Annotated in this window: 44 protein-coding genes and 1 pseudogene; 33 read left to right on the top strand and 12 right to left on the bottom strand. The window is 70.6% G+C overall.

Annotation, left to right across the window (positions count from 1 at the left end):
* The first annotated feature begins 308 nt into the window (after positions 1 to 308).
* The 19 genes and pseudogenes from pucL (at position 309) to AC1DVZ_RS13170 (ending at position 22,923) form a co-directional block, all read left to right on the top strand.
* Positions 309 to 1,226, top strand: a complete 918-nt coding sequence (gene pucL / locus AC1DVZ_RS13260; RefSeq protein WP_477618666.1) for a factor-independent urate hydroxylase — start codon at positions 309 to 311, stop codon at positions 1,224 to 1,226.
* Between the two features lie 199 nt (positions 1,227 to 1,425).
* Positions 1,426 to 3,294, top strand: coding sequence for a 2-oxo-4-hydroxy-4-carboxy-5-ureidoimidazoline decarboxylase (gene uraD / locus AC1DVZ_RS13255; protein ID WP_477618665.1), 1,869 nt, complete (start codon positions 1,426 to 1,428; stop codon positions 3,292 to 3,294).
* Positions 3,294 to 3,788: a 2-oxo-4-hydroxy-4-carboxy-5-ureidoimidazoline decarboxylase gene (gene uraD / locus AC1DVZ_RS13250; RefSeq protein WP_477618664.1), complete on the top strand. Its 495-nt coding sequence runs from the start codon at positions 3,294 to 3,296 to the stop codon at positions 3,786 to 3,788. Before uraD (AC1DVZ_RS13255) ends, uraD (AC1DVZ_RS13250) begins: the two co-directional genes overlap by 1 nt.
* Entirely contained in the window at positions 3,788 to 4,114 is a 327-nt protein-coding gene (gene uraH / locus AC1DVZ_RS13245) for a hydroxyisourate hydrolase (RefSeq protein WP_477618663.1), read from the top strand. The genes uraD (AC1DVZ_RS13250) and uraH overlap by 1 nt, the downstream gene beginning before the upstream one ends.
* Positions 4,111 to 5,514 (top strand): 8-oxoguanine deaminase, encoded by a 1,404-nt coding sequence (locus AC1DVZ_RS13240; RefSeq protein WP_477618662.1) that lies wholly within the window; start codon positions 4,111 to 4,113, stop codon positions 5,512 to 5,514. Before uraH ends, AC1DVZ_RS13240 begins: the two co-directional genes overlap by 4 nt.
* Positions 5,515 to 5,628: 114 nt before the next feature.
* Positions 5,629 to 6,438, top strand: a complete 810-nt coding sequence (locus AC1DVZ_RS13235; RefSeq protein WP_477618667.1) for a hydroxypyruvate isomerase family protein — start codon at positions 5,629 to 5,631, stop codon at positions 6,436 to 6,438.
* A 27-nt stretch (positions 6,439 to 6,465) separates the two neighbouring features.
* Positions 6,466 to 7,359 (top strand): annotated as a pseudogene (locus AC1DVZ_RS13230) (2-hydroxy-3-oxopropionate reductase); the annotation flags it as partial.
* 98 nt (positions 7,360 to 7,457) lie between these two features.
* The gene (gene gcl, locus AC1DVZ_RS13225) at positions 7,458 to 9,236 is read left to right on the top strand and encodes a glyoxylate carboligase (RefSeq protein WP_477618661.1); all 1,779 of its coding nucleotides are present in this window, start codon (positions 7,458 to 7,460) and stop codon (positions 9,234 to 9,236) included.
* Between the two features lie 9 nt (positions 9,237 to 9,245).
* Entirely contained in the window at positions 9,246 to 10,376 is a 1,131-nt protein-coding gene (locus AC1DVZ_RS13220; protein WP_477618660.1) for a glycerate kinase, read from the top strand.
* Positions 10,373 to 11,242, top strand: a complete 870-nt coding sequence (locus tag AC1DVZ_RS13215; protein ID WP_477618659.1) for a fumarylacetoacetate hydrolase family protein — start codon at positions 10,373 to 10,375, stop codon at positions 11,240 to 11,242. The genes AC1DVZ_RS13220 and AC1DVZ_RS13215 overlap by 4 nt, the downstream gene beginning before the upstream one ends.
* 16 nt (positions 11,243 to 11,258) lie before the next feature.
* Complete coding sequence (allB, locus tag AC1DVZ_RS13210) at positions 11,259 to 12,635, top strand: allantoinase AllB (RefSeq protein WP_477618658.1); 1,377 nt, start codon at positions 11,259 to 11,261, stop codon at positions 12,633 to 12,635.
* Positions 12,632 to 13,480 (top strand): bifunctional allantoicase/(S)-ureidoglycine aminohydrolase, encoded by an 849-nt coding sequence (locus AC1DVZ_RS13205; protein WP_477618657.1) that lies wholly within the window; start codon positions 12,632 to 12,634, stop codon positions 13,478 to 13,480. The genes allB and AC1DVZ_RS13205 overlap by 4 nt, the downstream gene beginning before the upstream one ends.
* A 43-nt stretch (positions 13,481 to 13,523) precedes the next feature.
* Positions 13,524 to 14,213 (top strand): GntR family transcriptional regulator, encoded by a 690-nt coding sequence (locus tag AC1DVZ_RS13200; RefSeq protein WP_477618656.1) that lies wholly within the window; start codon positions 13,524 to 13,526, stop codon positions 14,211 to 14,213.
* A 120-nt stretch (positions 14,214 to 14,333) separates the two neighbouring features.
* Positions 14,334 to 15,884, top strand: a complete 1,551-nt coding sequence (locus tag AC1DVZ_RS13195; protein WP_477618655.1) for an NCS1 family nucleobase:cation symporter-1 — start codon at positions 14,334 to 14,336, stop codon at positions 15,882 to 15,884.
* A complete protein-coding gene (locus AC1DVZ_RS13190) occupies positions 15,872 to 16,624 on the top strand; it encodes an aspartate/glutamate racemase family protein (RefSeq protein ID WP_477618654.1) in 753 nt (250 codons plus the stop codon). The genes AC1DVZ_RS13195 and AC1DVZ_RS13190 overlap by 13 nt, the downstream gene beginning before the upstream one ends.
* A gap of 219 nt (positions 16,625 to 16,843) precedes the next feature.
* Positions 16,844 to 18,367, top strand: coding sequence for a xanthine dehydrogenase small subunit (locus tag AC1DVZ_RS13185; RefSeq protein WP_477618653.1), 1,524 nt, complete (start codon positions 16,844 to 16,846; stop codon positions 18,365 to 18,367).
* Entirely contained in the window at positions 18,364 to 20,763 is a 2,400-nt protein-coding gene (xdhB, locus tag AC1DVZ_RS13180; protein WP_477618652.1) for a xanthine dehydrogenase molybdopterin binding subunit, read from the top strand. The genes AC1DVZ_RS13185 and xdhB overlap by 4 nt, the downstream gene beginning before the upstream one ends.
* Before the next feature lies 1 nt (position 20,764).
* Entirely contained in the window at positions 20,765 to 21,616 is an 852-nt protein-coding gene (gene xdhC / locus AC1DVZ_RS13175) for a xanthine dehydrogenase accessory protein XdhC (RefSeq protein WP_477618651.1), read from the top strand.
* Complete coding sequence (locus tag AC1DVZ_RS13170; RefSeq protein ID WP_477618650.1) at positions 21,613 to 22,923, top strand: guanine deaminase; 1,311 nt, start codon at positions 21,613 to 21,615, stop codon at positions 22,921 to 22,923. Before xdhC ends, AC1DVZ_RS13170 begins: the two co-directional genes overlap by 4 nt.
* Positions 22,924 to 23,068: 145 nt before the next feature.
* On the opposite strand, the gene aceB is transcribed toward AC1DVZ_RS13170, so the two are convergent.
* Complete coding sequence (gene aceB, locus AC1DVZ_RS13165) at positions 23,069 to 24,700, bottom strand: malate synthase A (RefSeq protein ID WP_477618649.1); 1,632 nt, start codon at positions 24,698 to 24,700, stop codon at positions 23,069 to 23,071.
* 114 nt (positions 24,701 to 24,814) lie between these two features.
* Between aceB and AC1DVZ_RS13160 the strand changes: the two genes are divergently transcribed.
* The 3 genes from AC1DVZ_RS13160 (at position 24,815) to AC1DVZ_RS13150 (ending at position 26,872) form a co-directional block, all read left to right on the top strand.
* Positions 24,815 to 25,612 carry an IclR family transcriptional regulator gene (locus AC1DVZ_RS13160; RefSeq protein ID WP_477618648.1) on the top strand — a complete coding sequence of 266 codons (798 nt, stop codon included), beginning with the start codon at positions 24,815 to 24,817 and terminating at the stop codon, positions 25,610 to 25,612.
* Between the two features lie 99 nt (positions 25,613 to 25,711).
* Positions 25,712 to 26,506, top strand: a complete 795-nt coding sequence (locus AC1DVZ_RS13155; protein ID WP_477618647.1) for a glycerophosphodiester phosphodiesterase family protein — start codon at positions 25,712 to 25,714, stop codon at positions 26,504 to 26,506.
* Positions 26,507 to 26,515: 9 nt separating this feature from the next.
* Positions 26,516 to 26,872: a VOC family protein gene (locus AC1DVZ_RS13150; protein ID WP_477618646.1), complete on the top strand. Its 357-nt coding sequence runs from the start codon at positions 26,516 to 26,518 to the stop codon at positions 26,870 to 26,872.
* A gap of 32 nt (positions 26,873 to 26,904) precedes the next feature.
* Here AC1DVZ_RS13150 and AC1DVZ_RS13145 read toward each other — a convergent pair whose 3' ends face one another.
* Positions 26,905 to 27,408, bottom strand: coding sequence for a hypothetical protein (locus tag AC1DVZ_RS13145; protein WP_477618645.1), 504 nt, complete (start codon positions 27,406 to 27,408; stop codon positions 26,905 to 26,907).
* Between the two features lie 122 nt (positions 27,409 to 27,530).
* Positions 27,531 to 29,492, bottom strand: a complete 1,962-nt coding sequence (gene acs, locus AC1DVZ_RS13140; RefSeq protein ID WP_477618644.1) for an acetate--CoA ligase — start codon at positions 29,490 to 29,492, stop codon at positions 27,531 to 27,533.
* 166 nt (positions 29,493 to 29,658) lie between these two features.
* Here acs and AC1DVZ_RS13135 point away from each other — a divergent pair, with 166 nt between their 5' ends.
* Complete coding sequence (locus AC1DVZ_RS13135; RefSeq protein ID WP_477618643.1) at positions 29,659 to 30,555, top strand: hypothetical protein; 897 nt, start codon at positions 29,659 to 29,661, stop codon at positions 30,553 to 30,555.
* Here AC1DVZ_RS13135 and AC1DVZ_RS13130 read toward each other — a convergent pair.
* The 7 genes from AC1DVZ_RS13130 to AC1DVZ_RS13100 form a co-directional block, all read right to left on the bottom strand.
* Positions 30,530 to 31,099 carry an AMIN-like domain-containing (lipo)protein gene (locus tag AC1DVZ_RS13130; RefSeq protein ID WP_477618642.1) on the bottom strand — a complete coding sequence of 190 codons (570 nt, stop codon included), beginning with the start codon at positions 31,097 to 31,099 and terminating at the stop codon, positions 30,530 to 30,532. The two genes, AC1DVZ_RS13135 and AC1DVZ_RS13130, sit on opposite strands and share 26 nt — an antisense overlap.
* Positions 31,100 to 31,248: 149 nt before the next feature.
* Positions 31,249 to 32,892: a solute symporter family protein gene (locus AC1DVZ_RS13125; protein ID WP_477618641.1), complete on the bottom strand. Its 1,644-nt coding sequence runs from the start codon at positions 32,890 to 32,892 to the stop codon at positions 31,249 to 31,251.
* Complete coding sequence (locus tag AC1DVZ_RS13120) at positions 32,889 to 33,221, bottom strand: DUF485 domain-containing protein (RefSeq protein ID WP_477618640.1); 333 nt, start codon at positions 33,219 to 33,221, stop codon at positions 32,889 to 32,891. Before AC1DVZ_RS13120 ends, AC1DVZ_RS13125 begins: the two co-directional genes overlap by 4 nt.
* A 280-nt stretch (positions 33,222 to 33,501) precedes the next feature.
* Complete coding sequence (locus AC1DVZ_RS13115; RefSeq protein ID WP_477618639.1) at positions 33,502 to 35,028, bottom strand: sodium/solute symporter; 1,527 nt, start codon at positions 35,026 to 35,028, stop codon at positions 33,502 to 33,504.
* Between the two features lie 31 nt (positions 35,029 to 35,059).
* Positions 35,060 to 35,506: a hypothetical protein gene (locus AC1DVZ_RS13110; RefSeq protein ID WP_477618638.1), complete on the bottom strand. Its 447-nt coding sequence runs from the start codon at positions 35,504 to 35,506 to the stop codon at positions 35,060 to 35,062.
* Positions 35,503 to 36,315 (bottom strand): LytR/AlgR family response regulator transcription factor, encoded by an 813-nt coding sequence (locus AC1DVZ_RS13105; RefSeq protein WP_477618637.1) that lies wholly within the window; start codon positions 36,313 to 36,315, stop codon positions 35,503 to 35,505. Before AC1DVZ_RS13105 ends, AC1DVZ_RS13110 begins: the two co-directional genes overlap by 4 nt.
* Positions 36,316 to 36,325: 10 nt before the next feature.
* Complete coding sequence (locus AC1DVZ_RS13100) at positions 36,326 to 37,528, bottom strand: sensor histidine kinase (protein WP_477618636.1); 1,203 nt, start codon at positions 37,526 to 37,528, stop codon at positions 36,326 to 36,328.
* A 24-nt stretch (positions 37,529 to 37,552) separates the two neighbouring features.
* On the opposite strand from AC1DVZ_RS13100, the gene AC1DVZ_RS13095 reads away from it, so the two are divergent.
* From AC1DVZ_RS13095 to AC1DVZ_RS13060, 8 genes are all read left to right on the top strand, one after another.
* A complete protein-coding gene (locus AC1DVZ_RS13095) occupies positions 37,553 to 38,395 on the top strand; it encodes a Fic family protein (RefSeq protein WP_477618635.1) in 843 nt (280 codons plus the stop codon).
* A 683-nt stretch (positions 38,396 to 39,078) separates the two neighbouring features.
* The gene (locus tag AC1DVZ_RS13090; protein ID WP_477618634.1) at positions 39,079 to 39,819 is read left to right on the top strand and encodes a CpaE-like family protein; all 741 of its coding nucleotides are present in this window, start codon (positions 39,079 to 39,081) and stop codon (positions 39,817 to 39,819) included.
* 13 nt (positions 39,820 to 39,832) lie between these two features.
* Positions 39,833 to 40,960, top strand: a complete 1,128-nt coding sequence (locus AC1DVZ_RS13085) for a TadA family conjugal transfer-associated ATPase (protein WP_477618633.1) — start codon at positions 39,833 to 39,835, stop codon at positions 40,958 to 40,960.
* A complete protein-coding gene (locus tag AC1DVZ_RS13080) occupies positions 40,957 to 41,688 on the top strand; it encodes a type II secretion system F family protein (RefSeq protein WP_477618632.1) in 732 nt (243 codons plus the stop codon). Before AC1DVZ_RS13085 ends, AC1DVZ_RS13080 begins: the two co-directional genes overlap by 4 nt.
* 4 nt (positions 41,689 to 41,692) lie before the next feature.
* A complete protein-coding gene (locus AC1DVZ_RS13075) occupies positions 41,693 to 42,307 on the top strand; it encodes a type II secretion system F family protein (RefSeq protein ID WP_477618631.1) in 615 nt (204 codons plus the stop codon).
* 91 nt (positions 42,308 to 42,398) lie between these two features.
* A complete protein-coding gene (locus AC1DVZ_RS13070; protein ID WP_477618630.1) occupies positions 42,399 to 42,671 on the top strand; it encodes a DUF4244 domain-containing protein in 273 nt (90 codons plus the stop codon).
* Between the two features lie 14 nt (positions 42,672 to 42,685).
* A complete protein-coding gene (locus tag AC1DVZ_RS13065) occupies positions 42,686 to 43,051 on the top strand; it encodes a TadE family type IV pilus minor pilin (protein ID WP_477618629.1) in 366 nt (121 codons plus the stop codon).
* Between the two features lie 44 nt (positions 43,052 to 43,095).
* Complete coding sequence (locus AC1DVZ_RS13060; RefSeq protein ID WP_477618628.1) at positions 43,096 to 43,434, top strand: Rv3654c family TadE-like protein; 339 nt, start codon at positions 43,096 to 43,098, stop codon at positions 43,432 to 43,434.
* Between the two features lie 22 nt (positions 43,435 to 43,456).
* On the opposite strand, the gene AC1DVZ_RS13055 is transcribed toward AC1DVZ_RS13060, so the two are convergent.
* Positions 43,457 to 44,500, bottom strand: coding sequence for a hypothetical protein (locus AC1DVZ_RS13055; RefSeq protein ID WP_477618627.1), 1,044 nt, complete (start codon positions 44,498 to 44,500; stop codon positions 43,457 to 43,459).
* Positions 44,501 to 44,575: 75 nt separating this feature from the next.
* Positions 44,576 to 47,005 carry a DEAD/DEAH box helicase gene (locus AC1DVZ_RS13050; protein WP_477618626.1) on the bottom strand — a complete coding sequence of 810 codons (2,430 nt, stop codon included), beginning with the start codon at positions 47,003 to 47,005 and terminating at the stop codon, positions 44,576 to 44,578.
* Positions 47,006 to 47,069: 64 nt separating this feature from the next.
* On the opposite strand from AC1DVZ_RS13050, the gene AC1DVZ_RS13045 reads away from it, so the two are divergent.
* Both AC1DVZ_RS13045 and AC1DVZ_RS13040 read left to right on the top strand, forming a co-directional pair.
* Positions 47,070 to 47,435: an anti-sigma factor antagonist gene (locus tag AC1DVZ_RS13045; protein ID WP_477618625.1), complete on the top strand. Its 366-nt coding sequence runs from the start codon at positions 47,070 to 47,072 to the stop codon at positions 47,433 to 47,435.
* Between the two features lie 151 nt (positions 47,436 to 47,586).
* Complete coding sequence (locus AC1DVZ_RS13040; RefSeq protein WP_477618624.1) at positions 47,587 to 50,049, top strand: sodium-translocating pyrophosphatase; 2,463 nt, start codon at positions 47,587 to 47,589, stop codon at positions 50,047 to 50,049.
* Positions 50,050 to 50,112 lie beyond the last annotated feature (63 nt).

The following is a 50,112-nucleotide window of genomic DNA, read 5'->3' as shown; positions in this document are numbered from 1 at the left end:
GCGCTGGGCCTGACCCGCTTCACCGTCTACAACTACCTGAACCGGATCCGCGACCAGGCGGCCGAGCCCGCCGGCTGACGCGGCATACCAGCAGTTCTTGATCTCGGCGACCGCTCGTCGAACAGCTCCCACGACTTTCAACGCAGAACTTTTCAACAGATTGTTGACTCGGTCACACTGAGGCGCTTATTGTTCCATCATCCGTAAACAGGTTTCCACCATTCGGAAGATCTCCGAATCGCTCGGGAAGCCATCCGCGCCACCACGCCTGACCCGCCCAGGGTCGACGGGCACCGCAAGGAGCACCCATGAGCTTCGTCCTCGGACCCAACCAGTACGGCAAGGCGGAGAACCGCGTCGTCCGCGTCTACCGCGACACCGCCCGCCACGAGATCCGCGACCTCAACGTCTCGACCGCCCTGCGCGGCGACTTCCACGACGCGCACGCCACCGGTGACCAGGCCAACGTCCTGCCCACCGACACCCAGAAGAACACCTGCTTCGCCTTCGCCAAGGAGCACGGTGTCACCTCTCCGGAGGACTACGCACTCACCCTCGGCGCCCGCTTCCTCGACGTCACGCCGGCCGCGAGCGCCAGCCGGATCGAGGTGGAGGAGTACGCCTGGGACCGCATCGAGGTAGGCGGCACCGGTCACGACCACGCCTTCGTGAAGCGGGGTGGCGAGGTCCGCACGACCGTCGTCACGCAGGACCGCAGCGGAGGGTCGGCCCAGGCCTGGGTCGTGTCCGGCGTGAAGGACCTCGTGGTCCTCAAGTCCACGGGCTCGGAGTTCAAGGGCTACCTCAAGGACGAGTACACGACGCTCAAGGAGACCGACGACCGGATCCTGGCGACCTCGCTCGTGGCCCGCTGGCGGTACGAGTCGAGCGCCGCCACGGACGGCACCGACTGGAACAAGTCGTTCGACGACATCCGTCAGGTGATGCTCGAGACCTTTGCGACGACCTACAGCCGGGCCCTCCAGGAGAGCCTCTATGCGATGGGGTCAGCGGTTCTCGCGGCCCACCCCGAGGTGGCCGAGATCAAGTTCTCGGCGCCGAACAAGCACCACTTCCTCGTCGACCTCTCCCCGTTCGGGCTCGACAACCCCGGCGAGGTCTTCATCGCGGCGGACCGCCCCTACGGACTCATCGAGGCCAGCGTGCAGCGCGAGAACGGCTCGGACCCGGGCGATGCCTGGCTCACCGTGCCCGGCTTCTGCTGACCCGTCCTGACTGACCCGTCCTGACCTGACTCGGCCAGCCGGTCCCACGGCGCACCCCTGCCAACTCCACGGCGCACCCCTGCCGACTCCACGGCACATCCCTCTCCCCGTCCCCCCTCGGGACAGAAAGGTGCCTGTCATSAGCACAGCCACCGCCACACCCCAGTCCAAGCGCGCATCGCGACACCCTGTCGACGAGGTGCTGCCCATCCCGAAGCTCGCGATCTACGGCTTCCAGCACGTCCTCGCGTTCTACGCCGGCGCGGTCATCGTGCCGATCCTCCTGGCCAGCGCCATCGGGCTGTCGACCCCGGAGCTCATCCACCTCATCAACGCCGATCTCTTCACGTGCGGCATCGCCTCGATCATCCAGAGCGTCGGCTTCTGGAAGGTGGGTGTGAAACTGCCTCTCCTGCAAGGGGTTACCTTCACGGCCGTCTCCCCGATGATCGCGATCGGGATGGCTGCAGGGGGCGGCACCGACGGGCTCCTCGTGATCTACGGGGCCGTCATCGTGGCGGGCCTGTTCACGTTCCTCGTCGCGCCGTACTTCAGCCGACTCATCCGCTTCTTCCCGCCGGTCGTCACCGGGTCGGTCATCACGATCATCGGACTGGCGCTGCTGCCCGTCGCGGCCGCGGACGCCGCCGGTGGCGCCGGTCCGACGCTCGACCCGGCGAGCGGACGCAACCTCGCCTACGCCCTCGGCACCCTCGCACTGATCGTCGCGATCCAGCGGATCTTCAAGGGCTTCATGGCCACCGTCGCCGTCCTCATCGGCCTGGTCGTCGGGACCCTCGTGGCGTGGGCCCTGGGTGACGCACACTTCGACCTGGTGGGTGGCTCGGGTTGGCTCGGGGTCACGACACCGTTCCACTTCGGCTGGCCCAGGTTCTCCGCCGCCGCGATCATCTCGATGGTCGTCGTCATGCTCATCACCGCCGTCGAGACCACGGGTGACGTGTTCGCCACCGGTGAGATCGTCGAGAAGCGGATCGGCAAGGAGGACATCGCGCGGGCCCTGCGCGCCGACGGCCTGGCCACCACCATCGGCGGCGTCTTCAACTCCTTCCCCTACACCTGCTTCGCCGAGAACGTCGGGCTGGTGCGCCTGACGCGGGTCAAGAGCCGCTACGTCGTCGCCACCGCGGGCCTGATCATGGTGGTCATCGGTCTGATCCCCAAGGCTGGCGCCATCGTGGCGGGTATCCCGCACCCGGTGCTCGGAGGCGCTGCCCTGGCCATGTTCGCCACGGTCGCGGTCGTGGGTTTCCAGACGCTGTCCCGTGTCGACTTCCACGACCACCGCAACGTCGTCATCGTGGCGACCTCGGTGGGGCTGGCGATGTATGTCACCGCACAGCCCGACGTGGCCAAGGCGGTGCCGGACTGGGCGCAGATCATCCTCGGCTCGGGCATCACGCTCGGCTCGATCACCGCGATCGTGCTCAACTTCGTCTTCCACCACGTCGGCTCGAGCCGTGGCCCGGCAGTCGCCGGCGCCCCAGGTGCCCTGGTGCGCCTGAGCGAGGTCAACCAGATGTCGCGGGACGAGTTCGCCGACACCTTCGGCTCCCTGTTCAAGGGGCCGCGGTGGGTGGTCGAGCGGGCCTTCGACTCGCGGCCGTTCAGCGACACCAGCGACCTGCGTCGGGCCTTCCAGGAGGCGTTGTTCTCCGCCACCGAGGACGAGCAGCGGCTGCTCATCGACTCCTACCCCGACCTCGGCGCGGACAGCGTGGCGGAGGGCGACGAGGGGCCGGACTCCCTGCGGGACCAGTCGGTCCTGGGCCTGACCCGGCTGGACGAGAAGGCACACGGTGAGCTGTCCGAGCTCACCTCCCAGTACCGCGACCGGTTCGGGTTCCCCCTCGTGACCTGTGTGCGCGACCGGGACTCGTTCGACCAGGTGGTGCGCACCGGATGGGAGCGGCTCAACAACTCCCCGGCGCAGGAACACGCCTCGGCGCTGGTGGAGATCGCCAAGATCGCCGGCTACCGGTTTGATGACCTCGTGGCCGATGCCAACCCGATCCACTCCGCCCGCACCCGTTTCGTGGAGAGCTGATGACCCTGGAGGACTTCAACGCCCTGCCGGACTCGTCCGCCGACGAGCAGCTGGCTGCGTGCCTGCCGGTGCCCCGGTGGGTGGCCTCGGTCCGCGACGGCCGCCCGTATGCCGGGTGGCCGGGTCTCGAGGACACCGCCAGGGCCGCCGCTGCCCACCTCACCGAGGACGAGCTCGCGACGGCGCTGGCGGGGCACCCGCGGATCGGGGAGCGGGCCACCGGCCCGCACCACAACGCGGAGGCCAGCGCCAGGGAGCAGGCCGGGGTGGACCCGGCGGACGCCGAGGCGGCACGTGCCCTCGTCGCCGGCAACGCGGCATACGAGGAGCGCTTTGACCGGGTGTTCCTCATCCGGGCGGCTGGACGCACGGCCCCGGAGATCCTGGCCGAGCTCACCCGACGCCTCGGCAACGACGACGACGCCGAGCGCGCCGAGACCGTGACCCAGCTGCGCGAGATCGCGTTGCTCCGACTCAGACAGGTGGTCTCCTGATGGGAACCCTCAGCACGCACGTCCTCGACACCAGCCTCGGCAAGCCGGCGGCCGGCATCACGGTGGTGCTGGAAGGCRCTGATGGACAGGCGATCGGTGACGGCATCACCGACGGCGACGGTCGGGTCGGCAGCATCGGCCCGGACCGTCTGGAGGCGGGCGACTACCGGCTGCGGTTCGCGTCCGGCGCCTACTTCGCGGGCCACGGAGTGGATGCGTTCTACCCCGAGGTGGTCGTGGTGTTCACCGTCGCGGACGCGCACCAGCACTACCACGTGCCGGTCCTGCTCAACCCGTTCGGCTACTCCACCTACCGGGGGTCGTGACCGTGGTCGCCGCCCAGCGGATGGTCCTGGACGGCTGCACGGTGGCGACGATGGACTCATCGAGGACCGAGCACGCGGTGGGTCACGTCGTCATCGACAGGGCGCGGATCGTCGCCGTCGGGGCGGGTCGGTACGTCGACGACGGGAGTGAGGCGGTCGTCGTCGACGCCACCGGCTGTCTCGCCACCCCGGGTCTCGTCAACACCCACCACCACCTCTACCAGTGGGCCACGCGTGGTCTGGCCGTGGACGCCACGTTGTTCGGCTGGCTCACCGAGCTCTACCCCATCTGGGGCGGGATCGACGAGGACATCGTGGGCGCGGCCGCGGCGGCCGGTCTGGGCTGGCTCGCGCGCACCGGCTGTACGACGTCGATGGACCACCACTACGTCTTCCCCACCCACGGGGGTGACGTGCTCGGTGCCGAGATCGACGCGGCGCGACGGATCGGGCTGCGGTTCCTGGCCACCCGGGGCTCGATGGACCTCGGCCAGAGCCAGGGGGGCCTGCCGCCGGACCATGTGGTCGAGGGCCTCGACACGATCCTGGCCGCCACGGCGGCCGCGATCGACGAGCACCACGACGCGTCGCCCGACTCGATGCTGCGGGTCGGCGTCGCACCCTGCTCGCCCTTCTCGGTCACCGCGGACCTCCTGCGCGAGTCCGCAGCCCTGGCGCGCGACCGCGGGGTCCGCCTGCACACCCACCTGGCCGAGACGGTCGACGAGGAGCGCTACTGCGCCGCACGGTTCGGCCAGACCCCTTTGGCCTACCTGGAGTCGCTGGGCTGGGTCGGCCACGACGTCTGGCTGGCGCACGGCATCCACTTCGACGACGTGGCGATCAAGAGCCTGGCCGCATCGGGCACCGGTGTCGCCCACTGCCCGTCCTCGAACGCCCGCCTGGGCGCTGGCATCGCGCGCACCCGTGACCTGCGCGACGCCGGTGTGTCGGTCGGTCTCGGGGTGGATGGGGCGGCGTCGAACGAGGCGTCCTCGCTCGTCGAGGAGGCGCGGCACGCACTGCTCTTCGCCCGGGCGCGCGGCGGGCCCGAGGCGCTCGGCGTGCGCGACGCCCTCGAGCTCGCCACGATCGGGGGAGCCCGGGTGCTGGGCTGGGACGACCAGATCGGGTCACTGGAGGTCGGCAAGCTCGCCGACCTCGCCCTGTGGCGACTGGACGGACTGGGCCACGCGGGGGTCGTCGACCCGGTGGCAGCACTCGTGCTCGGGTCCCGACCCCCACTGGAGCTGCTCCTCGTCGGCGGCCGGCCGGTCGTCGAGCGCGACCGTCTCGTCACCGCCGACGAGGGTTTGCTTGCGGCGCAGGCGGTCTCAGCCGGTGAGCGCTTGCTGTCGCGCCACCGCAGCGCGGCCGGACATATCTGCGCCACCCGCTGAGAAGACGCCACGGCGGGGTTGACGCCCCGGCGGGCGGACGCTTACATTCTTACTAGTCGGAAAAAAGATTCCACAATACGGAAGTTTGAGGAGACCACGGTGACTGACCACGGACTGCGCTACGAGGTGAACTGCTCGATCCTGTTCACCGAGCTGCCGCTCCTGCAGCGACCCGCGGCGGCCAAGGCCGCAGGGTTCGATGCCGTGGAGTTCTGGTGGCCCTGGCCGGACCAGCCGATGCCGGGTGACCGCGACGTCGACGCCTTCGTGTCGTCGGTGCAGGACGCCGGGGTCCAGCTGGTCGGGCTCAACTTCTTCGCGGGAGACCTCGCGGGGGCGGACTGCGGAGTGCTGTCCATCCCCGACCGGGTGCAGCAGTTCCGCGACAACGTCGACGTCACGCTCGGCATCGGCGAGCGGCTCGGCGTGGGCGCCTTCAACGCCCTGTTCGGCAACCGCGTCGACGGCGCCTCGGCCCAGGAGCAGGACGAACTCGGCCGTGAGTCGATCGCCGTCGCGGCCAAGGCGGCGGAGCGGATCGGCGCCACCGTCCTCGTCGAGTCGGTCAGTGGTCCCAAGCCCTACCCGCTGCGCACCGCCGCCGACTCGCTCTCGGTGGTGGACGACGTCCGCGCTTCCGGGGCCACGAACGTGGGCTTCCTTCTCGACCTCTACCACCTGGCCGCCAACGGCGACGACCTCGACGCCGCCATCGTCACTGCGGTCGACCGCACTGCCCACGTGCAGATCGCGGATGCACCCGGTCGTGGCGAGCCCGGCTCGGGCGACCTCGACCTCCAGCGCCACCTCGGCGCCCTCGCTGCTGCCGGGTATGCCGGGTGGGTGGGCCTCGAGTACAAGCCCACCACCGCGACCACCCCAGAGAGCTTCGGCTGGCTGCCGCGCGAGCGACGCTCCGCCTGACCGCACCACGACACGCGAAYCACCCTCAAGGAGAACGCAATGAGCACCATCGCCTTCAYCGGACTCGGGATCATGGGCAGCCCCATGGCCGTCCACCTGCAGAACGCCGGGCACGACGTCGTCGGTTACAACCTGCACCCCGACAAGACCAAGCCGCTCGTGGACGCCGGTGGGACCGCGGCGTCCTCGGTGGCCGACGCCGTACGTGACGCCGAGGTCGTCGCGGTCATGGTCCCCGACAGCCCGGACGTGCAGGACGTGCTCCTCAGCGAGGACGGCGTCTTCGCCAACGCCAAGGAGGGGACGCTGGTCATCGACTTCTCGAGCATCCGCCCCGACGTGACGGTGGAGCTCGCGAAGGCGGCCAAGGACAAGGGTTTCCGCCTTCTGGACGCCCCCGTGTCCGGTGGCGAGGCCGGTGCCAGGAACGCCGCCCTGTCGATCATGGTCGGCGGTGCCGAGGCGGACTTCGAGGAGGCCAGGCCGATCCTCGACGCCGTCGGCAAGACGGTCGTCCACGTCGGCGGCAACGGCGCGGGCCAGACCGTCAAGGCCGCGAACCAGCTGATCGTCGCCGCCAACATCCAGGCGCTCGCCGAGGCGGTCGTCTTCCTCGAGGCCTACGGCGTCGACCTCGGCCCGGCCCTCGACGTCCTCGGTGGCGGACTGGCCGGCTCGAAGGTCCTCGACCAGAAGCGCACCAACATGACCACCAAGTCCTTCGAGCCCGGGTTCCGGATCGACCTGCACCACAAGGACATGGGCATCGTGACGAGTGCTGCTCGCGAAGCCGGAGTGGTGGTACCCCTCGGCGGCCTCGTCGCCCAGCTGATGGCTTCGGCTCGCGCCAACGGCGACGGCGGCCTCGACCACTCGGCCCTCTTGCGCGGCGTCCAGCGCCTCTCCGGCCAGACCCCCTGACCTCCCCCCGACCCCCTCTTCCCCATTCGATGTAAACCCGCCGGTGTTCCCCGGCGCGTTCACATCGAACCGGAACCACCCAGACCAGGAGCACCACCATGGCACGCATGACAGCGGCCCAAGCGGCCGTCGAGATCCTGAAGAAGGAAGGTGTGACCAACGTCTTCGGCCTGCCCGGAGCGGCGATCAACCCGTTCTACAAGGCGATGAAGACCAACGGCGGGCTGCACCACACGCTCGCCCGCCACGTCGAAGGCGCCTCCCACATGGCGGAGGGCTACACCCGCGCCAAGGCCGGCAACATCGGCGTCTGCGTCGGCACCAGCGGCCCCGCCGGCACCGACATGATCACGGGTCTCTACTCGGCCAGCGCCGACTCGATCCCGATCCTGTGCATCACCGGCCAGGCGCCGGTGGCCAAGCTGCACAAGGAGGACTTCCAGGCCGTCGACATCGCCTCGATCGCGGGACCGCTCACCAAGATGGCGGTCACCGTCCTCGAGGCGGCCCAGGTGCCGGGCACGTTCCAACAGGCCTTCCACCTGATGCGCTCGGGTCGCCCCGGCCCGGTCCTCATCGACCTGCCGATCGACGTCCAGATGACCGAGATCGAGTTCGACGTCGAGACGTACGCCCCGCTGTCGGTCTACAAGCCGACCGCCACGCGACCGCAGGTCGAGAAGGCCCTCGACATGCTCGCCGCCAGCGAGCGACCCCTCATCGTCGCGGGCGGCGGCATCATCAACGCGGACGCCGCGGACCTGCTGGTCCAGTTCGCCGAGCTGACCGGGGTCCCGGTCGTCCCGACGCTGATGGGCTGGGGCACGATCCCCGACGACCACGAGCTGAACGCCGGCATGGTCGGCCTCCAGACCAGCCACCGCTACGGCAACGCCACGATGCTCGAGTCCGACTTCGTCCTGGGCATCGGCAACCGGTGGGCCAACCGCCACACGGGTGACCTCGAGACCTACACCAAGGACCGCACGTTCGTGCACGTCGACATCGAGCCCACCCAGATCGGCCGCGTCTTCGCGCCCGACTTCGGCATCGTCTCCGACGCCAGGGCTGCCCTCGAGCTGTTCGTCGAGGTGGCCCGCGCTCGTCAGGACGAGGCCGCGCTCAAGGACCGCGCGGCATGGGCGCAGTCCTGCCGCGACCGCAAGGCGTCGATGTGGCGCAAGACCAACTTCGACGTCATGCCGGTCAAGCCGCAGCGCGTCTACCAGGAGATGAACAAGGCGTTCGGCAAGGACGTCCGCTACGTCTCGACGATCGGCCTGTCCCAGATCCAGGCAGCCCAGCTGCTCCATGTCTACAAGGACCGGCACTGGATCAACGCAGGGCAGGCGGGTCCGCTCGGCTGGACCGTCCCCGCTGCGCTGGGTGTCGCCACCGCCTCGCCCGGCGAGACCGTGGTCGCGCTCTCCGGCGACTACGACTTCCAGTTCATGGTCGAGGAGCTCGCCGTCGGCGCCCAGTTCAACATCCCCTACATCCACGTCCTGGTGAACAACGCCTACCTCGGCCTGATCCGCCAGAGCCAGCGTGGGTTCGACATGGACTACTGCGTCCAGCTGTCGTTCGACAACATCAACAGCCCCGAGGTCGGCGGCTACGGCGTCGACCACGTCAAGGTCGCAGAAGGGTTGGGATGCAAGGCGATTCGCGTCTTCGACCCCGAGGAGATCCTTCCAGCGCTGGAGAAGGCCAAGGGACTCGCGGCGGAGTACAGGGTCCCGGTCGTCGTCGAGGTCATCCTGGAAAGGGTCACCAACGTCTCCATGGGACTGTCGATCGCGGGCGTCACCGAGTTCGAGGAGCTGGCCGAGGACGGCCAGGATGCCCCGACCGCGCTCTTCGCCAACCTGGACTAGGTGCCGTCCATGACCCGCGTCCTGCTCGCCCCCGACAAGTTCAAGGGCACGCTCACCGCCGCGCAGGTCGCGGGTCACCTCGCGGCCGGCCTGCGGTCGGTCCTCCCCGACGTCGAGACCGTCGTGGTGCCCGTCGCCGACGGTGGCGACGGCACCCTCGCCGCAGCGGAGGCGGCCGGGTTCACCCCGGTGCCGCTGACCGCGACCGGCCCCACCGGTATGCCGTGTGCCTCCGCCTGGGTGCGGCGCGGCAGCGAGGCCGTGGTCGAGCTGGCCGAGGTCTCCGGCCTGGCCCAGCTGCCGGGCGGCCGGCTCCAGCCGTTGACCGCCACGAGCCGCGGCACGGGGGAGCTCATCGCCGCAGCGCTCGACGCCGGAGTCCGCCGCATCGTCGTCGGGATCGGTGGAAGTGCCTGCACCGACGGCGGAGCCGGGCTGCTCCAGGCGCTGGGCGCCACCATCCGCACCGCCAACGGCAGCGAGGTGGACCCCGGTGGGGCCGGGCTGCTCGACGCGACCCGGCTCGACCTGAGCAGGCTGCACCCCGGCCTGGCGGGGGCCGAGCTGGTCGTGGCCTGCGACGTCGACAACCCGCTCACCGGGAGCCGCGGCGCGGCCGCGGTCTACGGACCGCAGAAGGGCGCCGGGCCCGAGGACGTCGAGCTGCTCGACTCGGCGCTGACCCACTGGGCCGACCTCGTCGCGCGGGCAACGGGCAAGGACCAGCGACTCGCGCCAGGTGCCGGAGCCGCCGGCGGGGTCGGCTTCGGGCTGGTGGCAGTCCTCGGCGCGACCACCCGACCGGGGGCCGAGCTCGTCTTCGAGCTGACAGGCCTGCCCGACGCCGTCGCCGGAGCCGACCTCGTCGTGACCGGCGAGGGCTCGCTCGACGCCCAGACCCTGCACGGCAAGGCCCCCGCCGCCGTGGCCGCGCTGGCCCGCGACAAGGGTGTGCCCACCGTCGCCGTGGCCGGTCAGGTCACGCTCACGCCTGCCGAGCTGGGAGCGGCAGGCCTGCACGCGGCCTACGCGTTGGTCGACGAGGCCGCCACCCGGCAGGAGGCGTTGGACGCGCCAGGTCCGCTCCTGGAGCGGATCGGAGCGCGCATCGCGCGCGAGCACCTCGGAGGTGCGCGATGAGGTTCGCCCGGGTCGGTCCGCCGGGGGCCGAGCGTCCCGTGGTCGTCGCCGACGACGGCTCGCTCCTCGACCTCTCGACGGTGACGCAGGATGTCGACCCGGACTTCCTGGGCCGGCTCGACACGCTCGCCACCGCTGCGCTGCAACGCCTTCCGGGCGGCGAGGACCTGCGCTTCGGTGCGCCCTTCACGCGTCCCGGCAAGGTGGTCGGCATCGGGCTCAACTACCGGGACCACGCCGCCGAGGCGAGGGTGCCGCTGCCCTCGGAGCCCGTGGTCTTCCTCAAGGCGCCGACCTCGGTCTGCGGGCCCACCGACGACATCCGGCTGCTGCCGCAGTCGGTCACGACCGACTACGAGGTGGAGCTCGGGGTCGTCCTCGGTGCGCCCCTCACGCACGAACGCGACCATGACCGTGCGTTGAGGGCGGTCGCCGGCTACGTGCTGGCCCACGACGTCTCCGACCGGGCGCTCCAGCTCGAGCGCGGCGGCACCTGGACCAAGGGCAAGTCGGCCGACACCTTCTGTCCGGTCGGACCGTGGCTGGTCACCCCCGACGAGCTGGGCGACCCCGCCGCCGTCAGGCTGCGCCTCACGGTCAACGACCACCTCAGGCAGGACGGCTGGACCGGCGACATGCTGTTCTCCGTCGCCGAGCTGCTCTGCTACGTCAGCGGGCTCATGACCCTCGAGCCCGGCGACCTCGTCATCACGGGCACCCCCGCGGGAGTGGCGATGGGTCAGCCGGAGCCGCGGCCCTACCTGCGCCACGGCGACGTCGTGTCCGTCGACGGGGGAGTCCTCGGGAGCCACCGGAGCCGGGTTGTGGACCACGCGCGTTCCGCGACACCGGCAGCGGCGAGCTGAGGCAGGGATTACGGTCATGGCAGGTTCGGTGGACGGCTCCGGGAAGAGGTCGGGCGTGACGGCAGAGGTGGTCCTGCGGGCGAGGCGCGCCGTGGTCGGCGGCGTCGAGGTCGCGGTCGCGGTCTCCGTCGCGGACGGACGCATCGTCGCGGTCGACCCCTACGACACCGACGTGCCCGGCGCCCGCGTGGTCGAGCTGGCCGACGACGAGGTGCTGCTGCCAGGACTGGTGGACGCGCACGTCCACGTCAACGAGCCCGGCCGCACCGAGTGGGAGGGCTTCGCCAGCGCCACGAGGGCCGCCGCAGCCGGCGGGGTCACGACGATCATCGACATGCCCCTCAACTCCATCCCGCCGACGGTTTCCGTTGCGGCACTGGAGGAGAAGCAGGCCGTCGCCCGCGACCAGGCCTACGTCGACGTGGGCTTCTGGGGTGGCGCCGTGCCGGGCAACCTGCCCGACCTGCGACCGCTGCACGACGCGGGCGTGTTCGGGTTCAAGTGCTTCCTGCTGCACTCGGGCGTGGACGAGTTCCCCCACCTGTCGGCGGGCGAGCTGCGTGAGGCCCTGGCGGAGACCGCCACGTTCGACGCGTTGATGATCGTGCACGCCGAGGACGAGCAGACCATCGAGTCGTCACCCCAGCCGCACGGTCAGGGGTATGCCGGATTCCTGGGCTCACGTCCCAAGGAGGCCGAGGAGCGCGCCATCGGCGTGGTCGTCGAGGCGACCCGGGCGACCGGTGGCCGGGCGCACATCCTGCACCTGTCCGACGCCGACGCCCTGCCCCTCATCGCCGACGCCCAGGCCGAAGGGCTCCGGATCTCGGTCGAGACCTGTCCGCACTACCTCACCCTCGACGCCGAGGACATCCCGGACGGCGCGACCCAGTTCAAGTGCTGCCCGCCGATCCGCGAGCACGCCAACCGCGACCGGCTCTGGGCAGGCCTCGACTCCGGCGTCATCGCCACCATCGTCTCGGACCACTCACCCTGCACGGAGGACCTCAAGCGGTTCGACTCCGGCGACTTCGGCGAGGCCTGGGGCGGGATCGCGGGCCTGCAGCTCGGCCTGTCGGCCATCTGGACCGAGGCCCGCGACCGTGGCCACTCACTGGTGGACGTCGTGCGCTGGATGGGCGAGGGCCCGGCCGACCAGGTCGGTTTGACCGGCCGCGGCCGGATCGCCGTCGGTTCCCCGGCCGACCTCGTGGTCTTCGCCCCCGACGAGTCGTTCACGGTGGACGTCGCATCACTTCACCACAAGAACCCCGTGTCGGCGTATGCCGGCCGCAGACTCACCGGGACGGTGCGCCAGACCTGGCTGCACGGCATACCGGTCGACATCGAAGCCGCCCCGCGCGGTCGGCTCCTGAGGAGAGGACAGTCATGACGACGCCCCGCTACCCGACCAACCCCTACTACGTACCCGCCGGAGGGCTGCCGCCGCAGACCCAGCTCACCACCGACCGGGCGGTGTTCACCGAGGCGTATGCCGTACTGCCGCGGGGGACGATGACCGACATCGTCACGAGTCTCCTGCCGTTCTGGGACAGGACGCGGCTGTGGGTGATCGCCCGGCCCCTGTCCGGCTTCGCCGAGACCTTCTCGCAGTACATCGTCGAGGTGTCGCCCGGTGGTGGCTCCGACAAGCCCGAGCTCGACCCCGGCGCAGAGGGCGTGCTCTTCGTCGTGGCAGGTGGCCTGACCCTCACGCTCGGGGACGCCACGCACGAGCTGGCCGAGGGCGGCTACGCGTTCATCCCGCCGGGCCAGGACTGGACTCTGCACAACCGCACGGACGACCTCGCGACCTTCCACTGGATCCGCAAGGCCTACCAGGTCGTGGAGGGCATCGACGTACCAGAAGCCTTCGTCACCAACGAGTCCGACGTGGTCGCGGGGGAGATGCCCGGGACCGACGGGGTGTGGACCACGCAGCGGTTCGCCGACCCCACCGACGTGCGTCACGACATGCACGTCAACATCGTGAACTTCGAGCCGGGCGGGGCGATCCCGTTCCCCGAGACCCACGTCATGGAGCACGGGCTCTACGTGCTCGAGGGCAAGGCCGTCTACCTGCTCAACAACGACTGGGTCGAGGTGCAGGAGGGCGACTTCATGTGGCTCCGGGCGTTCTGTCCGCAGGCCTGCTACGCCGGTGGCCCGGGTCGATTCCGCTACCTGCTCTACAAGGACGTCAACCGGCACGCTGTCCTCAGCCGCCAGTTCGCCTAGGCGGGCATGATGGTCCGGTGACACCCGGTCGAAGGAGCCGCGGATGACCCAGCCCAGGCGGCAGTCCGGCATCGTCAGCCTGCTCACCCGCGAGGAGGCCTACGTGTCCGGGCCGCAGGTGCTGTCGGAGCTGCGTCGGGTGATCGCCTCGGGCAGAGTGCCGCCGGGGAGCCCGATCCCGCTCGACGACGTCGCCGCGTTCTTCGGTGTCAGCCTCATCCCGGTCCGTGAGGCACTCAAGACGCTGCTGGGCGAGGGCCTGCTGGAGCACCAGCCGCGGCTCGGCTACACGGTCACCGCCCTGTCGCAGGCCGAGCTCGACGAGCTCTACGTGGTGCGCGGCGCCCTGGAGGCAGCCGCCCTCGAAGCGGCGGTCCGCCAGTCGACCCGCGTGGACCACGACCGCGCGACGGCCATCCACGACGCCCTGGGACGGGCCGTGGCCGCCGACGATGCCGACGGGTTCCAGCGGGCCAGTCGCGAGTTCCACGAGGCGCTGCTCTCGCCCTGTCGGATGCCCCGGCTGCTGCACATGCTGGACATCGCCTGGAACCTCACCGAGCCGGTGCAGACGATGATGCGCACCACCGAGGAGGACCGCGCCGGGATGCGCGAGGACCACCAGCTGATGCTCGACGCCTTCGTCGCCCGTGACGCCGACGCCCTCAAGTCCGCGGCCGACGCGCACCACGAGCGACTGACTGCCTGCATCGCCCGCATCAGCGTCGACTGAGGAGCGGAAGACCGTGCTGGATATACCCGGATATACGGTTCAAAGCCTTATGCCGCAACGGATCCACTCCTAGCGTTCTCCCAAGACATCCGCGATGGCGCGGTGGACAAAGGAGTCCGGATGAGCACCACAGAGAAGCCCTTCGAGACGGAGGCGGCCGCGGCCGCTGCCGGGTTCGCGACCCACCACGGGGAGCACGACCACGGCGCCGGCGCGGGCCTGATCAAGAAGTCGTACGACCCCCGTCTGACCAACGAGGACCTTGCCCCGCTCAAGGAGCAGACCTGGTCCTGGTACAACATCTTCGCGTTCTGGATGTCGGACGTGCACAGCGTCGGTGGCTACATCACGGCCGGCAGTCTGTTCGCCCTCGGCCTGACCAGCTGGCAGGTGTTCATCTGCCTCATCGTCGGCATCACGATCGTGCTGTTCTTCTGCAACCTGGTCGCCAAGCCGAGCCAGCGCACCGGGGTCCCCTATCCAGTGATCTGTCGCTCGGTCTTCGGCGTGCTGGGAGCCAACATCCCGGCCATCATCCGCGGCCTGATCGCCGTGGCCTGGTACGGCATCCAGACCTACCTGGCGTCGGCCTCGCTCGACATCCTGCTCGTGCGGATGTGGCCGGGACTGGAGCCCTATGCCGACCTCAGCCAGCACGGGTTCCTCGGGCTCTCGACGTTGGGCTACTTCACCTTCGCGCTGCTCTGGGTTGCCCAGGCCGCGGTGTTCTGGACCGGCATGAACACGATCCGCAAGTTCATCGACTTCGCCGGGCCCGCCGTCTACGTCGTGATGATCGCGCTGTGCGTCTACCTGCTGACGAAGGCCGACTGGAACATCAACCTCAACCTGTCCGACCACGAGCTCTCCGGCACCAAGGTCTTCACGACGATGCTGGCAGCCACGGCGCTGGTCGTGTCGTACTTCTCCGGGCCGATGCTCAACTTCGGTGACTTCTCGCGCTACGGCAAGTCGTTCAAGGCCGTCCGCAAGGGCAACTTCTGGGGTCTGCCGGTCAACTTCGTCTTCTTCTCGCTGATGACCGTCCTCACCGCCGCGGCCACGCTGCCGGTCTACGGCAAGCTCATCACCGACCCGGTCGAGACCGTCGGCCACATCGACAACACCTTTGCCCTCGTCCTCGCGGCCCTCACCTTCACGACCGCGACGATCGGCATCAACATCGTGGCGAACTTCGTCTCCCCGGCCTTCGACTTCTCCAACGTCAACCCGCAGAGGATCAGCTGGCGGATGGGCGGCATGATCGCCGCGGTCGGTTCGGTCCTGCTGACCCCGTGGAACCTCTACAAGAGCCCCGAGACGATCCACTACACGCTGGACACCCTCGGCGCCTTCATCGGCCCATTGTTCGGCGTGCTGATCGCCCACTACTACGTGGTCCACAAGCAGCGGGTCTGCGTCGACGACCTGTTCACCCTCGACGAGTCCGGCGCCTACCACTACCAGCGTGGCTACAACCCGCCGGCGATCTGGGCCACCGCCATCGCGGCCGCCTGTGCCATGGCCGCGGTCTTCGTCCCCGGCATCAACCGGTTCGACGACTACTCCTGGTTCATCGGCTGCGGTATCGGGTTCGCTGCCTACGCCCTGCTGGCCCCCCGCATGGGTGTCAGCGACAGCCCGCTCGACGCGAAGACGTGCGTGAAGTGACCGTCCACCTCACCGTCATCAACCCCAACACCACGGCGTCCATGACCGCACTCATCGAGGCCGAGGCGCGACGAGTGGCCGGCCCCGACACGGTCGTCACGGCCCGCACGCCGTCGATGGGGCCGGCCTCGATCGAGAGCCACTACGACGAAGCCCTCGCCGTGCCGGGGCTGTTGCAGGTGATCCGCGAGGACCAGCAGGCGGACGCGTTCGTCCTGGCCTGCTTCGGTGACCCCGGCCTGGACGCCGCTCGGGWGGCGGCGTCCAGGCCGGTGATCGGCATCGCCGAGGCCGCAATGAAGACAGCCTCGCTCCTTGGGCGCAGCTTCTCGGTCGTCACCACGATGAGCCGCACCGTGGGTCGGGCGTGGGACCTGACCCGCACCTACGGGCTGGAGCGCCAGTGTGCCGGCGTGCACGCCTGTGACATCCCCGTTCTCGAGCTCGAGGCAGACCAGGACCGGACGTATGCCGTGATCCTCGCCTTCGCGAAGAACGCCCTCGCCGCCGACGGTTCCGACGCCATCGTCCTCGGCTGCGCCGGGATGGCAGGTCTGCCCGAGCTGCTCACCGAACAGCTCGGCGTCCCGGTCGTCGACGGAGTCGCGGCAGGAACCCTCCTGGCCGAGAGCGTCGTCCGGTTGGGGCTACGGCCCTCCACGCACGGCGAGCTCGCGCCGCCCCCGCCGAAGACCTACACGGGGGTGCTGCGGGGGTTCGCCACCATCCATTCGATGTAGACCCGCCGGGGATCCCCGGCGGGTTTACATCGAACCGTGGGATTGTCGCCCGAAACCCTTGATTCAACAGTTTGTTGAGGGCTATCGTGCTCAGGACCACGACAGGGCCGTCGTTCTGCATGGATAACCGGCGGCCCACTCCTGTCAGCAACCATGCCCGGGCAGTCGCTGCCTGGTGGATGATGGAACCCCAACGACTGGGGCGACGGGAGTTGCGCGATGGCTTCAACCACCGGCCACGAGATCACGGTCAACGGCACCCCCTGTGTGCTCGACGGCACCGACCCGAGCACCACCGCCCTCGACTGGCTGCGCGACCGTGGTCTCACCGGCGCCAAGGAGGGCTGCGCCGAGGGCGAGTGCGGGGCCTGCTCGATCATGGTGGCCCGCCCCGACGGGGCTACGGGCACCCAGTGGACTGCCATCAACGCCTGCCTCGTGCCGGTGGCGGCCCTCGACGGCCAGGAGGTCGTCACCTCCGAGGGCCTGGGTCGGCCCGACGCCCTCCACCCGGTCCAGCACGAGATGGCGGTGCGTGGCGGGTCCCAGTGCGGCTACTGCACGCCCGGCTTCATCTGCAGCATGGCGGCCGAGTACTACCGGGCCGGCCGAGGCGCCAAGGCCCCTGGCGCCGCCGCCGACCCGTCGCAGAACGGCGACCGGCCCACCCGCTCCGACCGTGAGGAGCGCGAGCACGAGGACGCCGCCCACGAACACGGGCCCAACGGGTTCGACCTGCACTCGCTCTCCGGCAACCTCTGCCGCTGCACCGGCTACCGCCCCATCCGTGACGCCGCCTACGCGCTCGGCGAGCCTGCCGCCGATGACCCGTATGCCGCGCGGCTGGCTGCCGAGCCGCCGGTCGCCGCCGCAACGCGGCTGGCTGGCGCGACGGGGACCTTCGCCCGGCCGGGCGACCTTGCCGAGGCACTGGGGCTGCTGGGCGAGCACCCGGATGCGGTGCTCGTGGCCGGGTCGACCGACTGGGGTGTCGAGGTCAACATTCGGGGCGCACGAACGCCTTTCGCCATCGGCATCGACCGGCTGCCCGAGCTGCGCACCCTCGAGATCGGCGAGGACTCGGTGGAGATCGGGGCCGCCCTGAGCCTGAGCGAGGTCGAGCGAGGGCTCGGCGGCCGGATCCCGTTGCTGCACCAGATGTTCCCGCAGTTCGCCTCCCGGCTGATCCGCAACGGCGCCACCATCGGCGGCAACCTCGGCACCGGCTCGCCGATCGGCGACACCCCGCCGGCCCTGCTGGCGCTCGAGGCCGTCGTCGTCCTGGCCGCGCCGGACGGCGAGCGCGAGGTCCCCTTGGCGGAGTACTTCACCGGGTACCGGCAGACGCTCAAGCAGCCGGGCGAGCTGATCCGGGCGGTGCGGATCCCGTTGCCGCTCAGCGAGGTCACGGCCTTCCACAAGATCGCCAAGCGTCGGTTCGACGACATCTCCAGCGTGGCCGTCGGGTTCGCCCTCGACCTGCGCGACGGCGTGGTCGTCAAGGCCCGCATCGGGCTGGGTGGGGTGGCGGCGACACCGATCCGCGCCCTCGCCACCGAGGCAGCCCTCGAGGGGCGGCCGTGGTCTCCCGACGCGGTCCGTGAGGCGGCCGAGGTGATGCGCGCCGAAGGCACGCCCATGGACGACCACCGCGCCAGCGCGGCATACAGGAGTGCGACGCTCGGCACGGCACTGCTCAAGCTGCATGCCGAGACGGCGACCCCGCAGGAGGTGGGAGCATGAGCGCCCTGTCCCAGCGCCCAGCCAATCCCGTTGTCGGGCAAGAGATTCCGCACGAGGCTGCCTCTCTGCACGTGACCGGCGAAGCCCTCTACACGGACGACCTCGCCGTTCGCACCCACGGCATCCTCCACGCGCACCCCGTCCAGGCGCCCCACGCCCACGCCCGCATCAGGCGGCTCGACACCAGCCCCGCGCTGGCTGTCCCCGGTGTGGTCCGGGTGCTCACCGCCGACGACGTGCCCGGGGTCAACGACTCCGGTGTCAAGCACGACGAACCGCTCTTCCCCTCCGAGGTCATGTTCTTCGGTCACGCCGTGTGCTGGGTGCTCGGCGAGACCCTCGAGGCCGCACGGCTGGGCTCGCTCGCGGTCGAGGTCGACTACGAACCCCTGCCCTCGCTGGTCACGGTGCACGAGGCCATCGAGGCCGAGAGCTTCCAGGGTGGGCAGCCGCACATGGAACGCGGTGACATCGAGGCGGGGTTCGAGGGTGCCGCACACGTCTTCAGCGGCGAGTTCGAGTTCGCCGGGCAGGAGCACTTCTACCTCGAGACGCACTGCTCGATCGCGCTGGTCGACGAGAACGGCCAGATCTTCATCCAGAGCAGCACGCAGCACCCCACCGAGACGCAGGACATCGTCGCCCACGTCCTGGGGCTCGCCAGCAACGCCGTCACCGTCCAGTGTCTGCGGATGGGTGGCGGCTTCGGTGGCAAGGAGATGCAACCCCACGGGTATGCCGCGATCGCTGCCCTCGGTGCGACCCTCACGGGGCGTCCGGTGCGACTGCGACTGACCCGCACCCAGGACATGACCATGTCGGGAAAGAGGCACGGGTTCCACGCCGGGTGGCGAGTCGCCTTTGACGGCAACGGAAGGCTGCGGGCCCTCGACGCGACCCTGACGTCTGACGGCGGGTGGAGCCTCGACCTCTCCGAGCCTGTCCTGGCCCGGGCGCTCTGCCACATCGACAACACCTACTGGATCCCCAACATCCGGGTGAACGGGCGGATCGCGAAGACCCACAAGACCAGCCAGACCGCTTTCAGGGGGTTCGGCGGGCCGCAGGGGATGCTCGTCATCGAGGACATCCTCGGCCGTTGCGCACCGCTGCTGGGCATCGACCCGGTCGACCTGCGTCGCCGCAACTTCTACGTCGAGGGTCAGGACACCCCCTACGGCCAGCCCGTCCGGCACCCGGAGCGGGCCGGCATCTGTTGGGACCAGGTGCTCTCCACGGGTGACGTGGCTGCCCGCAAGGCCGAGATCGCGGCATACAACGCCTCGCACGAGCACACCAAGCGCGCTCTCGCGATGACGCCCGTGAAGTTCGGCATCTCGTTCAACTTCACGTCGTTCAACCAGGCCGGTGCCCTGGTGCACGTCTACAAGGACGGCTCGGTGCTCATCACCCACGGTGGCACCGAGATGGGCCAGGGGCTGCACACCAAGATGCTCCAGGTCGCGGCCACGAGCCTCGGGGTGCCGCTGTCGATGGTGCGGCTCGCGCCGACCCGCACCGACAAGGTGCCCAACACCTCGGCCACGGCGGCGAGCTCCGGCGCAGACCTCAACGGCGGTGCCGTGAAGAACGCCTGCGAGCAGATCGTCGAACGGCTGCGCCCGCTGCGCGAGGACCCCGCCAACGCCGGGCTCAGCTGGGCCGAGCTGGTCAGCAAGGCCTACTTCAGCCGGATCCAGCTGTGGGCTGCCGGGTTCTACAAGACCGAGGGACTGCACTGGGACTCGAGCATCATGCACGGCTCGCCGTTCAAGTACTTCTCCTACGGCGTGGCTGCGTCCGAGGTCGAGGTGGACGGGTTCACCGGCGCCTACCGGTTGCGGCGGGTCGACATCGTCCACGACGTGGGCGACTCACTGTCACCGCTGGTCGACATCGGGCAGATCGAGGGTGCCTTCGTCCAGGGCGCCGGCTGGCTGACGCTCGAGGACCTGCGCTGGGACGAGTCCGACAGGGCGTCACGGGGCAGGCTGGCCACCCAGGCCGCCAGCACCTACAAGCTGCCGAGCTTCTCCGAGATGCCGGAGGTCTTCAACGTCGCACTCCTGGAGCGGGCCCACGAGGACGGCGCGGTCTACGGGTCCAAGGCCGTCGGCGAGCCGCCGCTCATGCTGGCCTTCTCGGTGCGCGAGGCACTGCGCGAGGCTGCCGCGGCGTTCGGACCAGCCGGGACGAGCGTCGACCTCGCCTCCCCGGCCACTCCGGAGGCCGTCTACTGGGCCGTCGAGGAAGCCCGCGGCGGGGCCGAGCCGCCGCACATGACGGCGATGGTCGAAGGTGCACCGGGGGTCGTCCCGGACCAGCCGAACGCCGACGCCCACCCCTTGAACCCACGGTCCGAGCGGGCCACCCAGTCCGCATCGGTGGGGACCTGACATGGAGTGGCTGGCTGCCGTGGAGCGGCTGCGGCGGGAGCGACGACCGGGTGTCCTGGTCACGCTGACGTCGGTGCGTGGGCACTCGCCGCGCGCCGCCGGAGCGAAGATGGTCGTCGCCGAGGCAGAGACCTGGGGGAGCATCGGCGGCGGCAACCTCGAGGCGACCGCGATCGACCGGGCACGGGCGATGCTCACCGGCACGCGCGGCATACCCGAGCAGTTCGAGCTGTCGCTCAGCGACAAGGCAGCCGTGGAGCACGGACAGCAGTGCTGTGGCGGCGAGGTGCAGGTGCTCCTCGAACCCCTGGCAGTGGTGCCGTCGGTGGCGATCTTCGGAGTCGGTCACGTCGGCCTCGAGCTGGCGCGCATCCTCGCGCGCCACGACGTCGAGCTGCACCTGGTCGACTCCCGGGCCGACCAGCTGGGCCAGGACCGGATCGGGGTCCTCGACGACGCAGTGGCCAGGGTGCACGTCCACCACGCGCCTGTGCCCGAACTCGTGCTGGGACAGGTGCCACGCGGCACCCACGTGCTCATCATGACCCACGACCACGCGGAGGACGCGGCACTCTGCGACGGGGCACTGCGCTGCGAGCACCTCGGCTCCGTCGGCCTGATCGGCTCCTCGGCGAAGTGGTCGCGGTTCCGCAAGACCCTTGCGGCAGAAGGACATTCGGAGGCGGATCTCGCCCGGATCCAGACGCCCATCGGGCTGCTCGAGGTCACCGGCAAGGAACCGGCGACCATCGCCGTGAGCGTGGCCGCCGACCTCGTCCGGGCCATCGAGTCCGAGACCAGCCGGGTGTCCGAGACCAGGCCGGTATCCGACGCCGATCGGGCGGGTCGATGACCCTGTTCCGGGCGACCGTCCTCGACACGCCCGTGAGCCCGTTCTCGGGTGGGACGCTGCGGTCGCACGAGGACTGCGGACTGCTCGTCGAGGGCGGCGTGATCACGGCCCGCGCCGACTTCGCGACGCTGCGCACCGCTCACCCGGACGAGGCCGTCCTGGACCTGCGCGAGGGGCTGATGCTTCCCGGGCTCGTCGACACGCACGTGCACTTCCCGCAGGTGCGGGTCATCGGCGGCCTCGGCATGCCCCTGCTCGACTGGCTCGACCAGTGTGCGCTGCCGGAGGAGATCCGGCTCTCCGAGGTCGACGTGGCCCGTGGCGTGGCAAGGGATTTCGTGACGGGGCTCGTCGATGCCGGCACGACGACCGCGCTCGTCTTCGGGTCGCACTTCGCCTCGGCCGTGGACATCATGTTCGAGGCGGCCGACCTCTGGGGCCTGAGGGTGACCACCGGTCTGGTCACCTCCGACCGGATCCTGCCCGAGCCGCTGCTCACCACACCCGAGCGGGCCTACGAGGAGTCGCGCGACCTCGCCTCACGGTGGCACGGCAAAGGACGCCTCCGGTATGCCGTGACGCCTCGCTTCTCGCTGTCGGCCAGTGACGCGATCCTGGAGTCGTGCGCCGCCACCTTCCGCGAGGTCGAGGGATCATGGTTCACCTCGCACGTCAACGAGAACTCCGCCGAGATCGCCGAGATCGCGCAGCTCTTCGACGGAGCGTCGTACGTCGACACCTACGACCGGCACGGGCTGGTCACGCCGCGCTCGGTGCTGGCCCACAACGTCCACCCCACTGACGCCGAGCTCGCCACGCTCGCTGCCCGCAACGCCTCGGTGGCGCACTGCCCGACCAGCAACTCCGCGCTGGGGAGTGGGCTGTTCCCCCTGCGGCGGCACGTCGAAGCCGGGGTGCGGGTGGCGATGGGCTCGGATGTCGGTGCCGGGACCGGCTTCTCGATGCTCAAGGAGGGCCTGCAGGGCTACTTCATGCAGCGGCTGCTCGGCGACCTGGGACTGCCCCTCACGTCCGCGCACCTGCTGTGGCTGTGCACCGTGGCCGGAGCCGATGCGCTGGGGCTGGCCGACGAGGTGGGCGACCTGTCCGTCGGCAAGCAGTTCGACGCGATCTGGTTGCTGCCCGAGGCGGGCGACCCGCTCGCCGTGGGCCTCGGCAACGCCAAGTCGGCCGATGACGCCTTGTCGAAGGTGTTCGCGCTCGGCACCACCTCGGACGTCGGCGGGGTCTGGGTCGGAGGCGACCAGATCGCCGCCGGCCGCTGGCGGATGCCCCCCAGTCGCTGACCCACTGCGCCCCTCAGCAGCAACCTTTGCTAGCAAAGGAAACTTGTTCACGGACAGGTTGCAACATGTCCGCCATCCAGCAACCTTTGCTAGCAAAGGTTGCTTGCAGGGGTTGGGGGGAGTTGCAGGGGGTGCTGGCGCTGAGTCAGCGCTGGCGTTCGACGCGCAGCACCTCGGCGTAGGCGGGCAGGGTCAGGAAGTCGGGGAACTCCGGATCGAGCGCGCACTCGACGAACAGCCGTCGCGCCGCCTCCCACGAGCCCGCACTGAAAGCCTCCTCGCCCACGGTCTCGCGCAGCCCGGCATACTCCTGCTCCACCACCTGGTCGACCAGCTCACGGGTGACGGTCTCACCGGAAGTCAGCCTCGCCCCGGAGTGCAGCCACTGCCAGATCTGGGAGCGCGAGATCTCGGCAGTCGCAGCGTCCTCCATCAGGTTGTGGATGCCGACGGCGCCGTTGCCCTCGAGCCAGGCCTGGAGGTACTGGATGCCGACGGAGACGTTGGCGCGCAGCCCTTCCATGGTCCGCTCGCCCGGCGTCGCGCCGGCATCGAGCAGGTCGTCGGCGGTGACGGAGACGTCGTCGCGCCGCTTCTCGAGCTGGTTGGGGGAGTCGCCGAGCACGCCGGTGAAGATCTCCTTGCACAGCCCGACCATGCCCGGGTGCGCCACCCAGGATCCGTCGAAGCCGGCCCTCGCCTCACGGTTCTTGTCCTCGGTCACCTTGGCGAAGGCCCGCTCGTTGACCTCGGGGTCCTTGCTCGGGATGAAGGCCGCCATCCCGCCGATCGCGAACGCGCCCCTCTTGTGGCAGGTCTGCACGAGCAGGTCGCTGTAGGCCTTCATCATCGGCGCGTTCATCGACACGTCACCGCGATCGGGCAGGGTGAACGACGGGCCGGAGTCGCGGAAGTACTTGATGATCGAGAAGAGGTAGTCCCAGCGCCCGGCGTTCAGCCCGGCCGCGTGGTCGCGCAGCTCGTAGAGGATCTCCTCCATCTCGAAGGCCGCCGGGATGGTCTCGATGAGGACCGTGGCCCGCACCGTGCCGTGGGCGACCCCGAGCCGCTCCTGGCTGAACGTGAAGACGTCGTTCCACAGCCGGGCCTCGAGGTGCGACTCCATCTTGGGCAGGTAGAAGTAGGGGCCGCTTCCGCGGGACACCAGCTCGTCGGCGTTGTGGAAGAAGTACAGGCCGAAGTCGACCAGCGCGCCGACGAGCGGCTTTCCCTCGAGGTGCAGGTGCTCTTCGTCGAAGTGCCAGCCGCGTGGCCGCGGCACGATCACCGGTATGCCGTTCGGGTCCTTGAGCTCGTAGTGCTTGCCCTCGGCGGTGGTGAGCTCGATGGTGCGGCGAACCGCGTCGTAGAGGTTGACCTGACCGCCGATGACGTTCGCCCAGTGGGGAGTGTTCGCGTCCTCGAGGTCGGCGAGCCACACCTTGGCTCCGGAGTTGAGGGCGTTGATGGCCATCTTGCGCTCGGTCGGCCCGGTGATCTCGACCCGGCGGTCTGCGAAGTCCGCCGGTGCCGGAGCCACCTGCCAGTCGCCCTCACGGACCTCGCGCGTCTCGTCGAGGAAGTCGAGGCGCCCGGTGCGGGAGACCTGGGCGCGGCGCAGGCTGCGTGCGGCCAGCAGCTCGTCGCGGCGTCCGCCGAAACGGGTCTGCAGCTCGGCGAGGAACTCCAGCGCCTCCGGGGTGAGGATCTCGTCGCTGCGCTCGACCTTGTGGGTGACATCGACGACGACGGTGGGCGTCACGGAGGGCTGGGACATGCGCATCCTCGGGAGAAGGTGGTGGTGTCGCGTGCCGCGGTGGCGGCGCACAGACTAGAATTGTTCCATGATACGAAATCTTCTTCTCATTAGGGAACCCATGGGGAGAGAAATATGAGCACCGAGCAGCCCGTAGCGGAGGCGGCGGCCACACCGAAGAGCGGCGGCGGCGTCCAGTCGCTCGAGCGTGCGTTCGCGATCCTCGAGACGATGGCCGACGCCGGGGGCGTGATCAGCCTGTCGCAGCTCGCCGCAGACGCCCAGCTGCCGCTGCCGACCATCCACCGACTCGTGCGGACGCTGGTCGACCTCGGCTACGTACGGCAGGAAGCCTCGCGCCAGTACTCGCTGGGGCCGCGGCTGATCCGGCTCGGCGAGACCACCTCCCGCATGGTCGGTCGCTGGGCAAGGCCCCACATGGAGCGGCTCGCTCACGAGCTCGGCGAGACCATCAACCTGGCCATGCTCGACGGCGACCAGGTGGTCTACGTCGGCCAGGTGATGGCCAGTCGCAACTCGATGCGGATGTTCACCGAGGTGGGGCGCAGGGTCCTCCCCCACTCCACCGGTGTGGGCAAGGCGATCATGGCGAACCTGGACCCGGCCGTCGTCAACGCCATCCTGGCCAGGACCGGCATGCCGGCCCGCACCGAGCACACGCTGACCGACCCGGCCGCCTTCGCCGCCGAGCTGGGTCGGACCCGTGAGCGCGGCTACGCACTCGACGAGGGGGAGCAGGAGATCGGCGTGCGGTGCGTCGCCGTGGCAGTGCTCGACACCCCCCAGCCGTTGGCCCTGTCCGTCTCTGGTCCGCTGCCGCGGATGACCGATGACTTCGTCGAGCGCGCCACCGGCCCGTTGCATGCGGCCGCGACCGCGATCTCCGCCGAGATGCGTGGCAGCGTCGGCTGAGGTACTCGTCACCGAACGCGTGACGACCATCGGGTGAACAGTCGACGGGAAGCGCCCCGGCTGGTCGGGATGGGCTTCGGGGGGCGGCAGGCTGGGCGCATGGCCTACGGCACGGAGTCCGGTCCGCTCGCCCTCGCCCACCGCGGGGGTGCCGCCCTCGCCCCCGAGAACACCGTCGCCGCCTTCGCCCTCTCGACGGCCCTGGGCGTGCGGTACCTCGAGACCGACGTCCGGCTGACCGCCGACGGGGAGCTGGTCTGCTTCCACGACGCGACCCTCGACCGGGTGACGGACGCCACCGGCCCGGTGGCGCGGCATACCCTCGCGTCGCTGCGGGCGGTGCGGGTGGCTGGATGCGAGCCGATCCCGACCCTGGCTGATGCGCTGGAGGCCTTCCCCGACGCCAACTTCACGGTGGACCTCAAGGACCAGGCGGCGATCGCCCCGTTGGGGAAACTGTTGCAGCACAGCGACTTTCGAGACCGGGTGTGCGTCGCTGGGGCGTGGGACGGCTGGCTCGACGTCGTGCGCGCCGAGGTGCCAGGGGTGCGGACCGCCCTGGGCTGGCGCTCCCTGACCGCCGTGGTCACCACCGCCCGTGCCGGTATGCCGCCCGCTCGGCGGTTCGCGACGGCGGAGTTCGCGCACGTGCCGCTCAAGCTCGGGCGGCTGCCGGTCTTCGTCGACCGACTCGTCGAGGGGGCGCACCGGATCGGCGTGCGGGTGGTCGTGTGGACCGTGGACGACGCGGCGACGATGGTCCGGCTGCTCGACGCCGGGGTCGACGGGATCATCACGGACCGCCCCGACCTGCTGCGCGAGGTGCTGGTGGCCCGCGACCAGTGGCTGCCCATGGGCGATTTGCGGATGCGGATCGTCCGGAACTGGCCGTAGCGTGCCGGGATGGCTATCGCACGCTTTCCCACCCTCGTCCTCGACTGCCCTGACGCCCAGGCCCTGGCGACGTTCTACGGCACCATGCTCGACTGGCCCATCAAGAACGAGGGCGACTGGTTCGAGATCCGCGCCGACTACGGGCAGTGCATCTGCTTCCAGCAGGTCGACGACTACCGGGCTCCCGTCTGGCCCGGTCAGGACGTCCCCCAGCAGATGCACCTCGACGTGGTGGTCGAGGACCTCGACACCGGTGAGGCCGAGGTGGTCGCGCTCGGGGCGACCAAGCACGACCACCAGCCGGGGACGACCTTCCGGGTCTTCCTCGACCCGGCCGGCCACCCGTTCTGCCTCTGCACCAGCTGAGCGCTGGCGGCGACACGTGGCGGCGGACGGGACTAGACGCCGCCGAAGGCGCCGTTCAGGCCCGGTGCGGTGCCGTCCCGGGTCGCCCTGGCCGCATGCCAGCTCTCGCCGTACTCGCTGTCGTCGTGCTCCGACGGTGGTTCCGGATCGACGCCGTCCCACGACGCATAGCCGCTGAACAGCCCGAAGGCCGGCTCGCTGGTGATCAGTGCCTGGGCCAGCGCCGCCAGGGCCGGCTCGGGCAGCGACCCTGTCAGCACCCCCGGGCTCCGGCGTTCGCCGAGCGTCATGAGGTGTGCCAGCGGCGCGACGTCGTGCGGGTGCAGGTGGGCACCCGCCACGAGCTCGGCCTGGACGGTGCGCAGGACCGTCTCCCGGTGGAGCGGCTCGATGGCCGACAGTGCCTCGACATGGGCAGCCTCGAGCGCATCGAGGGGCGCGGTCCGGAGCAGGTAGCGGTACTGGCGGACCGTCTGGTCCTCCGGCTCCTCAGGGAGTGGCACCTGGCTGCGCCGGCGCACGGGCTTGAGCCCCATGGGCTTCAGGATAGGACTCCGCGGTAGTCCTCGAAAGGGCCGAAGCAAGGCACGCGGTGTGCCGCGGACGTGCGTCCGCGGCATACCGCGTCGTGCTGCTGGCTGGGGTGACCGGCGCGGGGTCAGTCCTCCTTGCCGGAGCTCATGCCTTCCTTGATCAGGCCCATGACCGACGAGTCGGCCAGGGTCGTGACGTCCCCGACCTCACGGTTCTCGGCGACGTCACGGAGCAGCCGGCGCATGATCTTGCCGGAGCGGGTCTTGGGCAGCTCGGACACGACCATGATCGAGCGGGGCTTGGCGATCGGGCCGATCTCCTTGGCGACGTGGTTGCGCAGCTCCTGGACGGTCTCGTCGCCGTGGTCCTCCGACCCGCCGCGCAGGATGACGAACGCCACCACGGCCTGACCGGTCGTGTCGTCGGTGGCGCCCACGACGGCGGCCTCGGCCACCGACGGGTGCGACACCAGGGCCGACTCGATCTCGGCGGTCGACAGCCGGTGACCCGAGACGTTCATGACGTCGTCGACGCGGCCGAGCAGCCAGATGTTGCCGTTCGCGTCGTACTTCGCACCGTCGCCGGCGAAGTAGTACTCGGGGCCGAACCGCGACCAGTAGGTCTCCTTGTAGCGCTCCTCGTCGCCCCAGATGCCGCGGAGCATTCCGGGCCAGGGCTTGGTGAGGACGAGGTAACCGACCGCCTCGGGGTCGTGCAGCGGCTGGCCCTCGTCGTCGAGGATCTCGGCACTGATGCCGGGGATCGGTCGCTGGGCCGAGCCGGGCTCGAGGTCGGTGACTCCGGGCAGCGGGCTGATCATGATGCCGCCGGTCTCGGTCTGCCACCACGTGTCGACGATCGGGCACCGTCCTCCACCGATGTTCCTGCGGTACCAGAGCCAGGCCTCGGGGTTGATCGGCTCACCGACGGAGCCGAGCACGCGCAGCGATGACAGGTCGAACTTCGCCGGGATGTCGTCCCCCCACTTCATGAACGTCCGGATGGCCGTGGGCGCGGTGTAGAGGATCGAGACCTTGTACTTGTCGATGATCTCCCACCAGCGGCCCTGGTGCGGGGTGTCAGGAGTGCCCTCGTAGATCACCTGGGTCGCGCCGTTGGCCAGCGGCCCGTAGACGATGTACGAGTGGCCGGTCACCCAGCCGATGTCGGCCGTGCACCAGTAGACGTCGGTCTCCGGGTGCACGTCGTGGACGACCGAGTTCGTGTATGCCGCCTGGGTCAGGTAGCCGCCCGTCGTGTGGAAGATGCCCTTGGGCTTCCCCGTGGTCCCCGACGTGTAGAGGATGAAGAGCGGGTGCTCGCTTTCGTGGGGGACCGCCTCGTGCTGGTCGCTCGCGGAGTCGACGACGTCGTGCCACCAGACGTCGCGACCGTCGTTCCAGGCGACCTCCTCCTGGGTGCGCCGCACGACCAGGACCTTCTCGACGGTCGTCTCGCCCTCGACGGCCGCGTCGACGGCAGGCTTCAGCGGGGCCGACTTACCGCGGCGGAACTGGCCGTCGGCGGTGATGACCACCTTGGCCTCGGCGTCGGCGATCCGGGTGCGCAGCGCGTCGGCCGAGAACCCCCCGAACACCACCGAGTGCGGGGCGCCGATCCGGGCACACGCGAGCATCGCCGCCACGGCTTCGGGGATCATCGGCAGGTAGATCGCCACGCGATCGCCCTTCGAAACCCCAAGGGACTCAAGGGCATTGGCGGCCTTGGCCACGTCACGCTGCAACTCGGCATACGTGACGGTGCGGGTGTCGCCCCCCTCTCCCTCGAAGTGGATGGCGACACGGTCGCCGTTCCCGGCCTCGACGTGCCGATCGACGCAGTTGTAGGCCGCGTTGACCTCGCCTCCGACGAACCACTTGGCGAACGGCGCACCGCTCCAGTCGAGCGTCTGGTCGAAGTCCTTGGCCCACGTGAGGCGCTGCCGGGCTTGGTCGGCCCAGAAGCCCTCGAAGTCCGCGGCCGCCGCGTCGTAGAGGTCCGCCTGACCGTTGGCCTGGGCGGCGAACTCGGGGGTGGGGGACAGATCCCGACCCTCGGTCTGGCTCGTGGACAAGGTGTCGGACACGGTGGTTCCTCCTGGCGGCGTTGGCAGGCGACGTCGGCGGCTGGGCCGACGTCGCAGTCGCGGTGACACACCAAGCCAACCCGTATCCGGGCCGCGCATCAAGGGGAGTGGTCGCGTTGATCGATCGACGGACGCACGGAGCGGCAAGCGGCTAGCCTCTGGTGGCGTGAGCACCACGGGGAACTCCACTACCGACACCGGTTCCGAGACGACACCGCCCACCACGCTCGAACGCGGCAGGGAAGTGGCGCGCCGCATCTGGCCAGAGGTGGCCATGCTGCTCGCAGCGCTCCTGTGGTGGCCGGTCGGGTTCTGGGGTGTGGAGTCATGGTTCCACCTGCCGCTCGAGGCGCTCGACGGCGACGTCCTCCTGCTCGGGGCGACGGCGGCTGCGGCGTCGGTCTCGCTCCTCGTGCGCTCGGCCTGGCCGCGCTTCGTCATCGTGCTCGTCCTGAGCGGCCTCGGGTGGCTGCTGTCGGCGCCCGCCGTCGACAGCTACCCCGATGAGCGCGAGGTCCTGGCGCTCCTGCTGGCAGTGGCTGCGTTCGCCGGCATCGTGCTCGGGGTCCGCGGTCACAAGGGTCCGCTCGGTGCCGCGACGGTTCTAGCCGTCGTGGCGGGGTTGTCACCGGCCACGTGGCCGCACGGACTCCTGCTGGCGGTAGCCCTCGCCCTTCCGTTCGCGGTGGCCACCGTGCAGCGCGTCGCGCCGACACTGCTCAGCGTCGCGCGGATCCTGCTGACCTGGCTCGTTTTCGCCCTGCTGGCCAGGTCGGTCGGTTACGGCTGGGACGTGCTCCACCCGGGTCTGCAGGCAGGGTCCAAGCGGGAGGAGATCCGTCTCGTGGCCGAGGCGTCGTGGGACTTCCTCCGAACGCAGTGGTGGAACTACTCGGAGTCCCTTGTGCGGTCCACGAGCGGCTGGCTCCTCGCCGCGCTCGTGCTGGCGGTGCTCATCGCAGCGACGCGGGCGCTGCTCGGCGGTCTGCGTCGCCGGACAGCGCCCGCGGGGAACGTCCACGCCGAGCAGGGCACCCCTACCAGCGGTGCGCCACGTCGATGACGAGCCGGCTGCCAGTGGCGTCCTGGATCGTGAAGGTGCGGAACGGCAGCCGTGCCCTGACCCCGAGTCCCATCGAGGACTGACCCTCGAACGTCCCGGCCCAGGAGACCTGCCGGAACGTCGTGTAGCCGGTGACGTTGACCAGCTCGCGATCGTTGGCAGGGTTGTAGCTTGCGGCTCCGGTGTCCCTGTAGGCCGGGGCCCGGGTGACGACCAGCAGCTTGGCGCCACCGCGTAGCGGCACGACTGCACCCTGGCCCTCGGTGAAGACGTTGGACACGTACTTCACCGTGTAGCCGGGAGCCCTGCCCTTCACATCGACGACGAGCCGGTCGAAGCAGGTGTGCCGTCCCGCCCGGACATTCGTGAGGGGGCCGGGGACCATGGTGGAGGAGTTCTTGGCGAGCGAACCCCAGGTGATCCCGCAGTAGGGCGCGGCCTGTGCGGAGGTGGTGGCGGCAACGACGGGGACTGCCCCGGCCGCCAGGGCGATGACGAGCGACCGGATGGCCAGTCGCGTGGAGAGGTGCTTCGTGATGTTCATGGTGTCCTCCCTTCGGACACGCCAATGACGCAGTCGTGCGCCTCCCGGTTGACCCGGCACACCAAGTGGGAACGGTGCCGCGCCCCCTGTCCGGGGACGCGGCACCGTGGTCGCAGGTATGCCGGGTGGTCGCGCGGCCTCTAGCGCACCTAGTGCGCGACCGCCTTCTCGGCGCCGTGGCCGGTGAGGGATCGCACCTCCATCTCGGCGTACTTGGCTGCGTTGTACTCCTTGCTCGTCACGGTGCCCAGCCAGCCCAGAACGAAGGCCAGGGGGATCGAGACGATGCCGGGGTTGTCCAGCGGGAACCAGTGGAAGTCGGTGTCCTGCAGCATCGACAGCGACTTGCCCGTGACCGGGTCCACCGGCTTCCCGGAGACGACCGGGCTGAAGACGATCAGCGTCAGCGCGGTGGTGAGGCCGCCGTAGATCGACCAGAGCGCTCCTCGGGTGTTGAACCGCTTCCAGAACAGCGAGTAGAGGATCGTCGGCAGGTTCGCCGACGCCGCGATGGCGAAGGCGAGGGCGACGAGGAACGCGATGTTCTGGCCGTTGGCGAGGATGCCACCGAGGATCGCGAAGATGCCGATGACGACCGCGGTGATGCGAGCGACCCGGACCTCGTCCTCGGGGGTGGCGGTGCCCTCCTTGATGACAGAGTTGTAGATGTCGTGCGAGAGGCTGGCACTCGCCGTGATGGTCAGGCCGGCGACGACCGCGAGGATCGTCGCGAACGCCACCGCCGAGATGATCCCGAGCAGCAGCTCGCCGCCCAGCTCGAAGGCGAGCAGTGGCGCCGCCGAGTTGGCCTTGCCGGGAGCCGCCGCGATCACCTTGGGTCCGACGAGGGCAGCCGCGCCGTAGCCGAGGACCAGGGTGAACAGGTAGAAGATCCCGATCAGCCAGATCGCCCACTCGACGGACTTCCGGGCCTCCCTGGACGAGGGCACGGTGTAGAAGCGCATCAGCACGTGCGGCAGGCCGGCGGTGCCGAGCACCAGGGCCAGCGACAGCGAGATGAAGTCGATCTTGGTCAGGCCGCTCTTGCCGTACTGCAGACCTGGGTCGAGGACCTTCTTGCCACCCGACTTCTCGACGGCTTCGCCCAGCAGCGAGCTGAGGTTGAGGCCGAACCTGCTCAGCACCCAGACGAACATCACGCCCGCGCCGATGATGAGCAGCACCGCCTTGATGATCTGCACCCAGGTCGTGCCCTTCATGCCGCCGATGAGGACGTAGGCGATCATGATGATGCCGACCACCGCAATGACCACGGACTGGCCGCCCTTGTCGTCGATGCCGAGCAGGAGGGCGACGAGCCCCCCGGCTCCTGCCATCTGCGCGAGCAGGTAGAAGAAGCAGACCGCGAGGGTGGAGATCGCCGCGGCCATGCGCACCGGCCGCTGCTTGAGGCGGAACGAGAGCACGTCGGCCATCGTGTACTTCCCTGCGTTGCGCAGGAGCTCGGCCACCAGGAGCAGGGCGACGAGCCAGGCGACGAGGAAGCCGATGGAGTAGAGGAAGCCGTCGTAGCCGTTGAGGGCGATGGCCCCCGCGATGCCGAGGAAGCTCGCCGCCGACAGGTAGTCGCCGGCGATGGCGATGCCGTTCTGCCGCCCGGTGAACGCGCGGCCGCCGGCGTAGAAGTCGGCGGCGCTGCGGTTGTTCTTCGACGCCCGGATGACGATCGCGAGCGTGATGAGGACGAAGACGCCGAAGATCGTGATGTTCAGCGTCGGGCTGCCGACGTTCGTCGCGGCGGGGGCGAGGTTGGCGAGGGTGGGCGCGCTCATCGGTGGTCCTCCCCGATCGTGGTGGCGAGTGCGGCGGCGCGCGGGTCGAACTCACGGTCGGCCCAGCGCACGTAGAGGATCGTGATGGCGAAGGTCGACACGAACTGGCCGATCCCCAGGATCAGGCCCACGTTGATGTTGCCGACCACCTTGTGGCTCATGAAGACCGGCGCGTAGACCGACAGCAGGACGTAGAGGAAGTACCACGTCAGGAACAGCGCGGTCATCGGGAAGACGAACCGGCGGAACCGGGACCTGAGGTCCGCGAACTCCGCGGAGTCTTGGAGCGCGACGAACGGGTCGTGCTCCGTGCGAGCGTCGTTGCTCACGGGACACCTCCAGTGGTGGCGCGGGCTGGTCCCGCGATCGTCGCCACTGTGCCCCTGCAAGCCCCTGAGCAGCAGGTATGCCGCGTGGTCGCGCGCCGTGCGGAGGGTGCGTTCGCTGGGTGGCGCGGCAGGCTGCGCCGAACGGTCGCCGTCGAGCGCCCAGCGGCGAGGCAATCCGTTGTCGAGGGGCCACGACTGCACCTGCTGACCTCCCTCAACCTGCGATCGCGGCCTCTCGACCGAGCCGAACCTGCGATCGCGACCCTTCAACAGGTCTGGACTAGTTGCGGTCGAGGGCCAGGTCCTCGGGGGTGTGCAGCCGCACCATGGTGCGCGCGGTGTGACGGGGGATCCGGCCCGGAGTCGCGAGGGAGACGATGACCGCGGTGGCGAAGGAGATGGGGATCGTCCAGGCCGCCGGCTGCCCGAGCAGCGCCCCGGTCCACCCGGGGACGGGGCCCGCGATGATCGTGACCGCCACCGCGGCGGCAGCCAGGGTCCCACCGACGACCAGCCCGGCGGCCGCTCCCACCGTGCTGAGCCCGCGCCACCAGGACCCCAGCACCAGGAGCGGGCAGAACGTGGACGCAGCCACCGCGAACGCCAGGCTGACCATGGTCGCGAGGCCGACCGGCTCGATCAGTCTCGACGCGGCATACGGGACGATCACGGACAGGACCGTCGCCAGCCGGAAGCCCTGCGCCACGGTGAAGTCGTCACCGGTCATCCGGCCGAGCCGTCTGCGAAGCAGGTCCTGGTCGATCACGCCGGCCACCGACATGGTGAGCCCCGACGCCGTCGACAGGAACGCGGCGAAGGCACCCCCGGCCAGCACCGCCGAGAGCACCTCGCCGAGCCGGTCGGGGACGATCGCTCCGGGCAGCCGCAGGACCAGGGTGTCGGCAGCGGTGCCCAGGGGCAGCTCGGGGATGTAGACACGGCCGAGGACGCCGTACAGCGGTGGGAAGAGGTAGAAGGCGCCGAGGAGGGCGACCACGGTCAGGGTGGTGCGTCGCGCGGCCTTGCCGTCGGGGTTCGTGTAGAACCGCACGAGCACGTGCGGCAGGCCCATGGTGCCGAGGGCGAGCGCCAGCAGCAGGCTGTAGGTGGCGTAGACCGGATGACCTTGTCCTGCAAGCCCGTTCAGCGGCTCTGCCCAGGCGGTCTGCTGGGCGACTCTTGGACTGGGCGCGCCATCGCCGAGCCACGCACCGAGCAGGACGAAGGCCGGGACGGCGATGGCGGTCAGCTTGATCCAGTACTGGACCGCCTGCACGAGCGTGATCGAGCGCATCCCGCCCGCCGCCACGTTGGCCACCACGACGACGGCGACGACGAGGCCGCCGACCCAGGTGGGGGCGCCGGTGACCGTCGTGAGAGCCAGCCCCGCACCCTGGAGCTGCGGCAGGAGGTAGAGCCAGCCGATCGCCACCACGAGCACCGAGCAGAGCTTGCGGATCACGGTGCTCTCGAGCCGGGCCTCGGCGAAGTCCGGCAGCGTGTAGGCGCCCGACCGGCGCAGCGGCGCGGCGACGAGGACCAGGAGGACGACGTAGCCCACGGTGTAGCCCACGGGGAACCACAGCATGTCCAGGCCGTTGGTGTAGACCAACCCGGCGATGCCGAGAAAGCTGGCGGCGGAGAGGTACTCACCGCCGATGGCGCTGGCGTTGCGGTAGGGGGTCACGGTGCGTCCCGCGACGTAGAAGTCGCTCGTGGTCCTCGACAGTCGGAGGCCGAACGCGCCGATGGCCAGCGTCACCGTGCAGATGAGGACGATCGCCACCACGCCGTAGGCCGGGTTCACGGTGCCTCCTCTGCTCGACGCACGGCACGCATCAGCGACGCCGGACGACGTGGGAGAACTCGGCCTCGATCCGCTCGGACGCCCGCACGTAGTAGCGGGCCACGATGATCGCCACCGGGTAGACGACGAACGCGAGTACCAGCCAGGGCAGGGGGACCCGGCCGAGAGCCATCGTGCGGGTCGCCGGCACGAGCAGGAACACCAGGGGCAGGCCACCGAGACCGACGGCCCCGAACGCCAGCACCCTCAGGGCGAGCCGCAGCTGGGCGGACATCAGGCCGGCCATGTACACCTCGCCCAGCGTGCTCTGCTCGTCGATGTCGCGCGTCAGTGGTCGCAGGTCCCGACGGGTCGGTGCGTCGCGACGGGTTGAGGTGACCCGGACGCGGGCGGGCGGTGGGCCCGACACCGGACCGGGCGGTGGGCCCGACACCGGACCGGACGGCATACCCGGCGACCGGTCGCCCGGCTCGGTCACGAGGTGACGCGCGGGGTGGCCCTGAGCAGGCGGTCGCGCAGCTCGCGGGTGTGACGCCGGCTGACCTGCAGTTCGGCGTCCTCGAGGACCACGCTGCAGCGACCGTGCTCCATCCGGACCTCCCGGATGTGGGCCAACGACACGAGTGTGCTGCGGTGGATGCGCACGAATCCTGCTGCAGCCCAACGCTCTTCGAGCGTGCTGAGGGGGATGCGCACCAGGTGGGACCCGGCTTCGGTGTGCAGCCGGGCATAGTCGCCCTGGGCCTGGGCGTAGCGGATCTGGCTCCTGGTGATGAACCTGGTGACACCGGCGAGCTCGACGGGAATGGTCTCGTCCTCGGTGGCGGCCGCGTTCGCGGCTCCGGACCCTKGGTCGGCCGCCGCGACGACGCGACGCACGGCCTCGGCGAGTCGATCGGCCCGGACCGGCTTCATGACGTAGTCGGTGGCGTCGATGGCGAACGCGTCGACGGCGTGCTGGTCGTGGGCCGTGACGAAGACGACCTGTGGCCGCTCCACGAACCTCGCGATGACCCGCGCCAGCTCCATGCCGTCGAGCCCGGGCATGGAGATGTCGGAGAAGACGACGTCGATGTTGCCTCCGTCGAGCGAGCGCAGCGCGTCGGCGCCGCTCGAGGCCGTCATGACCTCGGCGATGCGGTGGTCCTGCCGCAGCAACCAGCTGAGCTCCTCGAGCGCCGGGGCCTCGTCGTCGACGACGAGCGCGCGCAGGGCTGCGCCCGCGGAGCCGACGGTGGCGTCCTGCGGGCGGCGGTGCTCCGGATCGGCGGAGGGCGCGCCAGCCATGGGGGAGAGCCTACGGCGTGGGGTGGACACCCGGGGCGTACTTGGGCACCCGGAATGTGACCTTCGTCCCGGCTCCCGGCGCGGTCTCGACGACGAGGCCGAAGTCGTCGCCGTAGACCTGCCGCAGTCGCGCGTCGACGTTGCCGAGCCCGACGTTGTCGCCCTCCGTCCCCCCGTCGAGCACGGTCCTGATCGCCTGCGGGTCCGAGCCCACCCCGTCGTCCTCGATCGTGATGACGGCCTCGGCGCCCTCGTCGCTGGCGGTGATGCTGACGTGGCCACCGCCCTCCTTGGTGGCCAGCCCGTGCCGTACGGCGTTCTCCACGAGGGGCTGGATCGCCAGATAGGGCACCGTCACCGGCAGCACCTCCGGAGCGATCAGCAAGGAGATCCGCAGCCGGTCGCCGAACCTCGCCTGCTCGAGCACGAGGTATCGCTCGACGTTGCGCAGCTCCTCGGCCAGCGTCGTGAAGGCGCCTCCCCGGCGCAGGGCGTACCGGGTGAAGTCGGCGAACTCCAGCAACAGCTCACGGGCCCGCTCCGGATCGGTCCGCACGAAGGAGGCGATGGCCGCCAGGGAGTTGTAGATGAAGTGGGGGCTGATCTGGGCGCGCAGCGCGCGGAGCTCGGCCTCCATGGTGCGGGTGCGCTGGTGGCCGAGGTCGGCGAGCTCGGCCTGCGTGGCCATCCAGCCCGCGACCTCCTCCGTCGCCCTGGCGAGGCCGGCCGAAGCGTGTGGACCGTATGCCGCGATGGCGGCGACCACGCGTTCGCCAGTCACCACCGGCGCGATCACGACCGTCCGGGCGGGGCAGTCGGGGTCCGGGCACTGGACCTGGCCGGCCCGCAGGACGATGGTTCGCCCTGTGCGGAGCACTTCCTCCGCGTGCCGGGGGGCGTCCGCGGCGTGGTGCTCGGGCGCCCCGTCCCAGGCAAGCAGCCCGCTCGCGTCGCAGATGGCCACGCCGGGTGACCCGAGGAGCTCGCGCAGGTGCTTGGCCGCCTTGGCGGTGCCCTCTGCCGTCAGGCCGTCCTGCAGGTGGCGGGCCGCCACCGATGCCGTGTGGAGCGTGGCATGGGTGGCGTGGTCGACCTCGGAGACGAACCCCTGGGAGGCGCTGCGGCCGTGACGCACCAGTCGGACCAGGGCATAGAGCAGCACCATGGCGCCCGCGACGAAGATCGCGGTGGGGATGTGGAAGCTGCCCGACACATCGCGAACTCTAGGCTGCACTCCATGGTCGACGTCCTCGCTTCGCTTCGCCCCCTGGCCGATCTGCCCGGAGTTCCCGAGAAGATCGCAGCAGCCCGGGAGGCGTGTGAGCGCTTGCGCTGGCACGAGGCGCTGCGCCGCCGCATCCCCGAGGCGGCCGCCGAGTCGCGGGTGCGGGGTGCCCAGGCCAGCGCCGCGCTCGAAGGGGCGACGGTGCCCCTCGACCTGGTGCGTGACGTCATGCGCGGCGCCGCCCAGTGGCCGCTGGAGCCCGACCCCGTCGAGCTGGTCGCCCGCGGAGCGGTGACCGCCACCGCCGAGAGCGAACACGTGCGGAGCCTGGTGGTCAGCGCCCCGCTCCAGGCCCTGGCCCGGCTGCACGTCGCCGCCGCCTCGGGCCTCCTCCCGGACGACCAGCTCGGTCGCCCCCGGATCGAGGGGGAGTCCAGCGCGGAGCTCCTCGACCTCGGGGCGGCGCCCAGTGCGAGCGAGCTGCGTGACCGGATCGACCTCCTGGTCGGTGTCATGACGGCAGGGTCGGCGGTGCCCGCCCTCGTCGTGGCGGCGCTGGCCCACGCGGAGATCGCCACCATTCGCCCCTTCGTTCGCGGCAACGGCGTCGTGGCACGAGCCGTCGAGCGGGCCCTCGTGCAGGCCAGCGGACTGGACCCCACCGGCGTCGTGGTCACCGAAGCCGGGCACGCCACCCAGGGCGGGCCGGCCTATCTCGGCGCGCTCGCGGCATACGGAACCGGCACGCCGGAGGGGCTGGGACTGTGGATCGGGCACTGCGCCGACGCGATCGTGGCGGGCGCGGCACAGGGCCAACAGATCTGCGACGCGGTGCGCGCGGGGCGGCTCACCTGACCCTCGCCTGATCCACGCGTCCGGACACGCGCGCTGCCTACGGACGGTCGAAAGTCAAGGGTTTCCTTTGCGCCGGGGCGGGGGTACACATGGAGGCAAGTCGACGGTCGTGAGGCCGACGACCACCGTGACTCCATCGGGCACCCACGCGCGGGCAGTCCACTGGTGGACCGATCGTGACGGGCTTGTCCCGGTGCGACAACTACAGAATGCACGCCTGGTAACCCGTGGCGGATCACGGTGCGATGGCACCCCGCGGCGCGGGGTGCCATCCTTCGGTTCGTGGTGGTTTGCGCGCGATGAGCGCCAATCGCGGTGGAACCACGGCAAAACTCGGCCCCGAAACGCGCCGGATCGAGTTGCGGTTGAAGGGTAAATGGTCCACCATGAAGACGTCCGCTCCCCCTTGTGGGTAGAGCGGATCGGCGCACCGGCTCCTCCCCCCCGGAGCTTGGCGCGTCGACGGCCCCGGTTGTCCCCCCGACCGGGGCCGTCCCCTTTTCATCTGCGCTGCCGACTGGTGCTGTTTCCTGGGTATGCCGTGTGGTCACCCCGCCGTGACCCCGCCGTGACCCCGCCGTGGCGGCGACGCTCGTCCACAGTTGCCGCGGGTTTGCGGGTGGGTCCACAGGACGCCGCCGCTGGGGTGCGTCCGGAGAGTGCACCGGCTCAGGCTTTCGCCCATGGACCACAGGGTGATGGGCGTGATCGGGGCGTCGGGCGGGCTGGGGGTGTCGACGCTCGCGGTGGCGCTCGCGGTGCGCGCGGGCCCGCACGTGGGTGCCACCGTGGCCATCGACGGCGCGCCCGACGGCGGTGCCCTGGATGTGACGGCCTGCCTCGAGCACCGGCCCGGCCTGCGCTGGCCCGACCTGGCCGCAGCCGAGGGCGCGCTGGACGGGGCGGCACTCTTGCGAGCCCTCCCCGCTGAGGTGACGACCAGGGTCCTGGCTGGCAGCAGGCGAGGGTTGGGCGAGGACGCCGTGGGCGATGCCGTGGCAAGCGCTGCGGTGGCTGACGCTGCGGTGGCGGCCTTGGCGCGGGTATGTGGCGTGGCCGTGGTCGACCTCGGCTGTTCCCTGCGGCTGGCGGACCGGTGCACGGACGTGGTGGTCGTGGCTGGTACGTCGGCGCGCCACCTCGCGGACGCGACGGCCCTGGCCGAGGTGGTCCACGAGCTCGGTCGCCCTGCGGTTCTGATCGTGCGGACGGGCCGGGGCGATCCGGTCAGTCCGGAGGAGGTGGCGGTCCACCTCGACCTGCCCCTCGCGGGGATCCTCCGCGATGACGCCCGGATCCCGGCCGACGCCGACCGCGGTCGCCCTCCGGGCAGTCGCTCCTCGGGCGCGCTGCCCGCCTTGGTCGACTCGCTGTTGGCGGCGGGCGCCCCGGACGCGTGGTCCGAGCAGCCGGTGGGCGTATGAGGACGGCAGGCTGATGAGCCAGGACGCGCTGATCGTCGACCGGATCCGCCGTGGGCAGGGCCCCGACTCCGCCGCGGTGACCGACGTCGCCGTGGGTAACGCTGCCCGACTCGGCGACGGGGGCGTGGAGTCTGCGCGCAGTGCGCTGGCCTCCGAGGTCCTTGGCCTGGGTCCCCTGGAAGCCTGTGTCGCCGACCCCGACGTCACGGACGTCCTCGTCAACGGTGATGGCTCGGTGTGGCTCGACCGCGGGAATGGCGGTGTGCAACGCGCCGATCTCGACCTCGAACCACCGGCAGCGCGACGGTTGGCCGTGCGGCTCGCCGGACTTGCCGGGCGACGACTCGACGAGAGCCAGGCGTGGGTGGACGGGCTGTTGCCCAACGGCATCCGGCTGCACGCCATCCTGCCGCCGTTGGTCGACGGGGGTGCCCACGTGAGCCTGCGCGTGCCCCGTGCTGCCGGGGTCGGGCTGGCGGCCCTACGGGCTCGCGGCATGTTCGACGGCGCAGTCGAGGAGCTGCTGCGCGCGCTCGTGCGGGGCCGGTGCTCGTTCGTGGTCAGCGGTGGCACCGGGTGCGGCAAGACGACCCTGCTCGCGGCCATGTTGGCCGAGGTGCCCGAGGCTGAGCGGATCGTCGTCGTGGAGGACGTCCGTGAGCTGGCCGTCGGCCACCCGCACGTGGTGCGACTGCAGGGTCGTGGACCCAACATCGAGGGCCAGGGAGCGGTCGGGCTGGTGGACCTCGTCCGGCAGGCGCTGCGGATGAGGCCTGACCGGCTCGTCGTCGGTGAGGTGCGCGGGGCCGAGGTGCGCGAGATGCTTGCGGCGCTCAACACCGGACACGAGGGTGGCTGCGGCACCCTGCACGCCAATGCGCCCGAGGACGTTCCGCGCCGCTTCGACGCACTCGGTGCGCTGGCCGCGATGCCACGCGATGCCGTGCAGACCCAGCTCTCCAGCGCCGTGCAGGCGGTGGTCCACGTCGAACGCGGTGTCGGAGGTCGTCGGGTCGCCTCACTGTCGGTGATCAGGTGGACCGGCACCGAAGCGGTCTGCGACGTCGCGCTGGACGTCGCGTCCGGCCGGCGGGGACGCGGGTGGGCCCGGCTGGCGACCCTGACCGGCGGCCGGGTGTGACCACCGCTCTGATGGTCGGCCTCCTGGTGGCCGCCGTGATCTTGTGGCCGGTCTCTGGGGGTCGACTGCCCGTGCGCCGCGTCCAGGGAGGCAGCGGCCTCGAGGGGAGCAGAGCCATCGTGGGGAGTAGCGGCGTAGGGCGATCCAGGCTCGCGCTCCCTCGGTGGCGCGGCCGGGCCCGGCGCGCCGCCTTCGATGCGGCTCTCGCCGAGTTGGTCGCCGCCATCGCGGCACCACTGCGTGCCGGGGTCGTGCCGGCGGCTGCTCTGGCTGCGGCTGAGCCGAGCTTCCGCGACGATCCCGCGCTCGCGCCCCTGCTGCGAGAGCTGGTCGAAACGACCAGGGTCGGCGCTTCGGCGGCCGAGGTGTGGTTGCGCCACGCCGAGTCGCACCGCAGCCGCGATCTGCGTTTCGTGGGGCAGGCCTGGGCTCTCAGCGAACGCACCGGCGCGCCGCTGGCCGACGCGCTCGCCTCCTGTGAGGGGGTCCTGCGGGCGCGGGGGCGCGGACGGGAGAGGCTGGCCAGCGCCGCTGCCGGCCCCCGAGCCTCGATGGCCTTGCTGTGCCTGCTCCCGGCGAGCGGTCCCTTCGTCGGCGCCGCGGTCGGGGTGGATCCTGGCGCACTGTACTTCTCGTCGCCGGCCGCGACAGGCAGTCTCGCGCTCGGGTTGGTCCTGGCCGCGGGTGCCTGGTGGTGGAGTCGGCGGATCGTCTATCGGGCGACATGACGACATGACCCTGTTCACCCTTCTCCTGATCGGGCTGGCCACGGCCCTGTGGCCGGCCCGCTCACGGCCAGGAGGGCTGAGACGGCCGGGAGGGGGTCGAGTCGGCGGGTTGACCCCCATCGCCTCGCGGCCGACGCTCGCCTCCGTGCGTGACCGGGGCCCCCGCCAACGCGACCACGCGGCAACCGACGAGGTGGCAGATGCGCTGGTCCTCATCGGTCTGGCCCTGCGGGCCGGCCTTCCCGTGGTCGAGGCCCTGCACCACGTGCGCGCCGCGTCGACCGGCCGTGTGCGCGTCGAGCTTGCGGCGGTCGTCGCAGCCCTGCGTTGGGGACGGCCTGCCCACGAGGCGTGGTCCTACGCGGGACCGGGCTGGCGGGCGGCTGCGCTGGCGACCCAAATGTCCGAACAGACGGGGGCCGCCCCGGCAGCGCTCATCGAACGCGCGGCTGAGCGGCTGCGGGACGAGCGCGAGCGCGAACGCGAACGAGCGGCGGCGCGCGCGGGGGTGCTGCTCGTGCTGCCGTTGGGGCTGGGGTTCCTGCCGGCATTCGCCTGCACCGCAGTGGTGCCCGTCGTGCTGAACCTGGGCGCCGGGATCCTGTCGGGAGGCCAGTGACCCGTCGGCCACTCGGATGCGGGGCCTGCGTGGCGGGGACTGTCCACAGGAGCAGCATCCCTCGGCCTCGCGTCCACAGACCTGAGACACGGTGTTGGCGGGGGGTGGGGACACACGCTGGACTCGGGTGGAACAGGGCATTGGCCCTATCCACAACCAAGGAGTCAGCGTGAAATGCAAACTGGTTCAACGAGTTTCGACGATTCGTCAGCAGGCCGAAGCGGGCATGACCACGGCGGAGTATGCCGTCGGCACGCTTGCCGCCTGTGCCTTTGCGGCAGTCCTGCTCGCGGTCGTCCGGTCGGGAGCGGTCAAGTCGGCCCTCGCGTCCGTGATCGCCACCGCGCTCGGGTCGGCGGGCTAGGTCGCGAGGGTGGGATGGCGACGGCCGAGCTCGCCTGCGCCATCCCTGCCCTGCTCCTGGTGTTCGTCCTGGCCTTGTCGGCGATCACCACGGTGACCGACCAGGTGCGGTGCCTTGACGCCGCGCGCGCCACGGCACGAGCCCTGGCTCGCGGAGACGACGAGGCCGCAGCTGTCGAGGTCGGTCACCGGCTCGCGCCGCGGCGGGCGACCGTCTCGGTGACGTGGTCGGACCGGGAGGTGTCGGTCGTGGTTCGGGGAGCGCCCTCCCCGGGCCTGCGATGGCTGGGTTCACGATCGGCTCCGACCGGTCGGGCGGTGGCCGCGCGCGAGGACGTCGACGGCACCACTGACCTGCCCGGGTCGGGGACCGTGCCGTGAACCGGCGTGCGTGCTGCTCACAACGAGGCAGGGAGAACGGTGGCGTGACAGTGGTGGTCGTCGCTGGAGTAGGGGTGGCTCTCGCCCTGCTCATGGGCGCAATGGCCCTGTCGAGTGCCGTCATCGCCACCCATCAGGCCCGGGCGGCGGCCGACCTCGGGGCGCTCGCGGCGGCGCAGGCGTTGCAGGCGGGTGCGGATCCACCGGCGGCCTGTGCCGCGGGGGCCTCGGTCACGGCGAAGAACGGCGCGTCGCCTCAGGGGTGCCTCGTGGCGGGCGACGGTTCAGTCACGGCCAGGGCCATGGTGACTGCGGGCTTCGCGCTGCCGGGCCTGGGGGTGGGTACCACGACGGCGACGGCCCGTGCCGGGCCGTCGCCGTGAGGGTGTTCGCGGTCGGTCGCGGTCAGTCGCGAGACGCGGGGTCGCGACCCATGATCTTGTCTGCCACCGTGCGGTGGCCCGGGTGTGACGAGTCGTCGTCCGTGGTGGGGTCGCCGTTCGAGCTCTCGTCGCCCGCCCGGTCGTCCTCCCGATCGCCGACGGTGTCGGCTGCCTGGACATCGGACCCCTGCGCGTCACGTGAGTCGCCGGCAACGGTGTCGCCGCTGTCCCGGTCGAGCACCTGGGTGGAGTCGGTGGTCGCGGGATCGGAGTGCAGGCGGGCATCGCGGTCACCATCGGCGGCGGTCCCGGTTTCGGTGCCGGTCTCGGTCTCGGTCCGGCCGTACGGCGGCGTCACGCTGTCCGTCTCGGCATCGGACGAGTGGCGGCCAGTCGTGGCGTCAACGTCGCTGTCGGTCGTCCCGGCCCCCGCGGACGTCGCAGTGGAACTCGCACCGTGCCCAGCGGCGGCAGCGCCGACACCTGCGGCGGCGCCGACCCCGGCAGCCCCAGCCGTGCCCGCACCCGCGGTTCCCGAACCTGCGGTTCCCGAACCTGCCGCGGTCGTCCGCGAGGCGAACTCCTGCTCGACCTTGCGCCGCTCGTCTGCGCGCACCCGCTCCTCGGTGGCCTTCTCGCGAGAGGCGAACTCCTCCTCGCGAGAGGCGAGCTCACTGTCGCGTTCGCGGTCACGGTCGGCCAGACGGGTCTGGAACTCCTCGTCCCTGACGCGGTCCCGCTCGGCGAGGGCGCTCTGGTGGGTCTCCTCGGCGCGGGCTCGCTCGTCGGCGCGGATGCTCTCCTCGACCTTGGCCTGGCGCTCGGCGTCCTTGGCCTCACGGATCGGACGACGCCTGCGCTTGGCGCTTCCCCGGATCATCCCCAGGCCGAGCCAGAGCAGGAGCATCGCCACGGCACCCGTTGCGAGCAGGGCCAGCGGGGTCATGCCCCAGTGGTAGCCGGATAGTTCGAGGTCCACAGGGGTGGTGAGCGAATCGGTCGCCAGGAAGAGCACGACGCCCGCAGCCAGGGCGAGCAGAACAAGGATCAGTCCGAACACGATCACGGGTCGAAACCTCCGACACATCATGGGTGCGTGGTGCACCGTCCGAAGGGTGCGGGGGCACCCTCCGCTTCGACCCTAGCCGCTGGCCTGCAGGTTTGCCCCTTTCGTCACGTCCGTTCCTTGCTGAGGGACGTGGGATGCGGCGCGCACCTCGGGGCTCGGTGCGACCCGCGGCGCGTGGGCCAGCACCGCCTCCAGCAGCGCCACGGCCCGGGCCTTGTCGAGCGGTTCGTTGCCGTTGCCGCACTTCGGCGACTGCACGCACGCTGGGCAGCCGTGCTCGCAGCGGCACGAGCGGACCGTCTCGAGAGTCGACTCGAGCCAGAGCTCGAAGGAGTCGAACGCGCGCTCGGCGAAGCCCGCACCCCCAGGGTGTCCGTCGTAGACCATGATCGTCGGCAGCCCGGTGTCGGGATGCAGGGCGGTGGACACGCCCCCGATGTCCCACCGGTCGCAGGTCGCCACGAGGGGCAGCATGCCGATCCCCGCGTGCTCGGCCGCATGGGCGGCCCCGGGGATGTCCGGCTCGCCCACACCGGCCGCCTCGAGCCACTCGACCGGCATGGTCCACCACACGGCGCGGGTGCTGAGCGTGCGTTGCGGGAGGTCGAGCGGGTGGGTCCCGATCACCTCGCCGCTGGCCAGGCGCCGCAGGAAGGACGTCACCTGGGTGTGCACCTGGACCGTCCCGAAGGACACCCGCACCGGCCCCCAGTCCACGCTGCGCTGGGCAGCGACGATGTCGAACGCGCTCACCGACTGGGCGAACGTGCTCCAGCCGGGGTCGCCCCGCACCACCGTCGCCGTCCCGTGCGCGAGGTCGAGATCCGTGACGACGTAGCTGTCGCCCTGGTGCACGTGCACCGCCCCCGTGTGCACCTGCGTGTGCGCCGACGACTCGTCGATGGTGCCCAACACCCGGCCGGTGCGCTGGTCGACGATCCCCACGACCTCGCCGGCTCCGCGCAGTGACACGTGGTCGGAGGCCCGGTCGGTGCGTGCCCAGTACCAGCCGCTGGGTCGCCGCCGCAGGATCCCGCGCGCCACCAGGGCGTCCACGAGCCCGCGTGCCTGGTCGCCGAACATCGCGAGGTCGGCTTCCCGCAGGGGCAGCTCGGCGGCCGCCGCGGCCAGATGAGGCCCGAGGACGTGCGGGTTGTCGGGGTCCAGGACGGTGGCCTCCACCGGCTGCCCGAAGACCACCTCGGGATGGTGCACGACATAGGTGTCGAGCGGGTCGTCGGCCGCGACGTAGATCGCCAGCGACCTGGTGCCGGCCCTCCCGGCGCGTCCGGCCTGCTGCCACAACGACGCCCGCGTGCCGGGCCACCCGGCGAGCAGCACGGCGTCGAGCCCACTGATGTCGATCCCCAGCTCCAGCGCGTTCGTGGCCGCCAGTCCCACGATCGCCCCCGAGCGCAGCGACCGCTCGAGCGCGCGGCGCTCCTCCGGCAGATAACCGCCCCGGTATGCCGCGACGGCGCCTCCCAGCGCGGGCTCCACCTCCATCAGGGTCCGGCGGGCGCTGGTCGCCAACGCCTCCACCCCGGCGCGGGACTTGGCGAAGGCGACCGTCTGCACCCGCCCGGACACCAGGGTCGCGAGCAGGTCGGCCGCCTCCGAGGTGGCGGACCGGCGCCCTGCACCCTCTCCGAGGAGCCCCGGTTCCCACATCGCAAAGGTCATCGCCTCACGAGGTGAGCCGTCCTCGGTGACGGGGGTGACCGGCATACCGACGAGGCGGGAGGCGTGGGCCGCGGGGTCGCGGACCGTCGCCGAGGCGAGCACGAAGGTGGGGTGGGAGCCGTAGCGCGCACAGACCCGGCGCAGCCGGCGCAGCAGCGCCGCGAGGTGGGAGCCGAACACCCCGCGGTAGGTGTGGCACTCGTCGATCACGACGTAGCGCAGCGCCCGGAGGAACGGCGCCCATCGTTCGTGCAGGGGGAGCAGGGAGTGGTGCACGAGGTCGGGGTTGGTCAGCACGAAGTGGGCGTGGTCGCGGATCCAGCGGCGCTCCTCGGTCGCGGTGTCACCGTCATAGGTCGCGGCCCGCACACCGGGCACGGCCATCGCCTGCACCCGGGCGAGCTGGTCGGCAGCGAGGGCCTTGGTGGGGGACAGGTAGAGCGCCGTCGCTCCCCGACCCGACGGCGCAAGGGCCCCCTCCACCACCGCGGACAGCACGGGCAGGAGGTAGCCGAGACTCTTGCCCGAGGCGGTGCCGGTCGCCATGACGACGTGTGACCCGTCATGGGCGAGGTCGGCGGCCTCCCGCTGGTGGGACCAGAGGGAGGTGACCCCGGCGCCGGCGCACGCGGCATACACGGTGGGGTCCACCCAGGTGGGCCACTCGGCGAGCGATGCAGCCCGCGCGGGCACCTCGTGCACGTGCAGCAACCGCTCCGCGCGCGGCCCGGACGCCAGGGTGGCCAGCACCGCCTCCGGGTCGAACGCGGCACGGCTCGTCCCCGCGGAATCGGGTGCGGTGGGACCGGAGGTGGACATTGCCGCTACCGTAATCCCGAGGGCAGACGGTGCACGCGTCTGCTCACCAGCGATGGCAACAGCGATGGCAACTGAAAGGGTGAGCGTGGACCTGTCGGTCTCCAGCAGCGAGCAGGGCGCCGTGACGATCGTCCACGTGGCGGGCGAGATCGACGTCTACACCGCTCCACTGCTCCGCGAAGTGCTCGACAAGCAGGTGGCTGCGGGTCGTACCGACCTCGTCGTCGACCTCGAGAAGGTCACGTTCATGGACTCCACGGGCCTCGGCGTGCTCGTCGGCCGGCTCAAGCTGGTCCGTGGGCAGAACGGCACGCTGCGCATCGTCAGCGCCCAGGAGCGGATCCTGAAGGTCTTCAAGATCACCGGCCTGGACAAGGTCTTCCACATCTACCCCACGGTCGACGAGGCCGCCGAGGCGTCCAACGCCTGACGACACGGCGTGTAATTCTCTGTGAGCCTGCTCACCTGGCGTCACATACGCTGTGACGTGCATTACCCTCGCCAGCAACGTCCCCTCTGTGGTGCGCCATCGCGGCGCGCCCTTGGGCGGTCCTGATTGATTCCCCATCGAGGAGGATGGAATGTCGCGCCTTGCGCCTGCCGCCACCGCTGCTGACCTGCAGCTTGACGGCACCAATCTCACCCTGGTCTTCGCCGTGCTCGCGATTGCGATCATCGCGCTGGTCATGGGTGTGTTCTTCCGCCAGCAGGTTCTGGCGGCCGACCCCGGCACCGAGAAGATGCAGGAAATCGGCGCTGCCGTGGAAGAAGGCGCCCAGGCGTACCTCGCCCGCCAGTTCAAGACCCTGAGCGTCTTCGTCGTCCTGGTCTTCGGCCTGCTGCTCCTGCTTCCCGCCGACACCGCCGAGGTTCGGTGGGGCCGGTCCGGCTTCTTCGTCGTCGGCGCGCTGTTCTCCGCGGCGATCGGCTACTTCGGCATGAGCCTGGCCGTCAAGGCCAACGTGCGCGTGGCGTCCGCCGCCCGCGACGGCAACCGTGACGGTGGCATGCGGATCGCCTTCCGCACCGGTGGCACCGTCGGCATGGCGACCGTGGGCCTTGGCCTGCTCGGTGCCTCCGTCGTCGTCCTCATCTACCAGGGTGACGCCCCCAAGGTCCTCGAGGGCTTCGGCTTCGGTGCTGCCCTGCTCGCGATGTTCATGCGTGTCGGCGGTGGCATCTTCACCAAGGCCGCCGACGTCGGCGCCGACCTCGTCGGCAAGGTCGAGGCCGGCATCCCCGAGGACGACCCGCGCAACGCCGCGACCATCGCCGACAACGTGGGCGACAACGTCGGTGACTGCGCCGGCATGGCCGCCGACCTCTTCGAGTCGTATGCCGTGATGCTGGTGGCCGCCCTCATCCTGGGTTCCGCCGCGTTCGGCACCTACGGCCTCGTGTTCCCCCTGATCGTGCCCGCCATCGGTGCGGTCACCGCCCTGATCGGCGTCTTCATCACGCGGGTCAAGCCCGGCGAGAACGCCCTGTCGGCGATCAACCGCGGTTTCTACATCTCGGCCGTCATCGCCGCCGTGCTCTCCGGTGTGGCCGCGTACGTCTACCTGCCCGACACGTTCAAGGCTCTCGGCTCCACCGACCAGACGGTCACCGCGCTCACCGGCGATCCGCGCCGCTCGGCAGTTCTCGCCGTGCTCATCGGCATCGTCCTCGCCGCGGTGATCCTCTGGCTCACCGGCTACTTCACCGGCACCGACAAGCGCCCGACCAAGGACGTCGCCCGCACGTCTCTCACGGGTGCGGCCACGGTCGTCCTGTCGGGCATCGGTGTCGGCCTCGAGTCGGCCGTCTACACCGCGGTCATCATCGGTGCCGCCGTCTACGCAGCCTTCCTGCTCGGTGGCGGGTCGGTCATCATGTCGCTGTTCCTCATCGCGCTGGCCGGCTGTGGTCTGCTGACCACGGTGGGCGTCATCGTGGCGATGGACACCTTCGGTCCGGTCTCCGACAACGCCCAGGGCATCGCCGAGATGTCGGGTGACGTCGACGGCGAGGGCGCGCAGATCCTCACCGACCTCGATGCGGTCGGCAACACCACCAAGGCGATCACCAAGGGCATCGCGATCGCGACGGCTGTCCTGGCAGCGACCGCGCTCTTCGGGTCCTACTCGGACGCCTGGAAGGGTGTCTACACCCCGATCCTGCAGGAGCTGGGCCAGCAGGCGCAGAGCGGCGCCCTGAGCCCGGGTCAGATCGCGGCGATCCAGCGTCAGATCGACACGACGTTCAACCTCGAGATCGTCACGCCCAGCACGTTGGTCGGGCTGCTGCTCGGCGCGGCCGTGGTGTTCCTCTTCTCCGGCCTCGCCATCAACGCGGTGACCCGTGCTGCCGGCGCCATCGTCTTCGAGGTGCGCCGCCAGTTCCGCGAGCACCCCGGGATCATGGACTACACCGAGAAGCCCGAGTACGGCCGCGTGGTCGACATCTGCACCAAGGACTCGCTGCGTGAGCTCGCGACGCCGGGTCTGCTGGCGGCGCTCGCCCCCGTGGCGGTCGGCTTCGGCCTCGGCATCGGCCCGCTGGCCGGCTTCCTCGCCGGCGCGATCGGCACCGGCTGCCTCATGGCGGTGTTCCTGGCCAACTCCGGTGGGTCCTGGGACAACGCGAAGAAGATCGTCGAGGACGGCACCCATGGCGGCAAGGGCAGCGACGCCCACGCCGCGACCGTCATCGGTGACACGGTCGGTGACCCCTTCAAGGACACCGCCGGCCCGGCCATCAACCCGCTCATCAAGGTCATGAACCTCGTCTCCGTGCTCATCGCCCCGGCGATCGTCACGCTGTCGATCGGCGCTGACAAGAGCAACCTCGTCCGCTACGGCATCGCGGGCATCGCGGTCGTCATCATCGTGGCCGCGGTTGCCGTCTCGAAGGCGCGCGACCTGGCCATCGGTGGGGACGGCGACGGCCAGGCCGCAGCCCGCTTCGACGCCGYGGCTCCGGACTCGGGAGAGGCCGAGACCGCACCCGGCAAGGCTGTCGACGACGCTGCCGACGCGATCGAGGAGCCGGCGAACCGCTAGCTCCGGCAGGGCATACGCACGTCTGCTGGAACGAAAGGGCCGGCTCACCCACCAGGGTGAGCC

It is taken from the genome of Pedococcus sp. P2_E5, from assembly GCF_056403895.1.
This window is presented reverse-complemented; position numbering and strand designations above follow the sequence as displayed.

Bases quoted from the DNA above. Each gene is read 5' to 3' on its own strand.
- pucL (WP_477618666.1), top strand. From the start codon at position 309: ATGAGCTTCGTCCTCGGACCCAACCAGTACGGCAAGGCGGAGAACCGC.
- uraD (WP_477618664.1), top strand. From the start codon at position 3,294: ATGACCCTGGAGGACTTCAACGCCCTGCCGGACTCGTCCGCCGACGAG.
- gcl (WP_477618661.1), top strand. From the start codon at position 7,458: ATGGCACGCATGACAGCGGCCCAAGCGGCCGTCGAGATCCTGAAGAAG.
- AC1DVZ_RS13220 (WP_477618660.1), top strand. From the start codon at position 9,246: ATGACCCGCGTCCTGCTCGCCCCCGACAAGTTCAAGGGCACGCTCACC.
- AC1DVZ_RS13215 (WP_477618659.1), top strand. From the start codon at position 10,373: ATGAGGTTCGCCCGGGTCGGTCCGCCGGGGGCCGAGCGTCCCGTGGTC.
- allB (WP_477618658.1), top strand. From the start codon at position 11,259: ATGGCAGGTTCGGTGGACGGCTCCGGGAAGAGGTCGGGCGTGACGGCA.
- AC1DVZ_RS13205 (WP_477618657.1), top strand. From the start codon at position 12,632: ATGACGACGCCCCGCTACCCGACCAACCCCTACTACGTACCCGCCGGA.
- AC1DVZ_RS13200 (WP_477618656.1), top strand. From the start codon at position 13,524: ATGACCCAGCCCAGGCGGCAGTCCGGCATCGTCAGCCTGCTCACCCGC.
- AC1DVZ_RS13195 (WP_477618655.1), top strand. From the start codon at position 14,334: ATGAGCACCACAGAGAAGCCCTTCGAGACGGAGGCGGCCGCGGCCGCT.
- AC1DVZ_RS13185 (WP_477618653.1), top strand. From the start codon at position 16,844: ATGGCTTCAACCACCGGCCACGAGATCACGGTCAACGGCACCCCCTGT.
- xdhB (WP_477618652.1), top strand. From the start codon at position 18,364: ATGAGCGCCCTGTCCCAGCGCCCAGCCAATCCCGTTGTCGGGCAAGAG.
- xdhC (WP_477618651.1), top strand. From the start codon at position 20,765: ATGGAGTGGCTGGCTGCCGTGGAGCGGCTGCGGCGGGAGCGACGACCG.
- AC1DVZ_RS13170 (WP_477618650.1), top strand. From the start codon at position 21,613: ATGACCCTGTTCCGGGCGACCGTCCTCGACACGCCCGTGAGCCCGTTC.
- aceB (WP_477618649.1), bottom strand. From the start codon at position 24,700: ATGTCCCAGCCCTCCGTGACGCCCACCGTCGTCGTCGATGTCACCCAC.
- AC1DVZ_RS13160 (WP_477618648.1), top strand. From the start codon at position 24,815: ATGAGCACCGAGCAGCCCGTAGCGGAGGCGGCGGCCACACCGAAGAGC.
- AC1DVZ_RS13155 (WP_477618647.1), top strand. From the start codon at position 25,712: ATGGCCTACGGCACGGAGTCCGGTCCGCTCGCCCTCGCCCACCGCGGG.
- AC1DVZ_RS13150 (WP_477618646.1), top strand. From the start codon at position 26,516: ATGGCTATCGCACGCTTTCCCACCCTCGTCCTCGACTGCCCTGACGCC.
- AC1DVZ_RS13145 (WP_477618645.1), bottom strand. From the start codon at position 27,408: ATGGGGCTCAAGCCCGTGCGCCGGCGCAGCCAGGTGCCACTCCCTGAG.
- AC1DVZ_RS13130 (WP_477618642.1), bottom strand. From the start codon at position 31,099: ATGAACATCACGAAGCACCTCTCCACGCGACTGGCCATCCGGTCGCTC.
- AC1DVZ_RS13125 (WP_477618641.1), bottom strand. From the start codon at position 32,892: ATGAGCGCGCCCACCCTCGCCAACCTCGCCCCCGCCGCGACGAACGTC.
- AC1DVZ_RS13095 (WP_477618635.1), top strand. From the start codon at position 37,553: ATGGTCGACGTCCTCGCTTCGCTTCGCCCCCTGGCCGATCTGCCCGGA.
- AC1DVZ_RS13090 (WP_477618634.1), top strand. From the start codon at position 39,079: ATGGACCACAGGGTGATGGGCGTGATCGGGGCGTCGGGCGGGCTGGGG.
- AC1DVZ_RS13085 (WP_477618633.1), top strand. From the start codon at position 39,833: ATGAGCCAGGACGCGCTGATCGTCGACCGGATCCGCCGTGGGCAGGGC.
- AC1DVZ_RS13075 (WP_477618631.1), top strand. From the start codon at position 41,693: ATGACCCTGTTCACCCTTCTCCTGATCGGGCTGGCCACGGCCCTGTGG.
- AC1DVZ_RS13065 (WP_477618629.1), top strand. From the start codon at position 42,686: ATGGCGACGGCCGAGCTCGCCTGCGCCATCCCTGCCCTGCTCCTGGTG.
- AC1DVZ_RS13050 (WP_477618626.1), bottom strand. From the start codon at position 47,005: ATGTCCACCTCCGGTCCCACCGCACCCGATTCCGCGGGGACGAGCCGT.
- AC1DVZ_RS13045 (WP_477618625.1), top strand. From the start codon at position 47,070: ATGGCAACTGAAAGGGTGAGCGTGGACCTGTCGGTCTCCAGCAGCGAG.